Raw genomic sequence first — 49873 nt, forward strand, 5'->3', positions numbered from 1 at the left:
CCTCGCGGGGGGGGGGGCCCGGGCGCGGCGGCCCCCCCCGGGGCCCGCGTGTCTGCAACCGGCCCACCGCCCCCGGGGGGGGCCGGGCCCGGGGGCCCACGAGCACGTCCGGGCCGGCGACAAGGTGTGGGCGATCGGTGACGTCACGGGCGTCGGCGTGTTCACCCACAACGCGATGTACCAGGCCGACATCGCGGTCCGCGACATCCTGCAGGAGCCGGACGCGCCGACCGCGAGCTACCACGCGATGCCGCGAGTGACCTTCACGGACCCCGAGATCGGTGCGGTCGGTCTGACCGAGAAGCAGGCCCGGGACGCGGGGCTGAACGTGCGGACCGGGTTCACCGAGATCCCGGCGTCGACGCGTGGCTGGATCCACAAGGCCGGCAACGAGGGGTTCATCAAGGTCGTGATGGATGCCGACCGGGGTGTGCTGGTCGGCGCGACGAGCGCGGGTCCGACCGGTGGCGAGGTGCTCAGTGCGCTCGCGGTCGCGGTGCACGCCGCCGTACCGGTGAGCTCGCTGCGGCAGATGATCTTCGCGTACCCGACGTTCCACCGGGCGATCGGAGAGGCTCTCAAGCAGCTGTGACGGCGCAGTCGTGAGACCGCTTGTTGCGAATCAGTCGCAGGTGGATCAAGAATGTGCGAGTGCATGTTCCTGACGGTTTCTTCGACGCGCCCACGTCCGTCGCCACCGGCCTGATCGCGGCCGGGGCGGTCGGCTTCAGCCTGCAGCGGGCGAACCGCGAGATCCGCGAGACCGGGCCGGCGCTGGCCGGCCTGACCGCGGCGTTCGTGTTCGCGGTGCAGATGGTGAACTTCCCGGTCGGCGCCGGGACGAGCGGTCACCTGCTGGGCGGTGCGCTCGCCGCGGCGCTGGTCGGCCCGTGGACCGCCGTACTCGTGATGTCGACGGTGCTGCTGGTCCAGGGGCTGCTGTTCGCCGACGGCGGCCTGACCGCCCTCGGCACGAACATCACGCTGATGGGGCTGATCACGGTGCTCGTCGGGTACTTCCTGACGCGCGCCCTCCTGGCCGTGCTGCCTCGGCGGGTCAGCAGCGTCGTACCGGCGGCGACCGTCGGAGCACTGGTGTCGGTGCCGGTCGCGGCGCTGGCGTTCACGGGGCTGTACGCGATCGGCGGCGCGGTCGACATCCCGCTCGGGAAGCTCGCGACCGCGATGGTCGGCTGGCACGTCCTGGTCGGCATCGGTGAGGCCGTGATCACCGCCGCGGTGCTGAGCGCGGTCGTCGCGACGCGGCCCGACCTGGTGTACGCCGCTCGACACCTGCAGAAGGATCTTGTCCTGGTCGATGCCGACGGCAACACCTCGACCGTGTCCCCGGACAAGCCCATCGCGGCGCGGCCGGCCGGACGGTCGCTCGGCGTGGGGATCGCGGTCACGCTGCTCGTGGCCGGAGGCTTCAGTCTGTTCGCGAGTGCGCACCCGGACGGGCTGGAGTTCGTCGGCGCCAAGCTCGGGTTCGACGGCGCGGCGAAGGACTCCGCGGTCGCGAGCAGTCCGCTGGCCGACTACGGCGTCCACGGGATCGGCAACACCCAGGTCTCCGGAGCGCTCGCCGGCATCATCGGTGTCCTGGTGACGATCGCCCTCGGCCTCGCGATCGCGAAACTGGCCTCGCTGCGGGCCAACAAGGCCTCATGAGTGGCGACGGTCTGCTGGTCGCGGTGGACAGCCCGGTCCACCGCATCCCGGCGCAGGTGAAGCTGGTCGCGCTGTTCGTCTTCGTACTCGCGGTCGTCGCGACCCCGGCCGCCGTCTTCTGGGCCTTCGCGGCGTACGCCGTCATGCTCATCGCGGCCGTGATCGTCGCGAAGCTCCCGCCGACCGTGGTGTCGCGGCGGCTAGCGGTCGAGACGCCGTTCATCGTGTTCGCCCTGCTGCTGCCGTTCGTCGCGACCGGTCCGCAGATCTCCGTGCTCGGCCTGCACCTGTCCCAGTCGGGTGTTTTCGGCGCATGGAACGTGCTGGCCAAGGGGACGCTCGGCGTGATCGCGGCGATCCTGCTCTCGGCCACGACGGCGCCACGCGACCTACTGGCCGGGCTGGAGCGGTTGCGGCTGCCCGCGACGCTGGTGGCGATCCTGTCGTTCATGGTCCGCTATCTCAGCGTCGTGTCGGACGATCTGCACCGGATGCGGGTTGCTCGCGAGTCCCGTGGGTATACCGGAGGTCGGGCCGGACATCTGAAGGCAGTCGCGGGAGGAGTGGGCGCGTTGTTCGTGCGGAGCTTCGAGCGCGGCGAGCGCGTGCACCTCGCGATGCGGTCGCGTGGCTACACCGGCCGGATGCCGTTGCTGAGCGTGGCAGGCGCGTCTCGTGCGCAGTGGGTCGAGGGCCTTGCGATCTCGTTGGCCGCCGTTGCGGTCGCGGTCGCAGCCAGGGTGGTGGTGTTGTGAGCAGTCCGACGATTCAGGTCGAGCGGCTGGTCTTCGCCTATCCCGACGGGCGGCAGGCGTTGTTCGGCGTCGACTTCACCGTGGAGCGCGGCGAGCGGGTCGCCCTGCTCGGACCGAACGGGGCCGGCAAGACCACGCTGGTCCTGCATCTGAACGGCATCCTGGGTTCGGTGGCCGGCGGCACCGGGAGCGGGCGGATCCAGGTCGGTGGCACCGGTCTGCACCGCGACCACCTGACCGAGATCCGGCGCAAGGTCGGGCTGGTGTTCCAGGACCCGGACGACCAGCTGTTCATGCCGACCGTGCGCGACGACGTCGCCTTCGGTCCCGCGAACCTCGGCCTGCGTGGCTCGGAGCTCGACGAGCGCGTGCACGAAGCGCTGGTCCAGGTCGGGATGCAGGACCACGCCCACCTGGCCCCGCACCACCTCTCCTTCGGCCAGCGCCGCCGGGTCGCCGTCGCCACGGTGCTCGCGATGCGTCCCGAGGTACTGGTCCTCGACGAGCCGTCCAGCAACCTCGACCCGGCCGCGCGGCGGGAGCTCGCGGACATCCTCGCTGGGCTCGACGTGACGCTGCTGATGATCACGCACGACCTGCCGTACGCGCTGCAGTTGTGCGAGCGGAGCCTGCTGATGGACGACGGCCGGATCGTCGCCGACGGCAAGACCCGCGACCTGCTCGGCGACGGCGGCCTGATGGCAGCGCACCGCCTCGAACTGCCCTACGGATTCGACCCCCTGTCCGTCACCGGCCCGGAGCGCCCATGAAGATCACCCAGGTCACCGTCGAAGCCACGTCCGAACCGAAGGCCCATCCGGTCCGCGACGCGATCCAGCTGCTCGACCGCAACGGCGTGACCAGGGTGCGGATCGACACCGACGAAGGCGTGAGCGGCGAGAGTACGACGTACTTCGGTCGCGTCGAGAGCTCGCCGGCGATCCTGGCCAAGATCGTGTCCGAGCAGCTCGCACCGGAGATCATCGGCGCGGACCCGACGATCATTCGGGGGATCCGGCAACGGCTGCAGACCCTCACCGACTACCAGGGGACCGCCGGACTGTCGTCGTACGGGATCTCGGCGATCGATCAGGCGTTGTGGGACCTCCTCGGGAAGTCGCTCGGGGTGCCGGTGTGGCGGTTGCTCGGCGCGCAGCGGACCGTGATCCCGACGTACGCGATGGTTGGTTGGCTCGAGCTGGACGTCGCGGGGCTGGAGAGCGTGTCCGCGAAGGCGATGGAGCAGGGCTTCCGTGGCGTGAAGATGAAGGTCGGCGGCGGCCCGCTGACCGAGGACGTGCGGCGGATCAAGGCGGTCCGCAACATCATCGGCCCGGACGCGCCGCTGATGGTCGACGCCAACCAGGCCTTCGGGTACGCCGAGGCGCTGCGGCGCGGGCGTGTGTACGAGTCGATGGACTGCACCTGGTTCGAGGAGCCGCTGCCGGCCGGGGACACCGAGGGGCATGTGCGGCTGGCGGAGAAGCTGGATCTCCCGATCGCGACGGGGGAGAACCGGTACGGGCAGGCGGCGTTCCGGGATCTGATCGAGCGCGGCGGCGTCGGCGTCGTACAGCCGGATCTGCGGCGGGCCGGTGGGCTGACGGACTGCCTGGAAATCGGGTTGATGGCGGCCGGGTTCGGGGTGCCGTACGCGTCGCACGGCGGTGGGGCGCACATCCACGTGCTGGCGGCGCTGCCGAACACCATCTACGTGGAGAGCGGGCTGTTGCCGGCCGACGGCAGGGTCCAGCTCGTCGATGGTTGCTATCCGCTCCCAACCGGGCCTGGCTTGTCGTCCTGGGATGGCTAGTTGGTGACCGTCACCGGGAATCCACGGTGAATTTATTACCAGGCCCTTGTGTGTTACCGGCGAGTCGGGTGAAGGTGACATGGAGTACTTCAGTCGCCACTCCTCGCACAGGTAAAGGCGGTCCCGCCCATGAAGTCCATCGCCAGCTTGTTCACTGCCGCGGCCCTCGGCGCCGCGATGCTGCTCAGCCCCGGGGTCGCGCACGCTGCGGCCCCGAACTACGTCTCGCTCGGTGACTCCTACGCCTCCGGCGTCGGCACCCGCACCTACATCGAGAGCAGCGGGTCCTGTCAGCGCTCCACCAAGGCCTATTCCTACGTCGACGCCGCCCGGATCGGCGCCAATCTCACGTTCGTCGCCTGCTCCGGCGCCAAGGTCGCGGACGTGACCTCGAAACAGTTGCCGTCGGTGACCAGTTCGGCCGACATCGTGTCCGTCCAGGTCGGAGGCAACGACGCCGGCTTCTCGTCGGTCATCACCGAATGCGCCAAGCCCTCCTGGCTCGGCAACTGCACCAGCGCCGTCGCGGGTGCCCAGTCGATCATCAACAACACCTTGCCCGGCCGGCTGAACACGCTGTACGGGTCGATCAAGAGCCGGGCGTCCTCGGCGAAGGTCGTGGTCGTCGGGTACCCGCGGCTGTTCAACGGCACCGACTGCAACGCCGGGACGTTCTTCAGCCCCGACGAGATGACCAAGCTGAACGCGACCGCCGACCTGCTGAACACGAAGATCTCCGCCGCCGCGAACGCGGCCGGGTTCGCGTTCGTGAACCCGACGTCGAAGTTCATCGGCCACTCGGTCTGCGGCAGCCCCGAGTGGATCAACGGCCTCTCGAACCCGGTCAGCGAGTCCTACCACCCGAACGTCACCGGCCAGGCCGCGTTCGCCGACCTCGTCCAGCCGGCCCTCTGAGGCAGCACCCGGCTATTTCGAGATGCGGAAACGGTCGGTTCGTGGTGTCATGCTGAAGTGGCGCGGAGGTCTGTCGACTGGTTGCTGCGGGCCAGGATGCAGGCCAACAGCCTCGCGCGTCCGGTGAACGAGGCCGGCCCCGGAGGGGTGGCCGACGTCGTGCGCCGGACGGGGGGACTCCAGGCGCAGACCTGGCGAGGCGCGGCGTACGGCGTCCGGGCGCGATCCACGGCGACAACCCTTCCCGATGTCACTGTCGCCCAGGAGATCGACCGCTCGGTGGTGCGTGGGTGGTTCATGCGCGGGACGATCCAGCTGGTCGCGACCGAGCAGGCCGGTTCGCTGCTCGGCCTTCTCGGTCCGAAGCTGATCAAGGACACGACCCGCCGGTACGGCGAACTGGGCCTGACCGAGCCGATCCGCGCCAAGGCGGCCGATGTCCTGGAGGAGCATCTGCTCGCGAACGGCCCGTGTAGCCGCGCCGAGCTGGCCGACGTACTGGTGCGGGCAGGGCTGATCGCCGAGCCGAAGGGCCAGGCGGTGTACGCGCTGATCCGGCACACGGGATTGCTGGGCCGGCTCTGCTACGGACCTGGCCACGATCGCACCGAGACCTGGGTCGCCGTCCGGGACTGGCTGGGCAAACCGCTGGACCTGGACGGTGATCTCGAGGGGCTCGCCAGTCGCTACCTGGGTGCTTACGGACCGGCGACCGCGCGCGATTTCGCGACCTGGTCGGGGTTGCCCGTGCCGCTCGCCCGGCGCGGTGTCGAGGCGGTGAAGACAGCTACTTTCGACGTCGACGGCACCGAGGTGTTGACCGTCCGCGACCTCCCGGGATGCCGCGATCTCCGCATGGTGGGGGAGTTCGACAGCTATCTCCTCGGCTATCAGGACCGCCACCAGGATCTGCCCGCCAGCCTCTATCCGGGCGGCGGGATGCTCCGCCCGGCCGTGCTCGACTCCGGGCGGGTGATCGGCACCTGGCGGCACGCCGATCTGTCGGTGGACCTCTTCGGCGCTCCGGCGGACCTCAGCGCCGAGTTGACGGACCTGGCCCGCTTCACCGGTTGATCGTATATTCCTTAGCGGGTATATATGGAGTCATGACCGAGACCTTGAGTTCCGAGAACGGGCGCACCGTCCTGCGGATGCGCCGCGAGCTGCGGCACCCGGTGGAGAAGGTGTGGCGGGCGATCAGCGAGCCGAAGCAGCTGGCCGGGTGGTTCCCGGCGGCGGTGGAGCTCGACCTGCGGCTGGACGGTCCGGTGACGTTCACGTTCGAGGGCGAGCCGGGCGCCCCGGTCGATCTGCAGTCGCGTGGCGTGATCCGCGCGTACGAACCGCCGACCGTGCTCGAGTACACCTGGGGCGTCGAAGTCCTTCGCTGGGAGCTGACGCCGACCTCCGACGGCTGCACGTTGCACCTCACCGCGACGTACGACGACCGCTCGGGATCGGGGAGCTTCGCGGGTGGATGGACGTTGTGCTTCGACGCGTTGGAGCGGGTGCTGGGGGACACCGTGCCGGAGCGGGACTATCGAATGCTGCACGAGCACTTCGTGAAGGTGTTCGGGCTCGACGAGGTGGAGGTCGCGGCCGACGGCGAGCTGCGGTTCGAGCGGCAGTTGGTGCAGCCGAAGGAAGCGGTGTGGGAGCGGCTGACGGGTGCGCAGACGGCGACCGTCGGCAGCCCGCCGCCTGCCGGTTTCGTTGCCAAGGGCATTGAGCCTGGACCCGTTACGGCCGTCGAGGAGCCGCTGCGGCTCGTCTACCCGTGGAGCGGCGGCGAGGTCACGTGGACCCTGCGCGACGGGAACGGCGGAGCCCGCCTGGTACTCACCCAGACCGGCTCCGCCGCCGACTACCGCACGCCGTGGCGTGACGTGATCGAGTTCCTAGCTGCCGAGCTAGCCGGCTGAGACATATGCCCGAAGATGCTCCGCGGTGCGGGTTGGACTGCTCTCGACCAGGTCGGCAGGGGTGCCGGTGAAGGTGACTCGACCGCCCGCGTGACCCGCACCCGGACCGATGTCGATCAGCCAGTCCGCGTGAGCCATCACGGCCAGGTGGTGTTCGATGACGACCACCGTATTGCCCCGGTCGACCAGTGTGTCGAGCATCCGGAGCAGATTGTCGACGTCGGCCAGGTGCAGCCCGGTGGTCGGCTCGTCGAGGATGTAGATCGAGCCGGTGCGGCCCATGCTGATCGCCAGCTTCAGGAGCTGGCGTTCACCGCCCGACAGCGTCGTCAACGGTTGCCCGAGGCCGACGTACCCGAGCCCGACTGTTGAGAGCCGGTCAAGGATCGTCCGGGCCGTGCCGCGTCCGAAGAACTCCCGCGCCTCGGTGACCGTCATCCGCAGTACTTCGCTGATGTTCTTCCCGCGCAGCCGGTACTCGAGCACCTCCGCGGTGAACCGTGCGCCGTTGCACTCCTCGCACACCGAGGCGACCTCGGCCATCATCGCCAGATCGGTGTACACCAGCCCGATGCCTTTGCAGGTCCCGCAGGCGCCGACGGAGTTCGCACTGAACAGCCCGGGCTTCACCTTGTTCGCTTTCGCGAACTCCGCCCGGATCGGGTCCAGCAGACCGGTGTACGTCGCCGGATTGCTTCGCTTCGACCCCCGGATAGGGTCCTGGCCCGCGATGATCACGCCGTCCCGACCGGCCAGCGATCCGTGGACGAGTGAACTCTTCCCGGATCCCGCGACGCCGGTGACGACCGTGAGTACGCCGAGCGGGATGTCCACACTCACGTCCTGCAGATTGTGCAGCGTCGCATTCGCGATCGAGAGCTTCCCGGTGGGACGCCGTACGTCGTCGCGCACGGTCACCCGATGGTCGAGGTACTGACCGGTCAGTGTGCCGGAGGTCTTCAGCCCTTCGACGTCGCCGGCGTAGCAGAGCCGCCCGCCGGACAACCCAGCGCCCGGGCCGAGATCGACCACGTGATCGGCGATCCGGATCGTCTCGGGCTTGTGCTCCACGACCAGGACCGTGTTGCCCTTGTCGCGCAGTTGTAGCAGGAGGTCGTTCATCTGCTGGATGTCGTGCGGGTGCAGGCCGACCGTCGGTTCGTCGAAGACGTAGGTGACATCGCTGAGGCTCGATCCGAGGTGCCGCACGAGCTTCACCCGCTGCGCCTCACCGCCGGACAGCGTGGACGACTCCCGATCGAGACTGAGATAGCCAAGACCAATCGTCACGAAGGCCTCGAGCAACTGGCGAAGACCGTCGAGCATCGGACCCACGCCAGAGTGCTTGACCCCGGCAACGAACTCGGCCAGCTCGTTGATCTGCATCCGCGAGCACTCGCCGATCGTGCGACCGTCAACGGTCACGCTCCGGGCCGCTGCGTTGAGCCGGACACCCTCACAGTCGGCGCAGGTCTGCTGCCGGATCGCCCGCTCCGCGAAGGCCTGCGCGTGGCTCTGCATCGACTGCGGATCCTTGCTCAGGTACTGGCGCTTGAGCTTGCTGACCAGGCCCTCGAAGGTCAGGTTGCTCTTGCCGACCTTGATCTTCATCGGCTCCTGATGGAGGAACCGCTCCCAGGCCTCGGTCGGGTAGTCCTTCAACGGCAGGTCGGGATCGAACAGCCCGGAGCCGGCCATCAGTTGCCAGTGCCAGCTGTCGATCGAGTAACCCGGTGCTTTGATCGGCCCCTGGCTGAGACTCTTCTCGCGGTCCACCAGTTCGTCGAGGTTGAACTCGGTGGTCCGCCCGAGCCCTTCGCAGGTCGGGCACATACCTTCGGCCCGGTTGAAACTGAACACCGACGGTGGACCCACGGACGGCGTACCCGCGCGGCTGAACAGCACGCGGAGCATGGTGTGGGCGTCGGTCGCGGTGCCGACCGTGGAGCGGGCGTTGGCGCCGATCCGTTCCTGGTCGACGATGATCGCCGCGGACAGGTTCCGCAGCGCGTCCACGTCCGGCCGGCCGAGGCTCGGCATGAAGTTCTGGACGAACGCGGTGTAGGTCTCGTTGATCAGCCGCTGCGACTCGGCGGCGATGGTGTCGAAGACGAGGGAGGACTTGCCGGACCCGGAGACTCCGGTGAAGACGGTGAGCCGGCGTTTCGGGATGTCGAGCGAGACGCCGCCGAGATTGTTCTCGCGGGCGCCGCGCACCTGGATGACGTCGTGCCTGTCAGCAGGAAGCATCCTTCAATGGTGTCATTGAACCAGTCGTAGGCAGTTCGCCGTGACTCCGAGCCTGAGCAGTTGGAAAAACCTTCAACGCCGCGAGGAAGGTTTGCGAGCAACCCGGCTGACGTCGTCGAGCAGTTCCTGCAGCTGACCGGCCAGCGTGCTCCGCGCCGCGGGGGACAGCGATGCCACCAACTCGGACTCCCGCGTCAGCACCTGGTCGACGGTCCGCTCGATGAGGTCGTGCCCGAGGTCGGTGAGGATCACGAGCACCGCGCGAGTGCCGTCGTCGGCCGACCGTCGAGTGACCAGACCCGACTCCTCGGCCCGAGCGACCCGCTGCGAGATCGCCCCGGCCGTCACCAACGTCCGGTTCGCCAACTCCCGCGTGCTCAGCTCGTACGGCGCTCCCGCGCGTCGCAGCACGCTGAGCAGGTCCAGCGTCGCCGGATCAACGCCGGCTTCGGACAGCACCCGCCGGCGGTCGTCGGCGAACAACTTCGCGAGCCGCCACAGGGGAGTCACGATCTCGATCGAGTCGGTCGGCGTCCCCGGACGCTCGCGCCGCCAGGCGCGGGCGATCTCCGAAGCAGGGTACGGACTCGGGCCGTCGAGCGGATAGTTGTCGGTCACAGCACCCATGCTACGTTTAGGGCTAAACATTTAGAGCTAAACGTGAGGATGTCGTGATGAGAATGATCGTGGTGACCGGGGGAGCGACCGGGATCGGGCGAGCGACCGCGGAGCGGTTCCGGGCCGACGGCGACGACGTGGTGATCACCGGGCGGCGCGCCGACGTACTGGAGAAGGCCGCGGCGGAGCTCGGAGCGCGGGCGGTGGTGTGCGATGCGACCGACCCGGCGCAAGTCGAGCGGCTGGTGGACGAACTGCCGGAGCAGGTCGATGTGCTGGTCAACAATGCCGGCGGCAACACCGATTTCGGCCGCCCGGACGGCGACCTCGCGCAACTGAAAGCCAACTGGCTGGCGAACCTCGAGGCCAACCTGATCAGCGCCGTCCTGACGACGACCGCCCTCGCGCCCCGTCTGACCACTGCCGTGGTGCACCTCGGCTCGATCGCCGGCGCCCGCGGTCCCGGCTCGTACGGCGCCTCGAAGGCGGGCCTCGCGCTGTGGAACGCCGAGATCGCCGCCGAGCTCGGCACGCGCGGCATCACCTCGAACGTCGTCGCACCAGGGTTCACGGCCGAGACCGAGTTCTTCCAGGGCCGCCTCACCGACGAGCGGCGTGGCGCGTTGCTCGCGGCAACGCTGACGAAGCGTGAGGGCCAGGTGGAGGACATCGCCGACACGATCTACTTCCTCGCGTCACCCGCTGCTCGACACATCACCGGTCAGGTGCTGCATGTCAACGGAGGCGCCCTGACCAGCCGTTGATGCGTGACAACGGGCATCAGATGTGACAATGGGCGACATGCGTCCGACCGTCAAAGATGTCGCCAAGCTGGCCGGGGTGTCGCCGAAGACGGTCTCGAACGTGATCAACGGCATCGTCTTCGTCCGCCCCGAGACGCGCGCCCGGGTCGAGAGCGCGCTCGCCGAGCTCGACTACGTGCCGAACATGAGCGCTCGCGGACTACGCAACGGACGCTCCGGGATGATCGCGCTGGCGCTGCCCGACCTGCTCCGGCCGTACTCCGCCGAAGTGGTGCACCTGGTCGTCGAGCTCGCCCACGAGCGCGGCTGGGGCGTGCAGATCGAGCAGACCGCCGCCGAGCCGACCCGTGAGTTCGAGCTGCTCTCGAAGGCTCGCGCGTACTTGGTCGACGGCCTGATCCTGAACCCGGTGAACCTCGACGACAGCGCGGTGATGTCGGCCGGGCCACTGCCGCCCGTGGTCCTGATCGGCGACGTCGACCAGGACGTCGTCAGCCAGGTCGCGATCGACAACGTGGCGGCCGCCCGCGAGATGACCGAGCATCTGCTGGCCCGCGGCTGCCGCCGGATCGCCACCGTCGGTACGCCGGAAGTCCCGCGCGGCTCCAGCGGCGCCGGCGTGCTCGGCGGATCAGCGGAATCACCGGGTACGGCGGCCTCGCGCCTGCGGACCATCGGATATCACCAGGCCCTCGAGGCGGCCGGCCTCCCGATCGATCCCGCACTCGAGGTCAGCCTGGACCGGTGGAGTCCCGAGGGCGCGGCGATCGTCGTGGGGAAGTACCTGACCGACCACGAGTTGCCGGACGCGTTCTTCTGCTTCACCGACTCGATCGCCTCCGGTGCGCTGGCTGCCCTGTGGAGCGCGGGCATCGACGTACCGCGGCAGACGATGGTGGCGGGGTTCGACAACATCATCGAGAGCCAGTACATGATCCCGCCGCTGACCTCGGTCGACTTCGACCGCCGGGCGTTCGTCGCGGCCGCGCTCGATCTGCTGGCCGAGCGGATGGCGGACAAGGACGCGCCGCCACGCAGGGTGATGATTCCGCACCGCATCGTCGAGCGCGTCAGCACCGAACGCTAACGGTCGCGTTTGCACAAAATCACACAAACGAGTCTTGTGTCGGCCATTCTAACGATGTAATTTTCGGTTCGCCCCTTGAAGGAGACCGAATGACTGACCTCTCCCGGCGCGGACTGCTGAAAGCAGCGGCCGCGCTCGCCGGTGGCGGGCTGCTCGTCGGCTGCGCGCCCGGCGGCTCGCGCTCGACGACCGACCTGAGCTACTGGCACCTCTTGACCGGCGGGGACGGGACGGTGATGGCAGGCCTGGTGGATGCCGTCAACGCCGCGAACCTCGGCTTCCACGCCACCCAGACGGTGCTCGCGTGGGGCCCGCCGTACTACACGAAACTCGCGATGGCCTCGGCCGGTGGCCGCGCCCCCGACGTCGCGATCATGCACGCGTCCCGGATCGCCGGCTACGCGCCCGGCGATCTGCTGGAGCCGTGGGACCTCGACCTGCTGGCCGAGGTGGGCCTGCACGAGAGCGACTTCCCGGCCCGCGTCTGGGAGAAGTGCCAGTACGACGGGAAGCTGTACGCGATCGCCCTCGACACCCACCCCTTCGTGCTCTACTACAACACCGAGCACGCCGAGAAGGCCGGTGTCACGGACACCCTGCGCTCGATGAAGAGCCCGGAGGAGTTCACCGAGGTCGCGACCAAGCTGCAGAAGGTGACCGGCAAGCACGGTCTGTCCTACGGGTACCTCGGCGACGGTGCGCAGATGTGGCGGCTCTGGTACACGCTGTACAAGCAGACCGGCGCCGACATGAAACTCGTGCCCGGCCAGCCGGCCGAGGTCGACCACGACGCCGCCGTCACGACGCTGAAGTTCGTCCAGTCGTTGCTGAACGACACCATCGCCTCGCGCAGTGGCGACGGCGGTACGGCGACCAGTGAGTTCCTGCACGGCGAGAGTGGCATGTTCCTCGGCGGTGTCTGGGAGCTCCCGGTGCTGAAGGACGCGAAGATGCCCGTCGACGCGATGCCGATCCCGACCCTGTTCGGGACCCAGGCGGCGTACGCGGACTCGCACACGTTCGTGCTGCCGCGGCAGGCGAAGGTGTCGCCGGAACGCCGCAAGCACGTGTACACGATGGTCGCGGAGATCCTGAAGCGGTCGGCGAAGTGGGCCGACGGCGGTCACATCCCGGCGTACCAGCCGGTGGCGACGGGTGCCGAGTACCAGGCGCTGAAGCCGCAGTCGAACTACGCGGGTATCCCGGCGTACGTGAACTACGACCCGGACGTGTGGTTCAGCGGCGCGGGCAGTGACTTCCAGAACTACTTCGCGGAGAACGTGCAGAACGTGTTCCTCGGCAGTGGTGACCCAGCGGCCGGGTTCGACGGGTTCGTTGCGCGGCTGAACAAGCTGCTCGACCGCCCGCAGCCGGTGTGAGAGGAGAGACACAGATGTCGACTGCCATCGACACTCCGGCCGTCGCGACGGAGGAGACCATCGCCCAGGGGAGGGCGAAGGCCAAGCGCGGCGAGACGTTCACCGGGTGGGCGTTCGCGGCGCCGTTCGCCGTACTGTTCGTGCTCTTCCTCGTGGTGCCGGCGATCTACGGCCTGTACCTGAGCTTCACCGGCGAGACGCTGACCGGCGCCGGCAGCGGATTGGTTGGCTTTGCCAACTATGGCGAGGCGCTGACCGACCCGGACATGTGGAAGTCGCTGGGCAACACCGTCTGGTTCACGGTCCTCAGCACCGTCCCGCTGATCGTGCTGTCGCTCGCGCTGGCGCTGCTGGTCAACCTCGGGCTGCCCGGCCGCTGGCTGTGGCGCCTGTCGTTCTTCATGCCGTACCTGCTCGCCTCGACCGTCGTCGTGATGTTCTGGAGCTGGATGTACAACCCGACACTCGGGTTGATCAACGGCGTACTGGCGAAGTTCGGGGCGGCGCCGGTGGCGTGGCTGCAGGACCCGAAGGTCGCGATGATCTCGGTCGTGATCACCACGCTGTGGTGGACGATCGGGTTCAACTTCCTGCTGTACCTGGCCGCGCTGCAGAACATCCCGGAGGAGCAGTTCGAGGCGGCCGCGATCGACGGTGCCGGCAAGTGGCGGCAGCTGTTCTCGATCGTGATCCCGCAGCTCGGACCGACCACCGCGCTGCTGGCCACGCTGCAGTTGCTGGCCTCGCTGAAGGTGTTCGACCAGATCTACATGCTCACCAACGGCGGCCCGGCCGGATCGACGCGGTCGATCGTGCAGTACATCTACGAGTCCGGCTTCACCGGTTACCGGTTCGGTTACTCGTCGGCCATCTCGTACCTGTTCTTCGCGCTGATCGTCCTGGTGTCACTGGCGCAGTACAAGCTGATCAACCGCAGGAGCGCCGCATGAGCACCTACACGCTGGCCCGGAACGTCCGGAAGATCAAGCAGACGCACAAGCCGGGCGAGAACCCGTGGAGTGTGTCCAGACTGGCCGCGCTGCTGGTGCTCGCGGTGCTGGCCGTGACCTGGCTGGTGCCGTTCGCGTGGGCGGTGCTGACGTCGCTGAAGAGCGAGGCCGACGCGGGTGCGTCGAAGATCAGCATCAACCCGCCGGACGGGTTCAGCTTCGATGCCTACCGCAAGGTGCTGTCCGCGGGCGACATCCCGTCCTGGGCGTGGAACAGCCTGATCACGTCGGTGGCGATCACGCTGATCACGGTCGCGACGTCGGCGCTGGCGGGGTACGCGTTCTCGCGGGTGAACTTCCGGGGCAAGCGCTGGCTGTACGCCGCGATCATCGCCGCGATCATCATCCCGCCGCAGTTGCTGATCGTGCCGCTGTTCCGGCAGATGCTGGCGTTCAACCTGGTCGACACCTACTGGGGCATCATCCTGCCGCAGGCGTTCGCGCCCGCGATGGTGCTGATCCTGAAGCGGTTCTTCGACCAGATCCCGGTGGAACTGGAGGAGGCCGCGCGGGTGGACGGCGCGAGCCGGCTGCGGGTGTTCTGGTCGATCGTGCTGCCGCTGTCGCGGCCGATCCTCGCCGCGGTGGCGATCTTCGTCTTCATCGGTGCGTGGAACAACTTCCTGTGGCCGTTCATCGTGACCACCGACGCGCACCTGATGACGCTGCCGGTGGGCCTGCAGACGGTGAAGAGCGCCTACGGCCTGCAGTACGCGCAGAACATGGCGTCCGCGATCCTGGCCGCGTTGCCGCTGGTCGTGGTGTTCCTGTTCTTCCAGCGCCAGATCATCAAGGGAATTGCTACCACTGGCTTCGGTGGTCAGTGACCCGACCGGAACAAGGCATGGACACCGATTTCGATACGCGGGATTCCGGTTACTATCCCTTGAAAACCCGATCACTCTCAGCGAGGGTTGCCTGATCACTTCCGTGTCGTTTCCGGGTGCGGGGAGGACGGGGGAGTGTGCGGTCACACGACTGCGTCCACCGCCACTCGGGGGCAGTTCACGATGAGAAGGGGGAAGTGTGTCAGCGATGAAAAGGCTCGCCGAGCAGTGCCGTGATGTGAGGAGTCACGGCAACGAGGGACTCGGCCGAGCTTCCGTCCAGCCAGCGGTGTGCACCGGCATCCACGAGGTGAGCTCGTCGATTCCGTCGGTGCCTCCGCGTCGCGTGGCGATGCTGAGGTTGAGCAACGGGATGAGGACCACGCTGCGACTCGGCGACGGTGCCCAGGCACCGGCGCGTGGCGCGACTGTTTTCGTTCAGGGTGGCCGGGGCATGGGTGATCAGCCCGCCTCAGGTGGGGTCATCCTCGCCTCGAGCTAGCCCGCAACGACAGCAGTTCTGAGTCAGTGACTCGCCGGTCTCAGGTGTCAACGCCCAGCTGAGGCCGGCAAGTTCCTCCAAGAAGGACGCCCTGCCGACCGCACCCGGCAGCGACCTCTAGTCCTTCATCGGATCGGTGAACCCGCGGATCTCGATCGGCGAGTACCGCGCCTCCGGCAGCCGGGCCGCGATCTCGGTCGCCCGCTCCAGGCTGCACTCCACGACGTAGTAGCCCGCCAGCACTTCCTTGGCCTCGGTGAACGGCCCGTCCGTCACCGCCGGTACGCCGTCGTTGACCTTGACGACCCGCGCGTTCGCAGTGGTCAGACCGATCCCATCGACGAGTTCACCGTTGGCCTTCAGCTCCTCGGAGAGCACGCGGTGCTGGTCGAGGACACCCTCGATCCCTTCGGCATGCAAGGTGTCCCAGGTCTCTTCGTTGCCGTAGATCAGCAGCATGTACTTCATCGGCAGTCTCCCTTCACCCCGGGACGTCGGAGCCCCGGACGCCTTCTCGACATCCGGGGCTCACGGTATCGGTCACCTATCCGTCACCAGGTGGCACCCGCAGGCGCCCGTACCGTGGTGTTGAGGCGGTTGAACAGGTTGGTGAGTCCGATCATCAGGATGATCGCCGACAGTTCCTTCTCGCCGAAGTGGTCGGTCGCGGCGTCCCAGATCTCGTCGCTGACCGCGGTCGGGTTGTCGGCCAGCCGGGTCGCGGCCTCGGTCATCGCGAGCGCGGCCCGTTCGGCGTCGGTGAACAGGTCGGAGTCCCGCCAGGCCGCGACCTGGTGCAGCCGCTCGTCGGTCTCCCCGTTCTTCAGGGCCGACTTGACCCCGCCGAAGACGCACGGCGAGCAGCCGTTGATCTGGCTCGCCCGCAGGTGCACGAGCTCGAGCGTCCTGCCGTCCGTGCCGGACTGCCCGATCGCCTTGTAGATGTTCTGGATGCCCTTGGTGGCGTCCGGCAGGATCTGAGCGGGGTTGGTCATCCGTGCTTGCATGGGAGGTTCTCCATCGGGTCAGTGTCTGTTGATGTCACTGCCTTGACGGATGCTGCGCGGCCGATGTGACAGCGAAATGCAGATCTCTCCGAAGTCGTTCCTCCACCGGTACTGCGGAATCGGAGTACTGCGCTGTCAGGCACACCGGCCCACTCCACGAGAGTTGCTGCACCGTGGAGAACACCGCCGACCAGTCGGACAACCCGTCCTCGGCCTCCACGAAGTTCGTCTTCCACCCGGCGTCGGTGCGCTGGTAGTGCACGTTCTTCAGGTTCACGATCCCGAGCCGCTCCGCGCCGAGCTCGAGCGTCACCGCGGGATGATCACCGGCCAACGCATCATGCGCCGCGTCCCACACGAGCTTGAACCGCGACGGCAGCCCTTCCAGGAGTTGCAGTACGCCGAGCGTCGACGACACGTAGCGCCCGTGGTGCGGCTGCACACCGACCTGTACGTCGTACCGCTCGGTCAGCGCGACCGCCTGCTCGAGGAGTTCGCGGTTGCGCCCGACCGAGGCGGCGTACCCGTCGGGTCCGAGTTCGGCCATGATCCGGATCATCGGTACGCCGGACTCGGCGCACGCCGCGAACACCCGCTCGGACAGGTCGCTCGCGACACTGATCGGTTCGATGCCCTCGGCCCGTAACTGTGCGGTCAACTTCGGCAGCTCGGCCTCGACGTTCGCCGGTGTGACGTACGCCGTGTCGCGCACCGGCACCTCGGCGCCACCGAACCCGATGCCGGCGATCAGCCGGCCGAGTTCGGCCCCGGGCAGTCCCGCCCACGGTTTGGTGAAAACGGACCACAGATAGGACATGTTCAGCGGCCTCCCAGCCCACTCATGGTGATACCTCGGACGAACCAGCGTTGCGTGAGGAAGAACAGGACGATCAGCGGGATCGTGGTGACGGTCGCCGCCATCAGCAGCAGGTTCCACTGGGTGCCGTTGGTGTCCTGGAACACCTGCAGGCCGACCGACGCGGTGCGGGTCGCGTCGCTGTTGGAGATCACCAGCGGCCACAGCAGGTTGTTCCACTGGCCGATGAACTTGAACACCGCGAGCGTCGCGATCGCCGGGACCGCGAGTGGCACGATCACCCGGACGAACGCCTGCCACCGGTTCGCGCCGTCCAGCCGCGCGGCCTCCTCGTAGTCGCGCGGGATGCCGAGGAAGAACTGCCGGAGCAGGAACACCCCGATCGCGGTGAACGCGTGCGGCAGGATCATCCCCGGCCAGGTGTCGATCCCGTGCAGCTTCGCGACGAGCACGAACTGCGGGATCAGCGTCACCTGCGACGGGATCATCAACGTCGCGAGATAGATCCCGAACAACCAGCTGCGGCCGGGGAAGTTCAGCCGGGCGAACGCGTACGCCGCCAGCGCGGCCGTGACCGTTTCGAGGATCGTCGTACCGGCCGCGAAGTAGACGGTGTTCAGCAGGTACTTGCCGAGCGGCACCAGATCGAATGCCCGGGTGAGGTTCTCGGGGTGCCAGCTGCTCGGCCAGAACGACGGCTTGGCGGCCATCGACTCGGCGTCGGACTGGAACGCGACCAGCACCATCATGACGACCGGGACCAGGGTGATCGCGGTGACCAGGCAGCAGGTGAACACCACGACCTTCTGGCGGATCTCAGTTGTGCCGCTAGTTGTTCGGCCAATCGTCGCGCTAGTTGTCATAGTGCACCAGCCTCCGCTGGAAGAGGAACTGCCCCGCGGTGATGATCACGATGAACGCGAAGAGCACGAGCGACTGCGCCGCGGCGTACCCCTGGTCGTAGTTCTCGAAGCCGGTCCGGTAGATGTACATGACCAGCGTGGTGGTGCGCGTGCCAGGGCCGCCGTTCGTCATGATCAGCGCCTGGTCGAAGACCTGGAACGAGCCGATCACCGACGTGACGATCACGAAGAACAGTGCGGGCGACAGCATCGGGAGCGTGATGTGCCGGAAGCTGTTCCACGGCGACGTCCCGTCGACTCGTCCGGCTTCGTACAGCTGCTGCGGGATCGCCTGCAGTCCGGCGAGGAAGACGACCATGCCGAAGCCGAAGCTCTTCCAGACGCTCATCAGGATCAGTGCCGGCATCGCCCAGTTGTCCGAGATCAGCCACGCCGGTCCGTCGATGCCGAACCACCCGAGCACGGCGTTCACCAGGCCGTCGTGCGGGATGTAGAGCCAGATCCAGACGAACGCCACCGCGACCGTGATGGTTGCGTACGGCAACAGGAGCAGCGACCGGAAGACGGCGATCCGCCTGAGTCCCTGATTGAGCAGCAACGCGAGTGCCAGGCTGACCAGGATCGTCAACGGCACGCTCAGCAGCGTGAAGTACGCCGTGTTGCCGAGCGCCGACCAGAACGTCGGGTCGGGGCCGAGCCGGGCGAAGTTGTGCAGCCCGGCCCAGGTGGGTGCGCTGAACAGGTTCCAGTTCAGCAGCGAGATGACGCCGGCGGCGACAACCGGGCCGGCGGTGAAGATCAGGAAGCCGATCAGGCTGGGCAGGATGAACAGCCACGCGGTCAGCGCCTCGCGGCTCCGCCAGCGCGGCGTCGGGGCCTCGCGTGGGGTCACCGGTGTGGTCACTGGAGATGCGGTGTCGACAGCCATGATCTGATCACCCCTTCCTGGCAGTGGCTTGGCGGATGGTGTCCTTGTGCTGCCGCATCAGTACGTCGAGACGCGGGGTGAGCCCGTCGATCGCGTCGGCGACCGAGACCTGGCCGAGGAACGTCCGCGGCAGATCCTGACCGAGCAGCTGCTTGACCTGGTTCCAGTTGGTGGTGACGTCGAACGCGTGCCCTCCGGCGAGCTTGCCGGCCAGGATCTGCTGGACGATGCCGAGGTTGTCGGGCGGCGGCTGGAACGCGCTCCCGGCACTGAGCCGCGCCGGGTTGTTGCGGCCGGCCTTCGCGTAGATGTCGAGCGCGCCGGTACTGGTCAGCGCCTTGAGCAGCTTCCACGCGAGCTCGAGCTGCGCACCGTCGCGGACCCCCGAGGGAATCGCGAAGCTGGAGCCTGAGACCCGCGGCGTACTGCCGGCTGCTCCGGCCGGGAACGGGATGATGTCCCAGTCGAACTTCGCCTTCCGCGCGTTCACGACCTGCCAGGGCCCGTTCTGCATGAACGCGACGTTGCCCTGCATGAAGTTGGACAGCGAGCTCTCGGTGACCAGGTTCTTGATCGGTGGCGTGACCTTGTCCTTCACGAACAGGTCGATGACGAACTGCAGTGCCTGCATCGCCTCGGGCTCACCGAGGATGCTGCGGCTGGCGTCCTCGCTCATCACATTGCCGCCGGCGCAGTAGATCCACGACACCAGGTCGTCGATCGCGGGTGCACAGGTGAAGCCGTACTGACCGGGCTTGGTGAGCTGCTTGGCGAGATCGCGGAACGTCGCCCACGACATCGGTTCGGTCTTCGACGGCAGTGGGATGCCCTGCTGCTTCAGCAGGTCCTTGTTGTAGTACATGACGGTCGGCGCGACGTCGAAGCCGATCGCGTACGTCTTGCCGTTGAAGCTCGAGATCCGGCGGCTGGTGTCGTAGAAGTCGTCGAGCTGGAAGTCGGGGTCCGCGGCGATCAGGTCGTCGAGCGGGCGGTGCGCGCCGCGAGCGGCGTACGTCGGGATCAGGGTGCCGTTGAGTGCAGTGACCAGGCCCGCAGTACCGCTGACGAGCTGGAGGTCGAGTTTGGTCGGGTAGCCGTTCGACGGGGTCAGGGTGGCGACGGACTTCAGCGCGAGCTGTTGTTCGACGTACTTGCCGAAGTCTTCCCAGACCTTCTTCTCGGCGGCGCTGCTCGACCACATGGACCAGGTGGCGGTGCCGGACGGTGGACCGGAGGAACAGCCGGCCGCGGCGAGCCCGAGGCCGGCCAGCCCGGTCAACTCGAGGAAGCGGCGGCGGGGCAGGGTGGTGCGCATCGTTCTCCTCACCGGTAGAGCAGGTCGATCGACTCGGCGCGGATCCGCTCCTCGTCGACCTCGACGCCCAATCCAGGGGCGGTGGGGACCGTCGCGACGGCCTTGGTGATGCTCAGCCCCTCCACGTACAGATCGGTCAGCAGCTCCGGCCCGTTGAGCTCTGCGGGCAGGGCGAGCTCGAGCTGACTGAACACGTGCAACGCGGCGGCGAACGCGACTCCGCAGTCGGTGAGGCCGCTGGCGAGGATCTCGAGACCGCCGGCGAGCGCGGTCTGGGCGGTTTTCAGGGCGTTGCGGAGGCCTCCGGACTTGCAGACCTTGACCACCACCAGGTCGGCGGCGTTCAGGCGGATCGCCCGGGCCAGGTCCTGCGCGGAGAAGCTGCCCTCGTCGATCGCGATCGGGAGGTCGATCAGCTCGCGCAGCCGCTGCATGGCGAGCGTGTCGGTGCTCGGCACCGGTTGCTCGACGCAATGGATGGTGCGGAGGTGCGCCGTACGGTCCCGGAGCTGTTTGAGCGCCGCCGGACGGTACGACTGGTTGGCGTCGAGCCAGAGCGGTTTACCGCCGGCGACTTCGGCGACCGTCTCGATCGCCGCGGTGTCGGCGTCCAGATCGCCCCCGATCTTGACCTTGTACGCCGCATAGTCCGACGACTGCTGCGCGTGCTCTCGGACCGCGTCCGGGTCCCCGACCCCGATGGCCGAGCAGAGCGGGATCTCGTCGTACACCTTGCCGCCGAGCAGGGCGTGCACCGGGACGCCGGCGAGCTTGCCGGCCGCGTCGTGCATCGCCACGTCGACCGCGGCCCGGGCGAACGGGAAGCCGTTCGAGACCGCCGGGCTGAGTCGCTTGGCGGCGCGCTGGTGGAACAACTCGACGTCGAACGGTGTCAGTTCGAGCAGGATCGGCGCGAGGTGCCGGCGGATGACGACGGCCATCGTCTCGGCGGTCTCGTAGCTCCAGCTCGGCAGCGCGCGCTGTTCGCCCCACCCGACGACGCCGTCCTCGGTCGTGAGCTTGACGAAGATCACCGCGCCGGCCTGATCGGGCGCCGCGTCGGGGGCACCGACGGCGCCGCTGCCCAGCACGAACCGGCGGGCGAACGGGACGGCGACCGGGAAGACCTCGACTTGTGTAATGCGGGACATCGGCGGTCCTTTCAGGCGGCGATCGACCAGACGGCCGGGTCGACGAAGCTCGGTCCGCGGGTCCCGTCCTCGAGCCAGCTCAGCGCGTCTTTCAGGACGTAACCGGCCAGCGCGAGGTGGCCCTCGGCGGTGTCGCCCGCGACGTGCGGGGTGAGCAGGAGGTTCGGGCACGCCAGGGTTGTCGCGTCGAAGGTCGGCGGCTCGGGGTCGTAGACGTCGAGGGCGGCGTAGATCCGGCCGTCGAGCGCGTGGTCGAGGAGCGCCGGCTGGTCGATCGCGGGGCCGCGGGACGAGTTCACCACCACCGCGCCGTCGGGCAGGTTCGCGATCAGTTCGCGGGTGATCATGCCCTTGGTCTCCGGAACGTTCGGGACATGGATGCTCAGGAACGGCCCGCCGGCCGCGTCCTCCAAAGTCGTCGTCCGAACGCCGAGCTCCGCGGCCCGCTCGTCCGACAGATACGGGTCGTACACCGCGATGTCGCAACCGAACGGCTTGAGCAGCGTGATCAGCGCGCGGGCGGTGCTGCTGGCGCCGATGATGCCGACCTTCGCGCCCGCCAACTCATGACCGCGGTACTCCGTCTGCTTCCACCCGCCGGCGCGGACGGCACCGTCGAACCGGGGCAGTCGCCGAGCCAGCGTGAGCATCGAGGCGAGGCAGTACTCGCCGACCGACCACGCGATCCGCGGACCGGCCGAGAAGACGCCGACGCCCTGGTCGAGGATCACCGGGTCGATCAGGTTCTTGACCGTGCCCGCGGCGTGCGCGACGACCTTCGGCCCGTTCCCGTCCGACCACAGTTCCTTGCCGAGGTGCGGCGTACCCCAGCTGGTGAGCAGGACGTCGGCGCCCGCGGCCAGGACCGGTACGGCGGCCGGGTCGAGGGCCGGCGGTTTCGCCAGGGAACCGGGGCCCGCGGCGTGGTCGGCGGTTGCCCACACGACGTCGAAGCGGTCCTCGAGCAGTCGGCGGGTGTCCGCGTCGACCACGTCGGCGGCGCGTGCGGGGGAGAAGAGGGCGGCGAGTTTCGGCACCTGGTGGGCTCCTTAGCGTTCGGACGTGGTTTGACGGTAGGCGCTTTCCGTTATGCAGGTCCAAGCCCCTTTTCGTATCGACCGATGCTGTGGTGGTATTGCCGGCATGGACCTGTCGCTGCAGCAACTGCGTGGATTCGTCGCCGTCGCCGAGGAGCTGCACTACGGCCGCGCGGCGCAGCGCCTGAATCTGACCCAGCCGCCGCTGACCCGGCAGATCCAGGGCCTCGAACGAACGCTCGACGTCCGGCTGTTCGATCGCACCGGCCGCGGCGTCCGGCTGACCGCGGCCGGCGGGGTATTCCTCGAGCACGCCCGCCGCGTGCTCGCCCTGCTCGAGGTCGCGCCGGAGGCGACCCGCCGCGCCGCCGACGGAACCACCGGGACCCTGCGGCTCGCCTTCACCGCGATCGGCGCGTACGCCGTCCTCGCGGACTTCCTCACGATGGTCGGGAAACGGACGCCCGGCGTGACCGCCGAGCTGACCGAGTTGGTGAGTCCGGCGCAGTTCGAGGCGCTGGCGAACCTGGAGATCGACATCGGCCTGGTGCGGCCGCCGATCCCGTCGCAGTTCGAGTCGTTGCTCGTGCACTCGGAGGACCTCGTACTCGCCGTACCCGCCGCGCATCCGTTGGCGTCCGGCGACGGGCCGGTGTCGCTGGTCGACGCCACCAACGACTACATCGGATACAGCCCCGAGGGATCGCAGTACCTGCACGACATCTGTGCGGCGATGATCGGGATGGACCGGTACGCCGTGAGCCAGTTGGCTTCGCAGGTGCCGACGATGCTCGCGCTGGTGCGTGCCGGCCTGGGGTGCGCGTTGATCCCGCGCTCGATCATGGCGATGCAGGTCGAGGGCGTCCGGTACCGCGAGCTGGACGCGGCCGACGCCCATTCGGTGACGCTGCACGCGTGCTGGAGCCCGGACAACCCGAACCCGGCGCTGCAGCGGCTGGCGGACTCGCTGCGCAAGAACCCGCACCTCGGGGACTTGACCTAGAGCGAGCTCTAATTCGTACGCTCGGAGACATGAGTGCACAACACAAGATCGGCTCGGGATTCGGGCACGACAGCACCGCGGACGACGTCCTCGCCGGGATCGACCTGACCGGCAAGCTGGCGATCGTCACCGGCGGGTACTCCGGTCTCGGGCTGGAGACCACCAAGGCGCTGGCGAAGGCCGGCGCGCACGTCGTCGTACCCGCGCGGCGGCCCGAGGTCGCGCGGGAGGCGCTGGGCGACATCGCCGAGGTGGACGAGCTGGATCTGGGGGATCTGGACAGCGTCCGCGGGTTCGCGGACCGGTTCCTGGCGTCGGGGCGGTCGATCGACATCATGATCGACAACGCGGCGATCATGGCGTCGCCGGAGACGCGCGTCGGCCCGGGGTGGGAGGCGCAGTTCGCGACCAACCACTTGGGGCACTTCGCGCTGGTGAACCGGCTGTGGCCGGCGATCGTCGCGGACGGCGGCGCGCGGGTGGTGTCGGTGTCGTCGACGGGGCACCGGCGGTCGGACATCCGGTGGGACGACCTGGAGTTCCGGCAGGGGTACGAGAAGTGGGCGGCGTACGGGCAGGCCAAGACCGCGAACGTCCTGTTCGCCGTCCAGCTCGATGCCCTGGGCAAGGATTCCGGGGTACGGGCGTTCGCGCTGCATCCGGGTGGGATCCTCACGCCGTTGCAGCGGCACCTGACCCACGAGGAGATGGTCGGCTACGGCTGGATCGACGAGGACGGTACTCCGCACGTCGCGTTCAAGAGCCCGGAGCAAGGCGCCGCGACCTCGGTGTGGGCCGCGACCTCGCCCTCTCTGGACGGCCTGGGTGGCGTGTTCTGCGAGGACTGTGAGATCGCGGAGGTGTCGACGGACGATGCGCCGGGCGTGCGTCCGTACGCGATCGACCCGGTGTCGGCGGCCCGGTTGTGGACGGTCTCCGCGGAGCTCACCGGGGTGAACGCGTTCGGGTAAGCTGACGCTTGTCAGGACGTACCGCGGACCGAAGGAGGTGGGACCGATCTCGCAGGCAGGTCAATTGCTCCCGCCTCGAGTGATCAGCGTCGGCTGATCGCGGGAGCCTCGTAGTTCGAAGGGGTTCGGTGTCTGTTTCTCCTGTTCCAGCTGTTGAGTTCGGCGTGCTCGTCGAACGGTTGCGTGCGTCCGGGTGCGTGTTCGCCGAGGACGAGGCCGAGTTGATCGTCGGCACCGCCCGAGACGCGGCCGAGGTCGCGGCCATGGTCGACCAGCGGGTCGCCGGGTCGCCGTTGGAGTACGTCGTCGGGTGGGCGTCGTTCCGCGGGTTGCGGATTGCCGTCGACCCGGGGGTGTTCATTCCGCGACGGCGTACCGAGTTCCTCGTGTCCGAGGCGGTGGAGGTGACCGCTGAGGGCGCTGTTGTTGTGGATTTGGGGTGTGGGTCGGGCGCGCTGGGGGCCGCAGTAGCGGCTGAGCGCGATGTGTCGTTGTACGCCGCCGACATCGAGCCGGCCGCGGTGCGGTGTGCCCGGCGGAACCTCCTGCCGTGGGGCGGGACCGTGTATGAGGGCGATCTGTTCGCGGCGTTGCCGGAGCGGTTGCGGGGCGCGGTCGACGTACTGCTGGCGAATGTTCCTTACGTGCCGACAGACGAGATCCGGTTGTTGCCGCCGGAGGCACGGTTGTACGAGCCGCACGTGACGTTGGATGGCGGGCCGGACGGTCTCGCGACGTTGCGGCGGGTGGTGGCCGGTGCCGTGGAGTGGCTGGCGCCGGGTGGTCATCTGTTCGTCGAGATGAGTGAGCGTCAGGCGCCGGTCGCGCGGGCGGTGATGACGGAGTACGGGCTGGACGCCGAGATCGTCACGGACGACGACCTCGGCGCCAACGTCGTGCACGGAATTAGGCGCGGCATCAGACCCGGCGCTGGACGTGCAGCAGGTACTCGCGGCGATTGAGCGGGTCGTGGTCGGTGCGCGGGCGGTTCGGGATCGATCCGGTCACCGGGTGGTAGCGCTCGAACGCCGACTCCAGCACACCCTCACCGCGGGTGAGGGCCGGAAGTTGTTGCTCGAGTTCGTGAACGGCGGCCGCGGGGATTTCTCCTTCCAGGGTTGAGGTTTCCGCGGCCAGCGCCGGGACCTGCGGAATCGCCCGGAGCTTCGTGAGAGCCGACAGTACGGCGCGGGTCGTGTCGGTCGGGATCTCCAGCCGGAACCGGTGCATCGGCTCGTGCACCGACGTACCGGCCTCTTGGAGCGCCGTCATCAGGACCAGCGGGGTGAGGTTGCGGAAGTCGCCGGCGGTGCTGGACATGCTCTTGTCGAAGACGGCGTGCGCGTGACTCTGCCGGGCGGAGTACCCCGAGTGCGTCATGAAGACTCGGGCGTCGGGGATCTGCCAGCCGTGCAGACCCTCGTGCAGCGTCTCGCGGACGGTCTCCTCGACGGCCTTGATGAACGCGTACGGCATCGAGCCGAGTTCGACTTCCAGTTCGAAGCTGACACCGGCGTTGATCGGCGCCGGCTCGACCCGGAGGCCGACGGTGGCGAGGAACGGGTTCGCGTCCTTCTTGTTGAACTCGACCGCCGCGCCGGTGCCGACGATCCGCTCGATGTGGATCGTGGTCGTCTCACGGAAGTCGACCGCGATCCCGAACTCGGTCGCCAGCGTGGTCTCGATGACCTCCTTCTGCACCTCGCCGTACAGCGAGACGTAGGTTTCCTGCCGGAGGTCGTCCTGGCGCAGGTTGATCAGCGGGTCCTGCTCGGCGAGCTGCGTGAGCGCGACGCGGAGGTTGCCTTTGTCCGACAGCTTCCGCGCGGACACCACCGTCTCCAACGTCGGCGGCGCGAAGGCGGCGGGTTGGGAAAGAAGTGGGCGCTCGGTGGCATTTATGTTCCCCACCACATCACCGATCTTGATGGTGGCGAGGCCCCAGACCTTGGCGATCTGACCGGCCTGTACGGCGTGTGCGGAGGTGGGTCCGCCGTCGTCGAACACCTGTAGCGCGGTGACCTTCGCCTCGCTCGTGCCGAAACCGACTCGGTCGCGGACGGCGAGGGTGCCGGCGAACATCCGCACGTACGCGATCTTCTCGCCGGCCGGTCCGCGTTCGACCTTGAAGACGGCACCTTCGGTCGGTCCGTCGGTGATGCGGGCGCGGGGGAGGAGGTCCCGGATGCCGTCGGCGAGCGCCTCGGTGCCGGCGCCGGTGATGGCGGATCCGAAGTACACCGGGTGGACGATCGCCTCGTGCGTCTGCGCGACGAGTGTCTTGTCGAGGGACAGCGGCTCGTTGTCGACGTACTGCTGGAGGAGGTTGTCGTCGTTCCTGGTGAGCGTGTCGAGGAGGGTGTCCTCCTGGACGATCGGCTTGAACGTCGCCTCGGGCGTGCCGAGGTGCGTCGCCTCGCCCATCGGAACGATCGCCGGGGTGAGTTTGGTGGCGAGTTGCCGCAGTACGCCGTCGTACTGCGCGCCTCGGCGGTCGATCTTGTTGACGAAGATGAGAGTGGGGATCCGCAGACGTTGCAGGGTCCGCATCAGGACGCGGGTCTGCGCCTGGACGCCCTCGACCGCGGACACCACCAGGACCGCGCCGTCGAGCACGCTCAGCGCGCGCTCCACCTCGGCGATGAAATCCGGGTGTCCCGGGGTGTCGATCAGGTTGACGATGACCGGGTTCGTACCGCGCAGCGCGAACGACGCGACCGCCGACTTGATCGTGATCCCACGCTGCCGCTCCAGCGCCAGCGAGTCGGTCTGGGTGTTCCCGTCGTCGACGCTCCCGACCTCGTCGATGACGCCGGCGGCGTACAGCAGCCGCTCGGTCAGGCTGGTCTTCCCGGCGTCAACATGCGCCAAGATCCCAAGGTTCAGTAATTCCACGAAGCTTCATGTCCTTCGAACAGGTGCCATTGGTTTCCGCAAGAGACATGAAGCGAGCTCGCATGACGGACAACCTTTCTCAACACCTACTCGGACACCCCGAGTACACCAATTACGGCGTAACCCCCACAAACTATTTAGCCGACGTCTACACCTTCCGTAAGCTGCCCCCGATGCTGAACCCCATCGCTCTGGCTGAGTCGTACGTCGGTCCGATCACCCACGTCGAGCCGGTCAACGGTTTCGTGGGGAACCAGAACTTCCGCCTCCACGGCCCCGGCGGCACCTACTACCTGAAGTCCGGCCCCACAGCTGCCGAGGAGGCGCGCGTCTGCGAGCTCGTGCGCGGGGTTGGTGTTCCCGCGCCGGAGGTGGTCGGCGTCGGACCGGAGTACCTGATCACGCGCGAACTCGCGGGGCGCCCGCTCACCGGACCGCACCTGAGCACGGTTCTTCGGCAAGCCGGCGAGTGTGTCAGGCGCTCGCACGCTCTCGTGGACTCGTCGGTTTCTTGGGGAGCGGAGTTGTCGCGGACGCTGGAACAGCTCGACGTGCTGCCGACGGAACTCGCCTCCCGCGTGCGGGAGGTCATGCCTCGGTTCATCGACGGTGTGAGCGGCGTGACGCCGGTCCTGCTGCATGGCGATCTGCACCCACGGCATCTGTACGCCGACGGCTCTGATCTGACCGGGATTCTCGACTGGGGAGACGCTCGGTACGGCGATCCGCTGTTCGACCTGGCACGCGTCTCGATGGCGGGCCCCGAAGCAACAACCGCCTTCAGGGACGGGTACGGCGCGATCGACGCACCCGGCACGACCCTCGCGAAGTACCGCGTGCTGTGGTCGTTGATGGCGTTACAGGCAGAGCACCGTGCCGGTGGGGACTGGTTTCAGGCGCATCTTGACGTGATCGGGCGCGAGCTCAGGTGATGGTGGTGCCGAGTTTGGTGCCGTTGACGATGGAGGCGGCGGCGCCGGGGCGGTCGATGTCGAAGACGTGCAGGGGGAGGTGGTGGTCGCGGGCGAGAATGAACGCGGACTGGTCCATCACGCCGAGGCCGCGGTCGATGACCTCGTCGTACGACAGGTGGTCGAAGCGCTGTGCGTCGGGGTGCCGGTTCGGGTCGGCGTCGTACACGCCGTCGGTGCCGTTCTTCGCCACCAGCAGCGCGTCCGCGTCGAGCTCGACCGCGCGCTGCACCGACGGGTAGTCGGTCGTCGTGAACGGCTGCCCGTTGCCGCAGGCAAGGAGAATGATCGCGCCCTTCTCGAGGTGCCGCAGCGCGCGCAACCGGACGTACGGCTCCGCGAGGTTGTTGATCGGGATCGCGGTCATCAGCCGCACCCCGTGCGCCCCGAGCGCCGCCAGCCGGCCGCGCAGCAGCACCGCGTTGATGACGGTGCCGAGCATCCCGATGTTGTCCGCCTCGACCCGGTCGATACCCCAGTCCGCCGCGCGGTTTCCACGGAACACGTTCCCACCGCCGACCACGACCGCGACCTGTACGCCGGTGGCGCGCAGCGCGATGACCTCGGTCGCGAGATGGGTGAGGCGATCACCGTCGAAACCGAAGTCGTTCGGCCCGGCGATCGCCTGGCCGGAGAGCTGGAGGACGAGCCTGCGGTACATGCCGCTCCGTTCGGTGGGTAGGCGGACGGCACGCGCGCACGTGACCGTCCGAGGGCGGCGTACCGACTGCAGATGTATCACGGCGCAGGACCGCGCGCGGTTCTCAGCCGGACGAGGGTCTGCGACGCTGAACCGCGTGACCGAGTTCAAGGACCAGAACCTGGCCGGTGCGGTGTTCCACGACGTCGACCTCACCGGCGCCCACTTCGAGAACGTGAACCTGACCGGCGCGACGATCCGCGGCGCGCTGCTGTACGACGTGTCGCTCGACGGTGACATCCGGAACCTGACGGTGTGGGGAATCGACGTCGTACCGCTGATCGACGCCGAGCTCAACCGCCGGTACCCGGGCCGCGAACGGATGCGCCCGACGGACGCCGACGGCTATCGCGAAGCGTGGGACCTGCTCGAGCAGATGTGGGGCGAGACCGTGACGAAGGCCCGTCGGCTGCCGCCCGAACTGCTGCACGAGTCGGTCGACGGCGAGTGGTCGTTCATCGAGACGCTGCGGCACCTGATCTTCGCGACGGACGCCTGGGTACGCCGGGCAGTCCTCGGTGAGCCCGAGCCGTGGGACCCGCTGGACCTGCCGCACGACGAGATGCACGACACCCCGCCCGTACCGCGGGACCGCGCCGCGCGCCCGTCCCTCGACGAAGTCCTCGCTCTGCGGGCCGATCGGATAGCAACGGTACGGGCGTTCTTCGCGCACCTCACCGACGAGCGCCTGACCGAGCAGACGACGCCGACGCCGGGTTCCGGTTACCCGCCGTCGGACAGCTATCTCGTCAGCGATTGTCTCGGCGCGATCCTGAGCGAGGAGTTCGAGCACCGCCGGTTCGCCGAGCGCGATCTCGCGACCCTGGAAGCGAGAACTGTCGGTGGCGGATCGTAGTGTCTGGTCAAGGAGGTACACATGGTGACGGATGCGGGGTTGCCCGACTGGCGCAAGCTGCAGCAGGCGCTGCACGCGAGGTACCTGATCGACTCGTACGCCGATGGCGCGCGCTTCGTGGCGGCTGTGGGTGAGGCGTTCGCGGCCGGTGCGGTCGTGCCCGAGTTACGGCTCGGTCCGACGTACGTCGATGCGGTCAGCAAGGACGAGGCGGTGGCGCGGCAAGTCAGCGCGATCGCGGTCGAGCACGGGCTGATCGCGCAGCCGGGAGCTGTGGCGCAACTGGAGATCGCTCTGGACACCCCCGACCGTTCGGCGATCGGTCCGTTCTGGGCGGCGGTCCTCACGGGCAGCACCGACTCGTTCCGGGGCAACGATGTCTGCGACCCGACCGGTCGCGTCGCCAATCTCTGGTTCCAGGGCACCGACCCGCACGAGACACCACGTCAGCGCTTCCACCTCGACCTCTGGCTGCCGCCCGAGGTCGTCCCGTCGCGGATCAAGGCCGCGATCGCCGCGGGTGGGACCGTCGCGTACGACGACGAGGCGCCGGCGTTCATCGTCCTCGCGGACCCGGAGGGCAACAAGGTGTGCCTCTGTACGTCGGAGGGCCGGTAAAAGCAGCAGCCAGGAGAGGACAGCTCTGTTACGGTCGTGCTGACCCGAGGAGGTGTGTGATGGCGTGCAAGGTTATCCGGTTCCGCGCCAATCCCTCCTCGGCTGCTGCCTGCTGACAGGCTGACAGCTTCTTCTTCCGGACCGGTTGGTGCGTCGCGGCGTCTGGCCGCGGATCACGTGCGCCCTGATGCAGGCGCGCACTCCGTGCCGACCGAACCGGAGTTTCCTCATGTCCTCCGTGGACACCCAACTGCACGCTGCCCTCGCACGGGCGCTCAGCGGCGTACCGCAGCACGAGTTGCGCCGCCGCGTCACCGCACTCTCACAGCGCTACCGCACCGAGCAGATCGACGACACCACGCCGGGTATCAGCGACCCGCTTGATGCCCTCGCGTACGCCGTCACTCGCATGCCCGCCACGGTTCGGGCTCTGCACGGGGCGCTCGCGGAAGCCGGGCGGCGGGTGGACGCGTCGTTCGCCACGCACCTGGATCTCGGCGGAGGCACCGGCGCGGCTGCCTGGGCCGTCGCCGCGCTCTGGCCGACCGTCAGAACAGAGATCATCGAACGCCAACCCGCCGCCATCCACCTCGGCCAACAACTAGCCACCAACGGCGCTGGTGGGTGGCGTTGGACGGCGGCCGACCTCCGCGACTGGATGCCGCGCGAACCGGTGGACCTGATCACTATCGCCTACGTCCTCAACGAGCTCACCGAGAACGCGCGCCGCGACCTGATCCACACCGCCGCGCGCGCCGCCACCACGATCGTTCTCGTCGAGCCAGGAACCCCGTGCGGCCACCGCCGTACCCTCGAAGCCCGAGACCTGCTGCTCAACCAGGGTTTCCGGATCGCGGCGCCTTGCCCGCACGCAGGTCCGTGCCCGGTCGACTGGTGCCACTTCGCCGTCCGGCTCCCGCGCACCGAACTTCATCGCATGCTGAAGGACGGCACCCGCAACTTCGAGGACGAGAAGTTCACCTACCTGGTCGCGACCCGCCACCCGGCCCGGCCGGCGCCGGCCCGCGTGATCCGCAGACCCGGCCACCCGAAGAACCGGATCATGCTCGACCTCTGCACGTCGGCCGGTACGCCGGAACAGGCGGTGATCCCGAAGTCGGACGGCACCTACCGAGCGGCCCGCCGTACCACCTGGGGCGACGCCTGGCCGGAAGAATCGTGAAGTTCGTCCGCGCCACGATGTCGAGAACCCCGCAGCGTCTCCGTCCCAGGGGCCCGAGTCGGCACAATGGGCCGCCGTACCGCCGCCATGGCGTACCTCCATGAGCGGAACGGTGATCTCGCGACCGCTGCACAGCTGTACGCCGAAGCGGCCCAGGCGGCGCCCAACCTCCCCGAACGCGACCACCTCACCCGGCAGGCCGCCCGGCTCAACGCACAACTCCGCAACTAAGCGCTCACGCCGCGAGTCGTCAGAGTTCGTAGCCGCCGGAGGCCTCGAGCGTCTGGGCTGTGATCCATCCGGCTTCGGGGGAGCCGAGGAAGGCGATCACCGTGCCGAGGTCGTCGGGTTCGCCGATGCGGCCCAGGGCGGTGCGGTTGGCGATGGGCGGGATCAGCTCGGGGTGCTGAGCGAACGCGTCGTCGCCGAGGCGGGTCCGGGTCACGCCGGGTGCGACCGCGTTGACCCGGATCCCGCGAGCGCTGAGTTCCTTGGCGAGATAGCGGGTGAGGACGATCTGCGCACCCTTCACGCTGGCGTAGACGGAGTACCCCGGGGTCGGGCGAGCGGTCGGGAGGGCGGAGGTGCTGGTGGTGTAGACGATCGAGCCGTTGTCGGCGAGGAGGGGGAGGAGGGTCTGGGTGAGGAAGTACGGGCCTTTGACGTGGACGTCGACCATCTGATCGAACAGTTCCTCGGTGGTGTCCTCGAACATCACGGGCGGCTGCCCGACGCCGGCGTTGCTGACGAGGAAGTCGAACGAGGTGCGGCCCCACTTCTCGAGTACGCCGGTCAGCGCGGTACGGAACTCGCCGAAGGTGTCCGGGCGACTGACGTCGAGCGGCAGCGCGGCCGCCGTACCGCCGTCCTTCTCGATCCGCTCCACGGTCTCGAGGCCGCGTTCACGGCTGCCGCGGTAGGTGACGACGACGGCGGTGCCGCGTTTGGCGAGCTCGAACGCGGCGCTCTGGCCGATGCCGGAACTTCCGCCGGTGATCACAGCGATTTGCATGATCGTGCACAACTCCTACTGGATGGGTAATCGGTACTACTCCAGTAGACGTGTGGACGTTGACGAGGTGGTAGATCAATCCTCGCTCAGACTTGCACGATCCTGCCGTGATCGCGGCTCGGTGGGATTCCGAACTCACGCCGGTACTCGCGGCTGAACTGGGACGGGCTGTCGTAACCCACGGCGTACCCGGCGCTCGTCACGTCCTCGCCGAGGCCGACGACACGCAGCCTGGCCTCGTGCAGCCGGATTTTCTTCTGGAACTGGATCGGGGTCAGTTCGGTGACCGTGCGGAAGTGCCGGTGGAAGGCCGACGTGCTCATGCCGGCCATCGCCGCGAGGTCCTCGACGCGGAACGGCTCGGTGTAGTGGTCGCGGATCCATCGGATCACCCGGGCGACGTGCGAGAGACTGCTGTCGGCGAGCCCGATCTCGCGTACGGCGGCACCTTGCGGGCTCCGGAGCAGCCGCCAGAGGATCTCTCGCTGGACCAGTGGCGCAAGGACGGCCGCATCGTCCGGAGTGTCGAGGAGTCGGAGCAGCCGCACCATCGCGTCGATCAGCTCGACGGACGCTCGACTCACGCTCAGTCCGCGCACCGGTCCACCGGGCTTCTCCGCCGAGTCGAGCAGCAGCGACGCGATCACCTCCGGCCGCAACTCCAGCCCGGCTCCCAGGCATGGGGCGCTCTTCGACGCCTCCACAAAGTGTCCTGTCACGGGGAGGTCCACCGAGACGACGAGGTAGTCGCCGGCGCCGTACTCGAAGACCTGCTCACCGAGCGCCAGGCGCTTCCGCCCCTGCGCCACCAACGCGAACGTCGGCGAAGCCAGCCCAGCCGTCGGCGGTGTCGGCGCATCCACCACCGACACCAACAGCCCGTCGATCGCTCCCTCACGCCCGTCAGCGCGGACGATCAGCTCCCGCAACTCGTCCATAGAACTCACAGGCTAGGCCGGCCGCAGCACGTACGCCTGCTTCTCGTCCGGATCGAACCCACAGCGCCGATAGAACGCATGCGTCGCCGGGGTCTGCGAGCCGGTCATCAACATCACCTTGTAGCACCCGGCATCCCACGCGGCCTGGAGCGTCGCCGCCATCAGCTCCTTCCCGAGCCCGGTCCCACGCCGCTCCGCGTCGACGACAACGTTCTCGATCACGGCGTACGGCGCTCCGCCACGGGTGAGGTTCGGGATCAGGTTCAGGTACGTCGTCGCGACCACCTCGCCCTCGTCCTCGAGCACGTACAGGTGGAGCCCGGGTGTGCCGAGGATGCTCGCGAAGATCGCGTCGGCGTCCGCGTCAGCGAGCTGCGGGTCCTTCGGATGCAGCTGGTCGTAGAGGCGACGGATCGAGGCGAGGTCGGCCGCGCCGGCCTCCCGGACGCGCCTAGGCATCGAGGAAGGCGGTGACGGTGTCCAGGACGAGGTTGGTACGGGCGAGACCGCCGAAGTGGGTGGTGCCGGGGAAGATCGCGAGTTGGGAGGCCGGTACGCCGACGAAGTCGCCGTTCACGTCGCCGCCGCGGAGTTGGTGGAAGCGGATGACGTGGTCGAGCTTGACCGCGTCGGAGTCGCCGTACGTGAGCAGCGTCGGTGCCGCGATGCCGCGGATGTTGTCGTCGGTCCAGCCGGAACCGCCGCGGTCGTAGCCGCCGAGCTTGTCGAGCAGGACCTGGAGGTGCTCGAGGTCCGGGTGCGGCGACTTCGCCAGGTAGTCGCTCTCCATCGGCGTCCCGGCGATCATCTCGACCTTCATCTCGCCGACGGCGGCGTTCTCCTCGCGCTCGCCGGACGTGTTGTACGGGACCGACGAGATGACGGCCTTCCGGACCAGCTCCGGGTGCTTGATCGTCAGGTGGAGCGCGACCGCGCCGCCGACGCTGAACCCGAACAGGTCCACCTGCGAGATACCGAGCTGCTCCAAGAACGCGACCACGTCCGAGGCGAGTGCCGCGGTGCCCAGCGGACGGTCGATGTCGTTCGTGTGCCCGTGCCCCTGGAAGTCGACCGCGATCACCTGCCGACCCTCCGCCAGCCCGTCGAGCAACGGGCCGAACTGCAGGTCGATGTTGAACAAACCCCCGTGCAGCAGGAGGAGCGGCGTACCACCGGACCCGCGGATCTCGTAGTACATCCGCAGTCCGTTGACGTCGGCATATCCGGTTTGCTTGCTCACAGAACCCCCACGAGTAGACAGAACGGATGCCCCGCCGGATCGGCCAGGACATACAGCGGCTCGGACTCTTCCCCGGTCCGGTCGAGCAACACCGTCGCTCCGAGCTCCTCGGCGCGCTGCCGATGGCGTCGCAGTTCGTCGACCGACGGTACGGCGTAGTCAAGATGCATCTGCTTCGGGACGTCGGGCGACGGCCAGGTGGAACGTTTGAGCACCTTGACCTGCTGGATCGCGAGCTGCCGGTTGCCGTCGTCGTCGACGAGGACCAGCCAGTCCGCGTTATCCGTCGTACCGTCGGCCGGCGGCTCGTCTCCGGGGCGGTACCGCAACCCCAACAGCACCCGGTAGAACTCGGCCAGCCCCCGCGCGTCCGTCGTATCCAGCGCGGTGTGCATCCGTCGCGGATAACTCTCCATGCCGGTCACCCTAGCCAGTGCTGCGAAAAGCGCGTCGATAACTGTCGGGCGGCACGCCGACCACGCGCTTGAAGTGGCGGCGCAAGGTGGTCGCCGTACCCAGACCCGCCGCGGCGGCGACTGCCTCGATCCCGTGATCGGTGGCTTCGAGCAACTGCTGGGCGCGCCGCACTCGCTGAATCAGCAGCCATTGGAGTGGCGTCTGACCGGTCACCGCACGGAACTGCCGCCCGAGGTGCCGCGGGCTCGTGTTCGCCCGCCGCGCCAGATCCGTCACCGTCAACGGCTGGTCCAACCGCTCCTCGGCCCACGCGAGCAGCTGCGCGAGCCCGTGATCCCCGCTGACCTGCACCGGCGTCGCCACGAACTGCGCCTGCCCACCGGCCCGATGCGGCGGTACGACGAGACGCCGAGCCACCGTGTTCGCGACCGTCGCCCCGTGATCGAGATGGATCAGATGCAGACACAGATCAATCGCCGCCGCCTTCCCAGCCGCAGTCAGCACCTGCCCGTTGTCCGTGTACAACACATCCGGATCGACGAACGCCTCCGGAAACCGAGCAGCGAGTACGTCGGTATGCGCCCAATGCGTCGTCGCCAGCCGCCCGTCGAGCAACCCGGCGGCGCCCAGCACGAACGCCCCAGTGCACAACGATGCGATCCGAGCACCGGCCTCGGAAGCGGCCCGCACTGCCTCGATCAGCTCACCTGACAGCGGCTCGTCCACGTCCGCGACAGCCGGCACCAGCACGGTATCCGCGCCCGCGATCCACTCCAGCGACTCCGAAGGCTCCACCACGAACGGCCCGACCTGCACGGGCCCCGGTCCACACAGCCGTACGTCGTACCACTCGGCGGCTCCGAGTGGTGGGTTGCCGAAGATCTCGTACGCGATCCCGAGCTCGAAGTGCAGCAGATGGCCGGCGGTCGCCAGCGCGACGGTGTGCATGTCCGAAAGTGTACGGATGGTGTCGTTCCGGACTCTCACGCAATCGGACCGCAGCGGACGAGACTCGGACCTATGAACGCCATCGTGGTCTACGGAGCCACCGGTCACACCGGCCGGTTCGTCGTCGAGGAGCTGCTCCGGCAGGACCTCCCCACCATCGTGTCCGGCCGGAACGCCGCGACCCTCGAACAGCACTGGAGCGACCTCGAGATCCGGCCGGCCGCCGCCGACGACCCGCACGGCCTCGATCTGGCGCTGAAGAACGCCGCGGCCGTGATCAACTGCGCCGGTCCGTTCGCGCTCACCGCCGAACCGCTCATCGAGGCGGCCAACCGCGCGGGGATCCCGTACGTCGATGTCGCGGCCGAGATCGAGACGAACGTGTCCACGCTCGCGAGGAGCAGCGCGACACCGGTCGTCCCGGCGATGGCGTTCTACGGCGGACTCGGCGACCTGCTGACGACGGCGGCCCTGGGGGAGGAGACCAGCGCGCCCGCGGTCCACGTCTCGTACGGACTCAGCAGCTGGCACCCGACGCCCGGGACCCGTGTCGCCGGCCAGGTCTCACACGATCGCCGCAGCGGCCGTCGTGTGCGGTTCGCCGAGGGCAAGCTGCGGTATCACGACGACCCGCCGGTTCAGCAGGACTGGACGTTCCCGGAACCGCTCGGCCGGCGCCGCGTGCTCGCCGAGTTCAGCATGGCCGACATCGTCACCATCCCGAGCCACCTCGCCGTACCCGAGGTGCGCACGTACATGACGCTCGAAGCGGCCGGCGATCTGGCCGACGCGGACACCCCGGCGCCGACGGCCGTCGACGAGCAGGGCCGCTCCGACCAGACGTTCGTGGTGGACGTGCGTATCGGCGACGACGTGCGCGCGACCGCGACCGGTCAGGACATCTATGCGATCTCGGCCCCGCTCGCCGTCGGCGCGGTACGGCGGATCCTCGGCGGGCAGACGCGGTCGTCAGGCGTCGCCTCGGCCGGCGCGATGTTCGACGCGGCCGAGTTCCTCAACGATTTACCACTGGCCCTGGACCTGCCGTAAATCGATTCCCTCGGGGAGAATGGTGGCCTAGCCCACTCTCGCCGGGAGGCCGCCCCGCCATGACCGACTTCCGCCCGTCCCGCCGTGACGTCCTCCGCCTGACAGCCGTCGGCGCCGTTGCCGCGGGCGGGCTGACCGCAATCCCGGCGTACGCCGACGGGATCGACTACACCGCCCGCCAGACCTTCGACGACTGGGACCGCCTCTTCCAGCAAGGCGGCCCCGGTCAACCCGACCAGCCGAACGACAACACCAATCGCGACGGCCGCTCCGGGATGCTCGCCTGGAGCCAGTCGTACGTGCTGCTCGGCCTGGTCCGGATGTACGAGAAGTACCGCGACACCTATTACCTGGACCGCCTCGTCGACAACATCGACCAGGTGCTCTCGGTCCGGGACAGCGTCCGCGGGGTGCAGGACTACCGCGGTCTCTCGCAACCCGCCTGGCGCGCCGACCACCCGTATACCACCGGCTACGCAACCCTTGCCGACAGCAACGGCCAGCCGCTGCTCGACCTGCGCGAAGCCCTGTCGTACGCCGAGGACACAACGGTCACCGTCAGCACCGGGTCCCGTCCGGACACTTTCACGGTCAAGCTCGTCAACACCTTCGTGAACCGCACGGTCACGCTGACAGACCTGTCCCTCGACCCGGCCAGTCCCGATTACGCCGTCACTCGGATCTACACGGCCGCCCCCGGACCGCTCCAGCTCACCGCCATCGACAGGCGGCCGACGCCGCGCGCAGGCGACGTACCCCGGCTTGGCACGTATGAAGTGCATTGCGAGCCGGTGATCTTCGCCGTGCACACCGGCATGATCACGTACCCGATCGCGAGCTTCGTGCGGATCGTCCTCGGCTCGCCCGTCCTGCGGCGGCGGTATCAGGCGAAGGCGGCCGAGTACCTGACCGCCTGCCGCGAGGCGGTCGCCGTGCACGACTGGGAGTACCGCGACGGCGGTTACCTGATTTGGCCGAAAGGCCAGCCGCTCGCGTACGACGGGTGCGAGCAACCCATCAACCAGTCGGTCGGCCTCGGTCAGACTCTCGTCGAGCTCGCACTGATCACGGGCGACCGCGGATACCGGGCGAAGGTCGCGGCGATGGGGCGGATGCTCGCGAGCCAGCTCGTGACCGACGCCGGCGACGCGTACCAATGGCACTACTGGCCGATGGGCGGGCACATCTACGAAGGGTTCGCGAAGAGCGGCGACCCGGCGACCGACCTGTCGATCTTCACGCCGTCCGGAGGGCCGGCCCGTCAGTTCGAGGACATCAGCCACGGAGCGATCGACGTCGAGTTCGCCGTACGGGCGTTCCGCGCGAAGCTGGCGTTCACGGGGCGGGACATGGCTCGGATCGCCAGGACGTTCACGCAGAACGTCGCCACCACGGACGCCGCCGGACTGCCCGCCGTACACACCACCGTCGCCGGCGGTGCGATCGGCGCGGCCTCGGTCGCGCACCAGGCGCCACGGTGGATGCAGGCGAGCCCGTGGGATCCGCAGGTCCACGCGCACTGTCTCGCGCTGTACAACCGCTACCAACCAACTCCCGAACGCGATGGCCAACAAGCCATCGGCTTCGGCTGGCTCCTCGCCAATGTCGCGTACCTGAACTGGGGAGCTCGATGACCACGGCGTACCTGATGACGTCCAGCCTGAACGCGTTCGTCGTGGGACCGGACGACGATTGGGACTGGCGGCGGCCGGTCGCTGACCCGCTGGCGTGACATCTTGTCGTCGCCGATCCGGAACCAGCTGAAGGGCGCCGATGTCTCAGTCGCACGTCGAACCAGGTAACTACCGCAACCCCTCGGACGACGCCTGGTGGCGCAAGGCGCTGGACGCCACCGCTGCGACCATGCAGCTGCGTGCCTTCGAGCAGAACGGCAGCGAGGTGCCCTGGTCGGACGCGGCGATCAACGCGAGCGCCGCGGCCAGCATGGGATGGCGGCAGAGCGAACGCTGGGCCGACCTCCCGAAGGGCCCGCTGGGCAACCTCGCCGACGGGTTCGCGGCACGGCTCGCGGAGGAGTACATCCGCGACGACAACGTCGGCACCCACATCGACAGCACGCCCTTCCTGCCGAACGTGCGCGCGCAGATGGCCCGCGGCGATGTCGACCGAACCCTCGAGACGGCCGCCTCCTCGATCGTGACGTCCGCCGATCCCGGTACGAACGGGGAGCGGTGGAACAAACCCGATCCGGAGAAGGTCGCCGACGTCCGGAACGCGATGAGTGAGGCGCTGCTCCAGGGCCGGTACGGGAACCCGCCCGCGGTCGGCGACCAGGACCAGGACTTCGCCTACCGCCTGGGGTACGCCACGGCCGACGCCGGCGTCAAGGCGGTGAACGAGTCCCTCGCGACCGGCCACGACAGTGAGCTCGCCCGAAGCGTTCAGCACACCCTCGGCGCCCAGCCCGCACCGCGAGTGACCGCTACAGCCGAGCGCACCGACGGCGCAGCCAGCCGCCCGACGAGCGGGGGTCCGGCGGCGGCGGTGAAGGCGAGCGGTACGGGTCCTCGGAGCTGACCGGCTCGTCGCCGCCTCTCGGTGACTTCCTTGCGTTGACGTGGCACGATTCCGGAGATGGGGAACAGTACGACGCAGGCGCAGCGCCTCGAGGACCTGGCGCGGCTGCGGCGTGTGAAGGACCGGATCGACCGGGAGTACGCGCAGCCGCTCGACGTCGATGCGCTCGCCCGCGGCGCGCACATGTCGTCGGGGCACTTGAGCCGTGAGTTCAAGCGCGCTTACGGAGAGTCGCCGTACGGTTATCTGATGACGCGGCGGATCGAGCGCGCCATGATGCTGCTGCGGCGCGGCGGGATGAGCGTCACCGACGTCTGCTTCGCGGTCGGCTGCCAGTCGCTCGGGACCTTCAGTACCCGGTTCACCGAGCTGGTCGGGATGCCGCCGAGCCAGTACAAGGAGCACGCGGCGGACGCGACCGTCGGCATCCCGTCGTGTGTCGCGAAACAGGTCACGCGACCGATCAGGAATCGAGAAGCATCTCCGGGCCCCGGACACGTAGCGTGACCCCATGAGCCTGAAGATTCTGAACACTTTCCTGCCGCACACCGATCCCGAAGAGTCCCTGAAGTTCTACCGCGACCTGCTCGGCTTCGAGGTCCGGATGGACGTCGGGTACGAGGGCATGCGCTGGATCACGGTCGGCCCGCCCGGCCAGCCGGACACCTCGATCGTGCTCACCCCGCCGGCCGTCGACCCCGGCCTCACCGAGGACGAGCGACGGGTCATCCTCGAGATGATGGCCAAGGGGACGTACGCGACCGTGGTGCTCCAGACCGACGACCTCGACGGCCTGTTCGAGCGCCTCCAGGCCACCGACGCCGAGGTGATCCAGGAACCGGTGGACCAGCCGTACGGCATCCGCGACTGCGCCTTCCGCGACCCGGCCGGCAACCACGTCCGGATCAACCAGGCCCCCTGACCCACGACACCTGGAGAAGACAGAGACATGAGCTCCGACGAGCATGTTGCCGACAGCCACGACATGATCCGGGTCACCGGCGCGCGGGTGAACAACCTGAAGGACGTCAGTGTCGAGATCCCGAAACGCCGGCTGACCGCGTTCACCGGGGTCTCCGGTTCGGGCAAGAGCTCGCTGGTGTTCGGCACCATCGCGGCGGAGTCGCAGCGGCTGATCAACGAGACGTACAGCGCGTTCGTCCAGGGCTTCATGCCGAACCTGGCCCGCCCCGAGGTCGACGTACTCGACGGTCTGACCACCGCGATCATCGTCGACCAGGAGCGGATGGGCGCCAACCCGCGGTCCACCGTCGGTACGGCGACCGACGCGAACGCGATGCTCCGGATCCTGTTCAGCCGGGTCGCGAAACCGCACATCGGCCCGCCGACGGCGTACTCCTTCAACGTCCCGAAGCGGACCGCGACCGGTTCGATGACCGCCGACAAGGGTGCGGGCGAGAAGAAGGTCGTCCGCGAACAGGTGTACGCCGGCGGCATGTGCCCGCGCTGCGAGGGCATGGGCGCGGTCACCGACTTCGACCTGACCGCACTGTACGACGCCGAGAAGTCGCTGAACGAGGGCGCGCTGACGATCCCCGGCTACAGCATGGACGGCTGGTACGGGCGGATCTTCCGCGGCGCCGGGTACTTCAACCCGGACAAGCCGATCAAGAAGTACACCAAGAAGGAACTGCACGACCTGCTCTACCGGGAGCCGACCAAGATCAAGGTCGAGGGCATCAACCTCACCTACACCGGCATCATCCCGTCGATCCAGCGGTCGTTCCTGTCCAAGGACGTGGACGCGATGCAGCCGCACATCCGCGCCTTCGTCGAGCGGGCGGTGACGTTCACGACCTGCCCGGACTGCGGCGGTACGCGGCTCGGCGCGGAAGCCCGGTCGTCGAAGATCAACGGCAAGAACATCGCGGACCTGACCGCGATGCAGATCACCGACCTGGCCGACTGGGTCCGCGCCCTCAAGGAGCCGGCGGTCGCGCCGCTGCTGAAGGCGCTGGGCGAGGCACTCGACTCGTTCGTCGACATCGGCCTCGGGTACCTGTCGCTGGATCGGCCCGCGGGCACGCTGTCCGGCGGTGAGGCGCAGCGGACCAAGATGATCCGCCACCTCGGGTCCTCGCTGACCGACGTGACGTACGTGTTCGACGAGCCGACGATCGGCCTGCACCCACACGACATCCAGCGGATGAACGAGCTGCTCCTGCAGCTGCGCGACAAGGGCAACACGGTCCTGGTCGTGGAGCACAAGCCGGAGACGATCGCGATCGCCGACCACGTCATCGACCTCGGTCCGGGCGCCGGATCCGGTGGCGGCCAGGTGGTGTTCGAGGGCACGCTCGACAAGCTGCGCTCCAGCGGGACGCTCACCGGCCGGCACTTGGACGACCGCGCGTCGCTGAAGCCGGCGGTGCGATGCGCGACGGGTGCGCTGGAGGTGCGCGGGGCTTCGACGAACAACCTGCAGAACGTGAATGTCGACGTACCGCTCGGTGTGCTGGTGGTGATGACCGGCGTCGCCGGGTCCGGGAAGAGCTCGCTGGTCCAGGGTTCGATCGCCGATCGCGAAGGCGTCGTGGCGATCGACCAGGGCGCGATCCGCGGTTCGCGGCGGAGCAACCCCGCGACGTACACCGGTCTGCTGGACCCGATCCGGAAGGCGTTCGCGAAGGCGAACGGGGTGAAGCCGGCGCTGTTCAGCGCGAACTCCGAAGGCGCCTGCCCGGCGTGCAAGGGCGCGGGCGTGATCTACACCGAGCTCGGGGTGATGGCGACCGTCGAGTCCCCGTGCGAGGAGTGCGAAGGCAAGCGGTTCCAGGCCGCCGTACTCGAGTACACCTTCGGTGGGAAGGACATCGCCGAGGTACTGGCGATGCCGGTGTCGGAGGCGTTGGAGTACTTCGCCGACGGTGACGCGCGGACGCCCGCGGCGGAGAAGATCCTGGAGCGGCTCGCCGACGTCGGCCTCGGGTACCTGTCCCTCGGCCAGCCGCTGACGACGCTGTCCGGCGGCGAGCGGCAGCGGCTGAAGCTGGCCACGCGCATGGGGGACAAGGGCGGGATCTACGTCCTCGACGAGCCCACCACCGGCCTGCACCTCGCCGACGTCGAGCAGCTGCTCGGGCTGCTGGACCGGCTCGTCGACTCCGGCAAGTCGGTGATCGTGATCGAGCACCACCAGGCCGTGATGGCGCACGCCGACTGGATCATCGACCTCGGCCCGGGCGCCGGCCACGACGGCGGCAAGGTGGTCTTCGAGGGCACGCCCGCGGACCTGATCAAGAAGCCGAAGACGCTGACCGGGAAGCATCTGAAGGAGTACGTGGCCTGACCTCTCGACCTCAGCCGGAGAACCGGTCAGGAATCGAGAAGCACCGGGTGTGGGTAGCGAAATAGCGTTGGAGTCAGTAAACGTCAGGGGCTGCGGCCCACGAACCAGGAGTGACGAAATGACTACCACGCAAGGCGCCAGGACGATCCTGCACCCGGTCACCGACCTCGAGAAGGCCAAGCCCGTCTACACCGCGCTGCTCGGTGTCGAGCCGATGGCCGACTCGCCGTACTACGTCGGCTACGACGCCGAGGGCCAGCAGATCGGCCTGGTGCCGAACAGCGACATGACCTCGCCGACCGCATACTGGCACGTGACCGACATCGAGGCCAAGATCAAGGACATCACTGCGGCCGGCGGCGCCCTCAAGGACGCACCGAAAGACGTCGGCGGGGGCCGCCTGGTCGCCACACTGACCGACCCCGACGGCAACGTCCTCGGCATTCTCCAAGACCCGTCCTGAGAAGGGCCCCACTACATGTGCAACGCCCCGCTGCAGGTCCGCGCCGCCCTGTACGGCGTACCCCGACCGGACAGCACCATTCAGCACGTGCTGTTCGACGCGGACGGCGTTCTGCAGGAGATTCCTGGTGGCTGGTACGCGGCCATGGAGCCGTATCTCGGCGATCGGGCCCGGGACTTCCTGCACGAGACCTGGAAAGACGAGCTGCCGATGCTCGCCGGGCAGGGTGACTATCTGCCGGTGCTCGCCACGACGCTGCGCAAGTACGGCGTGGCGGCACCGGTGGCCGAGGTGTACGACGCGGTGTGGAAGAACATCGTGCTGATCGAGGAGTCCCTCGCGGTGGTCCGGGCGCTGCGGCGCAACGGGTACGGCGTACACCTCGGGACCAACCAGGAGAGCTACCGCGGCGCGCACATGCGGACGGCGCTCGGGTACGACGATCTGTTCGACGTCAGCTGCTACTCCTACGACCTGGGCGTCGCAAAACCGGACCCGGAGTTCTTCACCCGTGCCGCCGACCGCATCGGCGCCGACCCGTCCACGATCCTCTTCATCGACGACATCGCGAAGAACGTCGACGCCGCCCGAACCGCCGGCCTCCCCGCCGAACAATGGACCTTCACCGAAGGCCACGCCACCCTCCAAACCCTCCTCACCAAACACAAGATCACGGCGGCCTAGGCAACAGCGTCACTCGACGACTACCTCGACACCCTTCTCACCAAACACACGAGGTCAGGGCCGCGTAGGCCGGTCACTCGACGACGACCTCAAGCGGGATGTTTCCCTGGACGGCGCGGGAGTACGGGCAGGTGTTGTGGGCGGCTTCGAGGAGCTTGTCGCCCGCTTCACCGCGGAGGTGCTCGGGGAGTTCGATCCGCAGTACGGCAGCCAGTCCGAACCTCCCGTCGGCGGGGACGAGACTGACCTCTGCGGTGACGGCGACGTCGCTGGCGTCGAGGTTCCGGAGTTGCGCGAGCCGATCGAGTGTGGTCGAGAAACAGGCGGCCCAGCCGGCGGCGAACAACTGCTCCGGGTTCAGCCCGTCGCCGTCACCGCCCATCTCCTTCGGGAACGCGAGCTTGATGTCGAGCTGCCCGTCGGCGGTGACAGCGCGGGCCTCGCGCCCGGACGACGTCGCGACAGCCGTGTACGTCGGATTCATGGTGGTGCCCCCTCGGTGGATCGGGATGATCTTCGTCAACGATCCGTGGCGCCGGGGGAGCGGTTCAATTACCTCCTTGGTGCAGTCCATCGCGTTACCTCGTGGGTAATCGTGGAGTGTCCGAGGCGCGCCGTACCCTCGCTTATGACCGTTTTGGAGGAGCCGCAGACAGTCGGCGAACTGCTGCGGTTCTGGCGCATGCATCGACGGATGAGCCAACTCGACCTGGCTGTCGAGGCCGAGGTGTCGACGAAACATCTGTCCTTCGTGGAGACCGGGCGCGCACAGCCCAGCCGGCAACTGCTCGTCCACTTGGCGAACCATCTGGACCTGCCGATGGCCGAGCGGAACCGGCTGCTGCTGACCGGCGGATTCGCTCCGCTGTACCTCGACGAGCCGTACGACTCCGACGCGATGCTCCCGCTGCGCGACTCACTCCGCGACCTGCTCGACGCGCACATGCCGAACCCGGCGCTGATCGTCGACGGCCTGTGGAACCTCATCGACGCCAACGCCGCCGCCGAACTCCTCTGGGCCGGCGTCGATCCCGAACTCCTGAAACCGCCGATGAACATGCTCCGCCTGTCGGTCCACCCCGGCGGCCTCCCCAGCATTTCGTCGATGACCGCGGCCTGCAGCCTCCCGCTCATCCACCAACTCAAACGCCGCAGCCGCGACACCCCCGACGAGGCCCTGCTCGAGCTCCTCGACGAGGTCGAGACCTACCTCCCCGCCAAGCTCCCCACCGCCCCCGCCCAGCAGCCAATGGTCACCCTCGACCTGAACACCCGCCTCGGCCCCGTCCGCCTCTTCACCCTCATCGCCACCATCGGCGCCCCCTTAGAAGTCAACGCCGCCGGCCTAGCCATAGAAACCTTCCTCCCCGCCAACCCAAGCAGCGCCAAGCTCCTCCAAGCCCTCGCCGACCAACCCGCTCAGGTGTAAGACGGTTCCGCTTCCTCCGCGTCCTCGCTGAACCGTCCGCGAGCAGCCATCACCGCGAACGCCTCCCGAGCAACCACCGCGATCCGCGTCGGCCATCCAGACTCGATGATCTCGTCGACCTGCTCCAGCCCCTCCGTCGCCGCAAGCGCCTCGTTCACCACCGCCAACACCCGCCCGACCTGCTCGAACTCCTCAGCCGTGTACGTCGACAACGCGCGCGGCGGCTCGTCCACCCAGTCGAAGAACAGGTTGAAGTAGTCACCCACCCCAACCAGCAACACACCGCCATCCCCGTCAGCCAGGATCTCGAGCACCTCAATCACCCGATTACGAACCCGCTGTTCGACGACCCGCCCGGACACACCCATCCCGCCAGCATCGCAGCACGCGTCGTACGACGGCCACGAATTTGCTGCGCGCGTACGGCGAGCCTGGTCGACTGCGACGTCGGCGGCGCGACGGCAATCGGCTGGGAAACAAGTGGTCGCTGGATGGCATCTTTGTTCCCCACCGCGTCACCGATCTGGACGTCGCCGAACGGTGCGGCGGTTGGTTCGTGGATCGACCTCGGCTGCGTTACGGCGTACATCGGCGGCTGGGAGAAGCGCGCCGGCGGCCGCCCGGTGGGCATCGAGCTCTGGAAGGCCACGCTGGAAACCCGATAGCCCGGCCGTCGCGTCCTGCGAAAGACTCACCGCATGGACATCTGCCTCGCAGATCAAGCGGACCTGCCTCAGCTGACCCGTCTGCTCTGGCTGAACGCGACCCCGGACCAGCGAGCCAACCAAACGATCGAGGCGTTCGAGGCCGACCTTGCCGCGTGGTGGACCGACCACGCCAACACTCACCTCGCCTTCATCGCCCGCCCGACCGAAGCAGACGGCACCGACCTCGTCGGTATGGCGTGGCTCGCGCTGGTTCCACGCCCGCCAAGACCTGACGCACTCGATCGCCGCTCGGCCGATATCCAGAGCGTCTTCGTCGTACCGGAACACCGTGGCAAAGGCATCGGCTCAGCCCTCGTACAAACCGCCTCGGATCACGCGCTCCACACCGGCGCAAGCCGAGTCACCGTCCACTCCGGCCGCAAGGCCGTCCCCGTCTACGAACGCCTCGGCTTCACGTCATCCCCCCAACTCCTACAACACGAGCCAAACCTCTAACCGCCGTACCGAGAGGTGACTGACATGACTGAAGCGCCGTACGTCGGTAGTGACTTCTACTGCGATGTCGCGCTCGTTGACCCGGCTCGGCTGGGGGTTGTGTACGAGGATGAACGGGTGCTCGCGTTTCATCACACGCGCCCGTATTGGGATCTGCATATCGTCGTCATTCCGAAGCGCCACATCGGGTCGTTGACCACTGCCACAGCTGCCGACGAGCCAGACATCCGAGCGCTGCTGCAGGCGGTGCAATCAATCGCGCGCGATGTCGAGATCGAACACGGCGCCGCCGCGGTGCTGACCAACCTCGGCGAGTACCAGGACTCCAAACACCTTCACGTCCACGTCCACAGCGGAGGGCTCACCAACTAGCCCGAACTTCAGCGGCGCGACGGCCGTCGTACGGGCGAAGCTCGGACCTGCGGGCTTCGTTCATGGATCCGACAGAAGGAGCGCTCGGTGCCGAAGACCGACTACGACGAGTTCGCTGTGGCGTACTCCGCGGACAACGAGGTCAACCTGCTCAACGGCCATTACGAGCGGCCGGCGATGGTGAACCTCGCGGGCGACGTGGACGGCCGCCGCATCCTCGACGTCGGTTGCGGCTCCGGTCCGCTCTCGGCGGCGCTCCGCGACCGAGGCGCGATCATCACCGGCTTCGACCTGAGCGCGGCGATGATCGACCTGGCCCGCCGCAGGCTGGGCGAGGATGTGGACCTGAGGGTCGGCGACCTGGCCAAGCCCCTCCCGTACGCCGACGCGGCATTCGATGACGTCGTGGCCTCACTCGTCCTGCACTATCTGGAGGACTGGACCGAGCCGCTCGCGGAGCTCCGCCGCGTGCTGAAGCCGGGCGGACGCCTGATCCTGTCGCTGAACCACCCGATCGTGCACACGGCGTTGAACCCCGACGCCAAGTACTTCGATATCGCCGAGTTCTCGTTCGACGCCGAGCACGCCGGCCGAACCGTCACCTACAACATCTGGCACCGCCCGCTGCAGGCGATGAGCGACGCCTTCGCAGCGGCAGGTTTCCGGATCTCGGTCATCAGCGAGCCGCCGATCGCCGCGGACACACCGGTCGAACTCCGTCCACAGGGGATGGACCACCCGGCAAGGTTCATCAGCTTCATCTTCTTCGTCCTCGAGGCCTCCTGACCCTCAGACACGGACCACGCGGACGAAGACGGGCACGGGAGCCGCGACCTGTTCGCTGTCGCCTAACTGCCTCGACAGCCGCGTGGCCCCGGCTGGACAGAACGGCGCGAGCTCCGTCGTGATCGTCCGACACGCCTGGGCGACGCGGCTGAGGAGACGGTGCACCAGATCCGGGTCGCCCGAGCCGCTCCTGAGCACCTTCCAGGGTTCCGCTGCGTTCAGCAGCTGATTGGCAAGGTTGACGGTGGCAACCAACTGCGCGGTCGCCGACCGGAAGTCCGCGGTCCTGAGCGCGGCGTCGATCCTCGACGGAAGGGCGGCGCAGGCAGCGTCCAGATCGGCGCTGTCCCAGGCCGGCCCGGTCACGGGTACGCCGTCGACGTGCAGCCGACCGTCGTAGTACTTGTGCAACAGGGTCACGGTGCGGTTGGCAAGGTTGCCGAGCCCGTTCGCCAGGTCGGTGTTGTAAGCCTGGATCAGGCGGGCTGTGGTGAACTCGGTGTCGCCGAGGAGCGGTACCTCACGGGTGATCCACCAGCGAAGAGCGTCCGTACCGTAGTCCTCGACCAACTCGACGGGATCGACGATGTTGCCGGTGCTCTTCGAGAGCTTGGCGCCGCCCGCGTTGACGTAGTCGTGGACATGGATGGTGGTCGGGAGCGGCTGGCCGGCAGAGAGCAGGAGCCCGATCCAGTAGACGGCGTGGAAACGGGTGATGCCCTTGCCGATCACGTGCACACGTTCGCCGTCGCCTGCCCACCAGTACTCGTAGTCCTCGCCGGGATCGTCGACGCCGAGTGCGGTGATGTAGTTGGTGAGCGCGTCCCACCAGACGTAGATCACCTGACCGGGATCACCCGGCACCGGGATGCCCCAGCCGCCCGCGCGAGCAGCCGGGCGGGAGACGCTGAAGTCCTGCAGTCCCTCGTTGAGGAGCGCCAGTACTTCGTTGCGCTTCTGAGGCGGGTTGATTGTGAGGGTGCCACTGGTGATCGCGTCCTTGATGTGATCGCGATAGCGGGTGAGGCGGAAGAACCAGTTCGTCTCGGTCACGCGCTCGGGCGCCGTACCGTGTTCCGGGCAGAGTCCATGGAGCAGCGCGTCGGGCTCGTAGAACTGCTCGCATCCAACGCAGTACAGGCCTGTGTAGGTGTGCTGGTAGAAGTCGCCTGCGTCCGCGCAGCGCTGCCAGAGGTAGTCGACGCCGGGACGATGTCGTGGGTCGGACGATGTTCGGATGTAATCGTCGCAACTCAGGTCGAGAAGGCCTTGGAGTGCCTGGAAACGGTCGGCGGCTGCGTTCACGTAGTCGGCCACCGGCGTCCCGGCGTTCCGGGCGGCGAGGACGTTCTTGAGGGCGTGGTCGTCGGTGCCGGACAGGAATCGAACCGGTTGGCCGCGGAGCCTGCGGTGGCGTGCGAGCACGTCAGCCTGCACGAACTCGAGCGCGTGACCGAGGTGCGGCGCCGCGTTCACGTAGGGGATCGCGGTGGTGATGTAGTACGGATTCATAGGGGTTCCTTCCCTGTCATATCGGCAGGGAGCCCCACATCGCGGGGGGGGGGGGCGCCCGCGCGGGCGGGGGGGGTTACGAGCCCCCCCACGACGCGCAGCAGCGTCGACTTCCCGGAGCCGTTCTCGCCGATCAGGCCGCTGACCTGACCTGGTGGGAACGCGCAGGTGACCTGGTCGAGC

General features: G+C 68.1%; 56 protein-coding genes. 34 read left to right on the forward strand and 22 right to left on the reverse strand.

Features of this window, described 5'->3' with window-relative positions; all coding sequences use genetic code 11:
• Window positions 1-124 precede the first annotated feature (124 nt).
• The 8 genes from ACWGID_RS38775 to ACWGID_RS38810 all read left to right on the forward strand — a co-directional run bounded on the left by ACWGID_RS38775 (window position 125) and on the right by ACWGID_RS38810 (window position 7076).
• Window positions 125-592 (forward strand): hypothetical protein, encoded by a 468-nt coding sequence (locus tag ACWGID_RS38775; RefSeq protein WP_452204366.1) that lies wholly within the window; start codon window positions 125-127, stop codon window positions 590-592.
• A 59-nt stretch (window positions 593-651) separates the two neighbouring features.
• Window positions 652-1671, forward strand: coding sequence for an energy-coupling factor ABC transporter permease (locus tag ACWGID_RS38780; RefSeq protein WP_452204367.1), 1020 nt, complete (start codon window positions 652-654; stop codon window positions 1669-1671).
• On the forward strand, window positions 1668-2426 hold the full coding sequence (gene cbiQ, locus ACWGID_RS38785) for a cobalt ECF transporter T component CbiQ (protein ID WP_452204368.1): 759 nt from the start codon (window positions 1668-1670) through the stop codon (window positions 2424-2426). The genes ACWGID_RS38780 and cbiQ overlap by 4 nt, the downstream gene beginning before the upstream one ends.
• A complete protein-coding gene (locus ACWGID_RS38790) occupies window positions 2423-3196 on the forward strand; it encodes an energy-coupling factor ABC transporter ATP-binding protein (protein ID WP_452204369.1) in 774 nt (257 codons plus the stop codon). The genes cbiQ and ACWGID_RS38790 overlap by 4 nt, the downstream gene beginning before the upstream one ends.
• Window positions 3193-4239, forward strand: a complete 1047-nt coding sequence (locus ACWGID_RS38795; protein WP_452204370.1) for a mandelate racemase/muconate lactonizing enzyme family protein — start codon at window positions 3193-3195, stop codon at window positions 4237-4239. Before ACWGID_RS38790 ends, ACWGID_RS38795 begins: the two co-directional genes overlap by 4 nt.
• Window positions 4240-4368: 129 nt before the next feature.
• On the forward strand, window positions 4369-5154 hold the full coding sequence (locus ACWGID_RS38800) for an SGNH/GDSL hydrolase family protein (protein ID WP_452204371.1): 786 nt from the start codon (window positions 4369-4371) through the stop codon (window positions 5152-5154).
• A 57-nt stretch (window positions 5155-5211) separates the two neighbouring features.
• On the forward strand, window positions 5212-6228 hold the full coding sequence (locus tag ACWGID_RS38805) for a winged helix DNA-binding domain-containing protein (protein WP_452204372.1): 1017 nt from the start codon (window positions 5212-5214) through the stop codon (window positions 6226-6228).
• A 32-nt stretch (window positions 6229-6260) separates the two neighbouring features.
• Complete coding sequence (locus ACWGID_RS38810; protein WP_452204373.1) at window positions 6261-7076, forward strand: SRPBCC family protein; 816 nt, start codon at window positions 6261-6263, stop codon at window positions 7074-7076.
• Here the strand turns inward: ACWGID_RS38810 and ACWGID_RS38815 are convergent.
• Entirely contained in the window at window positions 7065-9326 is a 2262-nt protein-coding gene (locus tag ACWGID_RS38815; RefSeq protein ID WP_452204374.1) for an ATP-binding cassette domain-containing protein, read from the reverse strand. The genes ACWGID_RS38810 and ACWGID_RS38815 overlap by 12 nt on opposite strands.
• A 72-nt stretch (window positions 9327-9398) precedes the next feature.
• Window positions 9399-9944 (reverse strand): MarR family winged helix-turn-helix transcriptional regulator, encoded by a 546-nt coding sequence (locus ACWGID_RS38820; protein ID WP_452204375.1) that lies wholly within the window; start codon window positions 9942-9944, stop codon window positions 9399-9401.
• Window positions 9945-10000: 56 nt separating this feature from the next.
• On the opposite strand from ACWGID_RS38820, the gene ACWGID_RS38825 reads away from it, so the two are divergent.
• The 5 genes from ACWGID_RS38825 to ACWGID_RS38845 all read left to right on the forward strand — a co-directional run bounded on the left by ACWGID_RS38825 (window position 10001) and on the right by ACWGID_RS38845 (window position 15011).
• Window positions 10001-10708 (forward strand): SDR family NAD(P)-dependent oxidoreductase, encoded by a 708-nt coding sequence (locus ACWGID_RS38825; RefSeq protein WP_452204376.1) that lies wholly within the window; start codon window positions 10001-10003, stop codon window positions 10706-10708.
• A gap of 37 nt (window positions 10709-10745) precedes the next feature.
• Window positions 10746-11795 carry a LacI family DNA-binding transcriptional regulator gene (locus tag ACWGID_RS38830; RefSeq protein ID WP_452204377.1) on the forward strand — a complete coding sequence of 350 codons (1050 nt, stop codon included), beginning with the start codon at window positions 10746-10748 and terminating at the stop codon, window positions 11793-11795.
• Window positions 11796-11884: 89 nt separating this feature from the next.
• Window positions 11885-13174, forward strand: coding sequence for an extracellular solute-binding protein (locus ACWGID_RS38835; protein ID WP_452204378.1), 1290 nt, complete (start codon window positions 11885-11887; stop codon window positions 13172-13174).
• 14 nt (window positions 13175-13188) lie between these two features.
• Entirely contained in the window at window positions 13189-14124 is a 936-nt protein-coding gene (locus tag ACWGID_RS38840) for a carbohydrate ABC transporter permease (protein ID WP_452204379.1), read from the forward strand.
• Window positions 14121-15011, forward strand: a complete 891-nt coding sequence (locus ACWGID_RS38845) for a carbohydrate ABC transporter permease (RefSeq protein ID WP_452204380.1) — start codon at window positions 14121-14123, stop codon at window positions 15009-15011. The genes ACWGID_RS38840 and ACWGID_RS38845 overlap by 4 nt, the downstream gene beginning before the upstream one ends.
• A gap of 619 nt (window positions 15012-15630) precedes the next feature.
• Here the strand turns inward: ACWGID_RS38845 and ACWGID_RS38850 are convergent.
• The 8 genes from ACWGID_RS38850 to ACWGID_RS38885 all read right to left on the reverse strand — a co-directional run bounded on the left by ACWGID_RS38850 (window position 15631) and on the right by ACWGID_RS38885 (window position 22631).
• Window positions 15631-15981 carry a YciI family protein gene (locus tag ACWGID_RS38850; RefSeq protein ID WP_452204381.1) on the reverse strand — a complete coding sequence of 117 codons (351 nt, stop codon included), beginning with the start codon at window positions 15979-15981 and terminating at the stop codon, window positions 15631-15633.
• An 83-nt stretch (window positions 15982-16064) separates the two neighbouring features.
• Window positions 16065-16508 carry a carboxymuconolactone decarboxylase family protein gene (locus tag ACWGID_RS38855; protein ID WP_452204383.1) on the reverse strand — a complete coding sequence of 148 codons (444 nt, stop codon included), beginning with the start codon at window positions 16506-16508 and terminating at the stop codon, window positions 16065-16067.
• A 46-nt stretch (window positions 16509-16554) separates the two neighbouring features.
• On the reverse strand, window positions 16555-17337 hold the full coding sequence (locus ACWGID_RS38860) for a sugar phosphate isomerase/epimerase family protein (RefSeq protein WP_452204384.1): 783 nt from the start codon (window positions 17335-17337) through the stop codon (window positions 16555-16557).
• Between the two features lie 2 nt (window positions 17338-17339).
• Complete coding sequence (locus ACWGID_RS38865; RefSeq protein WP_452204385.1) at window positions 17340-18200, reverse strand: carbohydrate ABC transporter permease; 861 nt, start codon at window positions 18198-18200, stop codon at window positions 17340-17342.
• A complete protein-coding gene (locus ACWGID_RS38870; protein ID WP_452204386.1) occupies window positions 18190-19128 on the reverse strand; it encodes a carbohydrate ABC transporter permease in 939 nt (312 codons plus the stop codon). The genes ACWGID_RS38865 and ACWGID_RS38870 overlap by 11 nt, the downstream gene beginning before the upstream one ends.
• 7 nt (window positions 19129-19135) lie before the next feature.
• Complete coding sequence (locus ACWGID_RS38875; RefSeq protein ID WP_452204388.1) at window positions 19136-20443, reverse strand: ABC transporter substrate-binding protein; 1308 nt, start codon at window positions 20441-20443, stop codon at window positions 19136-19138.
• A gap of 8 nt (window positions 20444-20451) precedes the next feature.
• Entirely contained in the window at window positions 20452-21594 is a 1143-nt protein-coding gene (locus ACWGID_RS38880; protein WP_452204389.1) for a mandelate racemase/muconate lactonizing enzyme family protein, read from the reverse strand.
• 11 nt (window positions 21595-21605) lie between these two features.
• A complete protein-coding gene (locus ACWGID_RS38885; RefSeq protein ID WP_452204390.1) occupies window positions 21606-22631 on the reverse strand; it encodes a hydroxyacid dehydrogenase in 1026 nt (341 codons plus the stop codon).
• A gap of 106 nt (window positions 22632-22737) precedes the next feature.
• Here ACWGID_RS38885 and ACWGID_RS38890 point away from each other — a divergent pair, with 106 nt between their 5' ends.
• From ACWGID_RS38890 to ACWGID_RS38900, 3 genes are all read left to right on the forward strand, one after another.
• Window positions 22738-23634, forward strand: coding sequence for a LysR family transcriptional regulator (locus ACWGID_RS38890; protein ID WP_452204391.1), 897 nt, complete (start codon window positions 22738-22740; stop codon window positions 23632-23634).
• A gap of 29 nt (window positions 23635-23663) precedes the next feature.
• A complete protein-coding gene (locus tag ACWGID_RS38895) occupies window positions 23664-24605 on the forward strand; it encodes an SDR family NAD(P)-dependent oxidoreductase (protein ID WP_452204393.1) in 942 nt (313 codons plus the stop codon).
• A 128-nt stretch (window positions 24606-24733) separates the two neighbouring features.
• The gene (locus ACWGID_RS38900) at window positions 24734-25567 is read left to right on the forward strand and encodes a putative protein N(5)-glutamine methyltransferase (protein ID WP_452204394.1); all 834 of its coding nucleotides are present in this window, start codon (window positions 24734-24736) and stop codon (window positions 25565-25567) included.
• Here ACWGID_RS38900 and ACWGID_RS38905 read toward each other — a convergent pair.
• The gene (locus ACWGID_RS38905) at window positions 25524-27500 is read right to left on the reverse strand and encodes a GTP-binding protein (protein WP_452204395.1); all 1977 of its coding nucleotides are present in this window, start codon (window positions 27498-27500) and stop codon (window positions 25524-25526) included. The genes ACWGID_RS38900 and ACWGID_RS38905 overlap by 44 nt on opposite strands.
• An 8-nt stretch (window positions 27501-27508) precedes the next feature.
• Between ACWGID_RS38905 and ACWGID_RS38910 the strand changes: the two genes are divergently transcribed.
• Window positions 27509-28432, forward strand: coding sequence for a phosphotransferase family protein (locus ACWGID_RS38910; protein ID WP_452204396.1), 924 nt, complete (start codon window positions 27509-27511; stop codon window positions 28430-28432).
• On the opposite strand, the gene pyrH is transcribed toward ACWGID_RS38910, so the two are convergent.
• On the reverse strand, window positions 28425-29132 hold the full coding sequence (pyrH, locus tag ACWGID_RS38915) for a UMP kinase (protein ID WP_452204397.1): 708 nt from the start codon (window positions 29130-29132) through the stop codon (window positions 28425-28427). The genes ACWGID_RS38910 and pyrH overlap by 8 nt on opposite strands.
• A 136-nt stretch (window positions 29133-29268) precedes the next feature.
• Between pyrH and ACWGID_RS38920 the strand changes: the two genes are divergently transcribed.
• The 4 genes from ACWGID_RS38920 to ACWGID_RS38935 all read left to right on the forward strand — a co-directional run bounded on the left by ACWGID_RS38920 (window position 29269) and on the right by ACWGID_RS38935 (window position 32059).
• A complete protein-coding gene (locus tag ACWGID_RS38920; protein ID WP_452204399.1) occupies window positions 29269-30027 on the forward strand; it encodes a DinB family protein in 759 nt (252 codons plus the stop codon).
• A gap of 21 nt (window positions 30028-30048) precedes the next feature.
• Window positions 30049-30645: a VOC family protein gene (locus tag ACWGID_RS38925; RefSeq protein WP_452204400.1), complete on the forward strand. Its 597-nt coding sequence runs from the start codon at window positions 30049-30051 to the stop codon at window positions 30643-30645.
• 229 nt (window positions 30646-30874) lie between these two features.
• Complete coding sequence (locus ACWGID_RS38930; protein WP_452204402.1) at window positions 30875-31828, forward strand: small ribosomal subunit Rsm22 family protein; 954 nt, start codon at window positions 30875-30877, stop codon at window positions 31826-31828.
• 66 nt (window positions 31829-31894) lie between these two features.
• Window positions 31895-32059 carry a hypothetical protein gene (locus tag ACWGID_RS38935; RefSeq protein WP_452204403.1) on the forward strand — a complete coding sequence of 55 codons (165 nt, stop codon included), beginning with the start codon at window positions 31895-31897 and terminating at the stop codon, window positions 32057-32059.
• A gap of 19 nt (window positions 32060-32078) precedes the next feature.
• Here the strand turns inward: ACWGID_RS38935 and ACWGID_RS38940 are convergent, their stop codons facing one another.
• The 6 genes from ACWGID_RS38940 to ACWGID_RS38965 all read right to left on the reverse strand — a co-directional run bounded on the left by ACWGID_RS38940 (window position 32079) and on the right by ACWGID_RS38965 (window position 36383).
• On the reverse strand, window positions 32079-32840 hold the full coding sequence (locus ACWGID_RS38940) for an SDR family NAD(P)-dependent oxidoreductase (protein WP_452204404.1): 762 nt from the start codon (window positions 32838-32840) through the stop codon (window positions 32079-32081).
• Between the two features lie 86 nt (window positions 32841-32926).
• On the reverse strand, window positions 32927-33778 hold the full coding sequence (locus ACWGID_RS38945; RefSeq protein ID WP_452204405.1) for an AraC family transcriptional regulator N-terminal domain-containing protein: 852 nt from the start codon (window positions 33776-33778) through the stop codon (window positions 32927-32929).
• Between the two features lie 12 nt (window positions 33779-33790).
• Complete coding sequence (locus ACWGID_RS38950; RefSeq protein ID WP_452204406.1) at window positions 33791-34237, reverse strand: GNAT family N-acetyltransferase; 447 nt, start codon at window positions 34235-34237, stop codon at window positions 33791-33793.
• Entirely contained in the window at window positions 34230-35018 is a 789-nt protein-coding gene (locus ACWGID_RS38955) for an alpha/beta fold hydrolase (protein WP_452204407.1), read from the reverse strand. Before ACWGID_RS38955 ends, ACWGID_RS38950 begins: the two co-directional genes overlap by 8 nt.
• Complete coding sequence (locus ACWGID_RS38960) at window positions 35015-35434, reverse strand: VOC family protein (RefSeq protein WP_452204408.1); 420 nt, start codon at window positions 35432-35434, stop codon at window positions 35015-35017. Before ACWGID_RS38960 ends, ACWGID_RS38955 begins: the two co-directional genes overlap by 4 nt.
• A gap of 10 nt (window positions 35435-35444) precedes the next feature.
• Complete coding sequence (locus ACWGID_RS38965; protein WP_452204409.1) at window positions 35445-36383, reverse strand: helix-turn-helix domain-containing protein; 939 nt, start codon at window positions 36381-36383, stop codon at window positions 35445-35447.
• A 72-nt stretch (window positions 36384-36455) separates the two neighbouring features.
• Between ACWGID_RS38965 and ACWGID_RS38970 the strand changes: the two genes are divergently transcribed.
• The 8 genes from ACWGID_RS38970 to ACWGID_RS39005 all read left to right on the forward strand — a co-directional run bounded on the left by ACWGID_RS38970 (window position 36456) and on the right by ACWGID_RS39005 (window position 44428).
• Complete coding sequence (locus tag ACWGID_RS38970) at window positions 36456-37433, forward strand: saccharopine dehydrogenase NADP-binding domain-containing protein (RefSeq protein ID WP_452204410.1); 978 nt, start codon at window positions 36456-36458, stop codon at window positions 37431-37433.
• 59 nt (window positions 37434-37492) lie between these two features.
• On the forward strand, window positions 37493-39067 hold the full coding sequence (locus ACWGID_RS38975) for a hypothetical protein (RefSeq protein WP_452204411.1): 1575 nt from the start codon (window positions 37493-37495) through the stop codon (window positions 39065-39067).
• Window positions 39068-39206: 139 nt separating this feature from the next.
• Entirely contained in the window at window positions 39207-39971 is a 765-nt protein-coding gene (locus ACWGID_RS38980) for a hypothetical protein (protein ID WP_452204412.1), read from the forward strand.
• Window positions 39972-40028: 57 nt separating this feature from the next.
• A complete protein-coding gene (locus tag ACWGID_RS38985; RefSeq protein ID WP_452204413.1) occupies window positions 40029-40478 on the forward strand; it encodes a helix-turn-helix transcriptional regulator in 450 nt (149 codons plus the stop codon).
• A 4-nt stretch (window positions 40479-40482) separates the two neighbouring features.
• Window positions 40483-40893 carry a VOC family protein gene (locus ACWGID_RS38990; protein ID WP_452204414.1) on the forward strand — a complete coding sequence of 137 codons (411 nt, stop codon included), beginning with the start codon at window positions 40483-40485 and terminating at the stop codon, window positions 40891-40893.
• Window positions 40894-40920: 27 nt separating this feature from the next.
• On the forward strand, window positions 40921-43281 hold the full coding sequence (locus tag ACWGID_RS38995) for an ATP-binding cassette domain-containing protein (protein ID WP_452204415.1): 2361 nt from the start codon (window positions 40921-40923) through the stop codon (window positions 43279-43281).
• 118 nt (window positions 43282-43399) lie between these two features.
• Window positions 43400-43744: a VOC family protein gene (locus ACWGID_RS39000; RefSeq protein ID WP_452204416.1), complete on the forward strand. Its 345-nt coding sequence runs from the start codon at window positions 43400-43402 to the stop codon at window positions 43742-43744.
• Between the two features lie 15 nt (window positions 43745-43759).
• Window positions 43760-44428, forward strand: a complete 669-nt coding sequence (locus ACWGID_RS39005; RefSeq protein WP_452204417.1) for an HAD family hydrolase — start codon at window positions 43760-43762, stop codon at window positions 44426-44428.
• 73 nt (window positions 44429-44501) lie between these two features.
• Here ACWGID_RS39005 and ACWGID_RS39010 read toward each other — a convergent pair whose 3' ends face one another.
• Window positions 44502-44912, reverse strand: coding sequence for an Ohr family peroxiredoxin (locus ACWGID_RS39010; protein ID WP_452204418.1), 411 nt, complete (start codon window positions 44910-44912; stop codon window positions 44502-44504).
• Window positions 44913-45056: 144 nt separating this feature from the next.
• Between ACWGID_RS39010 and ACWGID_RS39015 the strand changes: the two genes are divergently transcribed.
• Window positions 45057-45857 carry a helix-turn-helix domain-containing protein gene (locus ACWGID_RS39015; protein ID WP_452204419.1) on the forward strand — a complete coding sequence of 267 codons (801 nt, stop codon included), beginning with the start codon at window positions 45057-45059 and terminating at the stop codon, window positions 45855-45857.
• Here the strand turns inward: ACWGID_RS39015 and ACWGID_RS39020 are convergent.
• Window positions 45848-46225, reverse strand: coding sequence for a hypothetical protein (locus tag ACWGID_RS39020; protein WP_452204420.1), 378 nt, complete (start codon window positions 46223-46225; stop codon window positions 45848-45850). The two genes, ACWGID_RS39015 and ACWGID_RS39020, sit on opposite strands and share 10 nt — an antisense overlap.
• 123 nt (window positions 46226-46348) lie before the next feature.
• Between ACWGID_RS39020 and ACWGID_RS39025 the strand changes: the two genes are divergently transcribed.
• The 4 genes from ACWGID_RS39025 (at window position 46349) to ACWGID_RS39040 (ending at window position 48178) form a co-directional block, all read left to right on the forward strand.
• Entirely contained in the window at window positions 46349-46522 is a 174-nt protein-coding gene (locus tag ACWGID_RS39025) for a hypothetical protein (RefSeq protein ID WP_452204421.1), read from the forward strand.
• 33 nt (window positions 46523-46555) lie between these two features.
• Window positions 46556-47020, forward strand: a complete 465-nt coding sequence (locus ACWGID_RS39030) for a GNAT family N-acetyltransferase (RefSeq protein WP_452204422.1) — start codon at window positions 46556-46558, stop codon at window positions 47018-47020.
• A gap of 24 nt (window positions 47021-47044) precedes the next feature.
• The gene (locus ACWGID_RS39035) at window positions 47045-47392 is read left to right on the forward strand and encodes an HIT domain-containing protein (RefSeq protein ID WP_452204423.1); all 348 of its coding nucleotides are present in this window, start codon (window positions 47045-47047) and stop codon (window positions 47390-47392) included.
• Between the two features lie 87 nt (window positions 47393-47479).
• Window positions 47480-48178 (forward strand): class I SAM-dependent methyltransferase, encoded by a 699-nt coding sequence (locus tag ACWGID_RS39040; protein WP_452204424.1) that lies wholly within the window; start codon window positions 47480-47482, stop codon window positions 48176-48178.
• A 3-nt stretch (window positions 48179-48181) separates the two neighbouring features.
• On the opposite strand, the gene metG is transcribed toward ACWGID_RS39040, so the two are convergent.
• Together metG and ACWGID_RS39050 are read right to left on the reverse strand one after the other, a co-directional pair.
• Window positions 48182-49690 carry a methionine--tRNA ligase gene (gene metG, locus ACWGID_RS39045; protein WP_452204425.1) on the reverse strand — a complete coding sequence of 503 codons (1509 nt, stop codon included), beginning with the start codon at window positions 49688-49690 and terminating at the stop codon, window positions 48182-48184.
• A partial coding sequence (locus ACWGID_RS39050) for an ATP-binding cassette domain-containing protein (protein WP_452204426.1) occupies window positions 49687-49873 on the reverse strand: 187 nt, incomplete at its 5' end. The genes ACWGID_RS39050 and metG, both read right to left, overlap by 4 nt.

The organism is Kribbella sp. NPDC054772 (genome assembly GCF_053611945.1).

Bases quoted from the DNA above. Each gene is read 5' to 3' on its own strand.
- ACWGID_RS38795 (WP_452204370.1), top strand. From the start codon at position 3,193: ATGAAGATCACCCAGGTCACCGTCGAAGCCACGTCCGAACCGAAGGCC.
- ACWGID_RS38985 (WP_452204413.1), top strand. From the start codon at position 40,029: ATGGGGAACAGTACGACGCAGGCGCAGCGCCTCGAGGACCTGGCGCGG.
- metG (WP_452204425.1), bottom strand. From the start codon at position 49,690: ATGAATCCGTACTACATCACCACCGCGATCCCCTACGTGAACGCGGCG.
- ACWGID_RS38865 (WP_452204385.1), bottom strand. From the start codon at position 18,200: ATGACAACTAGCGCGACGATTGGCCGAACAACTAGCGGCACAACTGAG.
- ACWGID_RS38835 (WP_452204378.1), top strand. From the start codon at position 11,885: ATGACTGACCTCTCCCGGCGCGGACTGCTGAAAGCAGCGGCCGCGCTC.
- ACWGID_RS38980 (WP_452204412.1), top strand. From the start codon at position 39,207: ATGTCTCAGTCGCACGTCGAACCAGGTAACTACCGCAACCCCTCGGAC.
- ACWGID_RS38940 (WP_452204404.1), bottom strand. From the start codon at position 32,840: ATGCAAATCGCTGTGATCACCGGCGGAAGTTCCGGCATCGGCCAGAGC.
- cbiQ (WP_452204368.1), top strand. From the start codon at position 1,668: ATGAGTGGCGACGGTCTGCTGGTCGCGGTGGACAGCCCGGTCCACCGC.
- ACWGID_RS38845 (WP_452204380.1), top strand. From the start codon at position 14,121: ATGAGCACCTACACGCTGGCCCGGAACGTCCGGAAGATCAAGCAGACG.
- ACWGID_RS38800 (WP_452204371.1), top strand. From the start codon at position 4,369: ATGAAGTCCATCGCCAGCTTGTTCACTGCCGCGGCCCTCGGCGCCGCG.
- ACWGID_RS38925 (WP_452204400.1), top strand. From the start codon at position 30,049: ATGGTGACGGATGCGGGGTTGCCCGACTGGCGCAAGCTGCAGCAGGCG.
- ACWGID_RS39035 (WP_452204423.1), top strand. From the start codon at position 47,045: ATGACTGAAGCGCCGTACGTCGGTAGTGACTTCTACTGCGATGTCGCG.
- ACWGID_RS38880 (WP_452204389.1), bottom strand. From the start codon at position 21,594: ATGTCCCGCATTACACAAGTCGAGGTCTTCCCGGTCGCCGTCCCGTTC.
- ACWGID_RS39025 (WP_452204421.1), top strand. From the start codon at position 46,349: ATGGCATCTTTGTTCCCCACCGCGTCACCGATCTGGACGTCGCCGAAC.
- ACWGID_RS38890 (WP_452204391.1), top strand. From the start codon at position 22,738: ATGGACCTGTCGCTGCAGCAACTGCGTGGATTCGTCGCCGTCGCCGAG.
- ACWGID_RS39020 (WP_452204420.1), bottom strand. From the start codon at position 46,225: ATGGGTGTGTCCGGGCGGGTCGTCGAACAGCGGGTTCGTAATCGGGTG.
- ACWGID_RS39030 (WP_452204422.1), top strand. From the start codon at position 46,556: ATGGACATCTGCCTCGCAGATCAAGCGGACCTGCCTCAGCTGACCCGT.
- pyrH (WP_452204397.1), bottom strand. From the start codon at position 29,132: ATGTACCGCAGGCTCGTCCTCCAGCTCTCCGGCCAGGCGATCGCCGGG.
- ACWGID_RS38975 (WP_452204411.1), top strand. From the start codon at position 37,493: ATGACCGACTTCCGCCCGTCCCGCCGTGACGTCCTCCGCCTGACAGCC.
- ACWGID_RS38910 (WP_452204396.1), top strand. From the start codon at position 27,509: ATGTCCTTCGAACAGGTGCCATTGGTTTCCGCAAGAGACATGAAGCGA.
- ACWGID_RS38830 (WP_452204377.1), top strand. From the start codon at position 10,746: ATGCGTCCGACCGTCAAAGATGTCGCCAAGCTGGCCGGGGTGTCGCCG.
- ACWGID_RS39005 (WP_452204417.1), top strand. From the start codon at position 43,760: ATGTGCAACGCCCCGCTGCAGGTCCGCGCCGCCCTGTACGGCGTACCC.
- ACWGID_RS38960 (WP_452204408.1), bottom strand. From the start codon at position 35,434: ATGGAGAGTTATCCGCGACGGATGCACACCGCGCTGGATACGACGGAC.
- ACWGID_RS38840 (WP_452204379.1), top strand. From the start codon at position 13,189: ATGTCGACTGCCATCGACACTCCGGCCGTCGCGACGGAGGAGACCATC.
- ACWGID_RS38815 (WP_452204374.1), bottom strand. From the start codon at position 9,326: ATGCTTCCTGCTGACAGGCACGACGTCATCCAGGTGCGCGGCGCCCGC.
- ACWGID_RS38870 (WP_452204386.1), bottom strand. From the start codon at position 19,128: ATGGCTGTCGACACCGCATCTCCAGTGACCACACCGGTGACCCCACGC.
- ACWGID_RS38855 (WP_452204383.1), bottom strand. From the start codon at position 16,508: ATGACCAACCCCGCTCAGATCCTGCCGGACGCCACCAAGGGCATCCAG.
- ACWGID_RS38860 (WP_452204384.1), bottom strand. From the start codon at position 17,337: ATGTCCTATCTGTGGTCCGTTTTCACCAAACCGTGGGCGGGACTGCCC.
- ACWGID_RS38895 (WP_452204393.1), top strand. From the start codon at position 23,664: ATGAGTGCACAACACAAGATCGGCTCGGGATTCGGGCACGACAGCACC.
- ACWGID_RS38950 (WP_452204406.1), bottom strand. From the start codon at position 34,237: ATGCCTAGGCGCGTCCGGGAGGCCGGCGCGGCCGACCTCGCCTCGATC.
- ACWGID_RS38825 (WP_452204376.1), top strand. From the start codon at position 10,001: ATGAGAATGATCGTGGTGACCGGGGGAGCGACCGGGATCGGGCGAGCG.
- ACWGID_RS39015 (WP_452204419.1), top strand. From the start codon at position 45,057: ATGACCGTTTTGGAGGAGCCGCAGACAGTCGGCGAACTGCTGCGGTTC.
- ACWGID_RS38935 (WP_452204403.1), top strand. From the start codon at position 31,895: ATGGGCCGCCGTACCGCCGCCATGGCGTACCTCCATGAGCGGAACGGT.
- ACWGID_RS39000 (WP_452204416.1), top strand. From the start codon at position 43,400: ATGACTACCACGCAAGGCGCCAGGACGATCCTGCACCCGGTCACCGAC.
- ACWGID_RS38990 (WP_452204414.1), top strand. From the start codon at position 40,483: ATGAGCCTGAAGATTCTGAACACTTTCCTGCCGCACACCGATCCCGAA.
- ACWGID_RS39010 (WP_452204418.1), bottom strand. From the start codon at position 44,912: ATGAATCCGACGTACACGGCTGTCGCGACGTCGTCCGGGCGCGAGGCC.
- ACWGID_RS38875 (WP_452204388.1), bottom strand. From the start codon at position 20,443: ATGCGCACCACCCTGCCCCGCCGCCGCTTCCTCGAGTTGACCGGGCTG.
- ACWGID_RS38945 (WP_452204405.1), bottom strand. From the start codon at position 33,778: ATGGACGAGTTGCGGGAGCTGATCGTCCGCGCTGACGGGCGTGAGGGA.
- ACWGID_RS38970 (WP_452204410.1), top strand. From the start codon at position 36,456: ATGAACGCCATCGTGGTCTACGGAGCCACCGGTCACACCGGCCGGTTC.
- ACWGID_RS38810 (WP_452204373.1), top strand. From the start codon at position 6,261: ATGACCGAGACCTTGAGTTCCGAGAACGGGCGCACCGTCCTGCGGATG.
- ACWGID_RS38965 (WP_452204409.1), bottom strand. From the start codon at position 36,383: ATGCACACCGTCGCGCTGGCGACCGCCGGCCATCTGCTGCACTTCGAG.
- ACWGID_RS38995 (WP_452204415.1), top strand. From the start codon at position 40,921: ATGAGCTCCGACGAGCATGTTGCCGACAGCCACGACATGATCCGGGTC.
- ACWGID_RS38930 (WP_452204402.1), top strand. From the start codon at position 30,875: ATGTCCTCCGTGGACACCCAACTGCACGCTGCCCTCGCACGGGCGCTC.
- ACWGID_RS38850 (WP_452204381.1), bottom strand. From the start codon at position 15,981: ATGAAGTACATGCTGCTGATCTACGGCAACGAAGAGACCTGGGACACC.